Here is a 57671-nt window from a genome sequence, read left to right on the forward strand (position 1 = left end):
TTTAGTTTTAATAATTATATCTCTAAAATGTTTTTTAGTATTATCGTTTACAACTGTATAAGATCCTGACCATGAGATGAAGGAAGAATTGGTTAACTGGTATTTATCAGCTTCTAAAATAGGCTGGTATTTACCATCTAAACCTGCAACAAGATAAAGATAACCTTCATACGCACCGCCTGCACCGCCATTTGCATGTACCAATGTAAAGGCAAATTGATCTTCACCAATTTCAACCAATTTAGGAGTAGGGCATTGTGCAAAAGCACCAAAAGCAGCAACAGCAGGTTGAAAAGATCTCATTTCCCACGAACTTCCATTTTTGGCAAATTTAGCGAGGCTAAGCAGTCCGCCTGAAAAGCGTCCGGTTTGCAGACCGTCTTCATCATGAACAGAATGATTAAAAGCTAATATTTTGAATTGATTTCCTTTTGAATCTGAGTAATCTATATTAGCAAGAAGCCTGGTTGCAACGCCTTGTGTATAAGGAAATAACTGATCTCCTTCGACACCATTTACATCCAAAAAAGGTGAAGGTTTACAAGATTTACATTTCCAGCTTATAAAAGTATTTTTATCGGCAAGATTGTATAGTTTTCCAGGGAAAAGTTTCTGCATTGTTTTTACGCCGTCAAGCGGATCAGCAATTTTTAGTATTCTTTTTGGGTTTAAAATAGTATCGCTAATATTTTTGGGTTGAATATCAACATCTTGAGCAAAACAAAAAACATTCAAAAACAAAAAGAAATTTAAAATTAAAAGGCGCATAATATTGTGTTTAGATAATGAAACAAATATATAAAGAAATTGATTGTTAATATGAACTTATATCACTTTCAAGGCTCAAAAATTAAAAATGTTAAATTAGCAGAATCTTATTAATACTATTCTTTGCGTTTTCTTTAATTAAAGCTAAATTTGCTCCCTCAAATAAAATTTACAAATGAAAAAAATCCAAATGAGACCAAAATTAATCGCTTTCGGCGCTTTAATTATTGGCTTTTTTATGCTATCATGGGGAAATGTAGGCCATGAACGTATTAATAAAGCAGCTGTAATGGCTTTACCAAAACAATTGCAAATATTTTTCTACAATCACATTGATTTTATTACACAAGAAGCTTCGGTTCCGGATATCCGAAAATATGCTTTAAATTATAAAGAAGAAGGTCCCAGACACTATTTTGATATGGAAAACTTTGGTGCAGCAGACACTTATCCGCAGACACTGGAAGAAGCAAAACAAAAATATGATGCTAAATTTTTAAGCGATAATGGAATCCTGCCTTGGTACATCGAAGACATGATGACAAAGCTGACTAAAGCTTTTAAGGAAAAAAACAGAGCTGAAATTTTATTTCTTGCAGCAGATTTAGGTCATTATGTGGGTGATGCGCATATGCCATTGCATACATCAGCAAATCACGACGGACAGTTAACAGATCAAAAAGGAATTCACTCTCTTTGGGAAAGCAGACTTCCTGAATTATTCGTTAAAAATTACAAATTAAACGTTCCTGAGGCACAATATTATACAGATGTTCATAAAGCAATCTGGGACATGATTAACGATACACACAGTTTTGCACAGCCTTTATTAGATATTGATAAAAGCCTGAGAACTGCAACTCCGCAGGACAAAGTGTTTAAATTAGATGCAGAAGGTAAAGTGTTGAAAAGCAAATACAACACAGCTGTTTTCTCTGATGAATATGCTAAAAAATTGCACGAACAATTAAATGGAATGGTAGAGACTCAAATGAGAAAAGCTATTACTGCAACGGCAAGTTTTTGGTATACTGCCTGGGTAAATGCAGGAAAACCAGATTTAAGCGATTTAGATGCGCCAGCTGTTACACAAAGAAATTATCAATCTTTACAAGATGATTTAATACTGTATAAAAAAGGAGATTTATTCGGAATGAAAAATCAAAACGACTAAGAAAGAGTTTTCAGTTTTGAAAATTAAACTTTAAAAAAAAAGCCTCAAATTCATTTGAATTTGAGGCTTTTTTGATTGTTGTTTTTATGAATTAACGAACCTTTGCATATAATTTACCTTTTTGAGAGATTGAACTTAAGTCTTTAAACTGATATTCTTTCTCTTTCAATAAATATGAAGCTGATTGATAATAAGAAATAGTTTCGTCTACTAAAGTTGATTTCTTAGATTTTAATGGAATTTCGTCGTAATAAATCTGATATTCAGCAGATGGATCAATTTTAGTTTGTTTTAACTGAAACTGTTTGATTTGCTGTTTTGGAGATAAAATCGTTAAAACATCATCCTTTATTAAACCCAAATCCTGATAAGTAGCAATAAAAGCACGAGGCTTATAATTTGGTTTTAAAACATCCTGTCCAAAAAACTTACTGTTATAATCAAAATGTAAAATTCCAAAAAGCGTTGGCATGATATCAATCTGCGACATTAATTTATTATACTTTTCAGGCTTTTTATTTGGTGTATAAATAAGAGCCGGAATTCTGTATTTGTCCAGCGGAAGTTCTGTTTTACCAGCGCTCGAAGCACAATGATCAGCAACAATTACAAAAACCGTATTATTAAACCAAGGCTGTCTGCCTGCCATATCAAAAAATCTTTTAAGAGCGTAATCAGTATATTTTACACCGCCTTCACGCGATTTAATATCACCCGGAATATCAATTTTATTGTTAGGATATGTAAAAGGCCTGTGATTACTTACCGTCATGATATGATTGAAGAAAGGCTTATTTTGTTTTGCCTCATCATTCATAATCTTAATAGCTTTGTTGTACATATCTTCATCACAAACACCCCATACATTAGAAAAGGTTATTTCGTTTGGAGAAAAGCTGGATTTATCGACAATTTCATAACCATTTCCAGAATAAAAATCCTGCATATTATCAAAAAAAGCATCGCCGCCGTACATAAATTTTACATTATAACCCTTTTGCTTAAATATTGCTCCTGTAGAAAATTTGTTTTTATTGTCTTCTCGTTTTACAACACTTTCACCAGCCGTTGGAGGAATACACAATGTTACAGCTTCAAGTCCGCGAACAGTTCTGTTTCCTGCGGCATATAAATTAGTAAACTGCATGCTTTTTTGTGCCAAACTATCCAGAAACGGTGTTACATTTTCTTTATTTCCGTAAGCCTTCATAAAATCAGCACTTAAGCTTTCAACTGTAATTAAAACTACATTTTTACGAGTTTCTGCAGAATCGCTGGCAATTTTTTGAGTAGAAATTTTTCCGCATATATCAGGAAATTGTTCTTTTAAAATAGCAAAAGCTTCCTGATTCGGCATTGTTTTGTAGAATTTAAAATAATCCAGTTTATTATTCTGAAAAGCCAGGTAAAACTTGTACAAGCCATTTGACTGCAGTTCGTTTACAAATACATTTTTAGAATTTTCGGTTTTAGCCAAATTTGGAATTGCATAAAGCGCTGCTAAAAACAAACCTAAATATACAGCAGAAATTTTGATTTTTTGAGGAAACGTTGGAATATCATTAATGTAATCTGAAGATCTTTTTACAATAAAATAAGTTACTGTGCCGCTTATTAAAAATAAAGCTGAAAATATAGGGACTACAGGATATGACTGCATGATGTTTCCAATTACCTCATTTGTGTAAATAAGATAATTAACAGCAATGAAATTGTATTTTACACCAAATTCATTCCAAAAGAAAAATTCACTCAATCCGTTTTGAAGAATCAATAAGACGTATAGAAAAATTACAAAAATAAAAAGCCAGAAACGTATTTTGTTTTTCCACTTTGGTAAAAAAAGAAATAAAGCAAACAGAGCTGTTTTTATTCCAATAAAAATTAGAATAATTCTTGGCAGTGCGCCTCCATATTCGTCAAAAATACTTTTGCCCGAAGCAACATACAGAAACAATGCTGTCAATAATCCTAAAATAATATACCCCGAAGGTTTGTTGTATTTTGAATTAGAAACAAAAATAAGATACAGCCAAAGAAAAATTCCGGCTATTATAAAAACAAAAAAATCTGATACTAATCCTAAAGTAAAAATTTTAAAACTTTCTAAAGCAGTAAAAGAACTTTGTGTTATAGGATGAAACAGTAATACAAGTCGCAATACTAAACTAATTGAGAAATAGAAGATTGCAAGATTGTAAAATGGAGACAGTTTTTTGTAAAAAATCATATCGTTAATTATTTTTTACAAAATTAGATCCGATTAATTAACATTAGATGAAGTTATGCTTTTACCTTGCTTAGCCTAAACTTAATTTTTGCTTAAGATAACAATTCAGATATTACTCTCATGGTTTTAAAGTTTTTTTGACCTGTAAAATGGCTATCTTTGAAAAACGTAAAAATAAATTAACCTTGAATCAAAGTTTAACATGCATATTTTAATTGTTGAAGATGAGCTTGGAATTGTTCAGTTTTTAGAACAGGGACTTCGTGAAGAAGGATACCAGATTACGACCGCCAATGATGGATCTAAAGGTTTTGAGTTAACACAAAATCACACATTTGATTTGATTTTATTAGATTGGATGCTGCCAAAAATTAACGGGCTCGATTTGTGCAAAGCCATAAGAATTAAGGATAAAAAAACACCCATTATTTTTTTAACCGCAAAAGACACCGTTCAGGAAACCATTGAAGGACTGCGTGCGGGAGCAAATGACTATATAAAAAAGCCATTTAGTTTTGAAGAATTGGTAGAAAGAGTCAAAATTCATTTTAGAAATAAAGCTACAGATGAAATACTTACGCTCGGCAACATTACAGTTGATCTTTCTAAGCATATCGTTTTAAAAAATGACGAAGAAATCAATCTAACACAAAGAGAATTTGAATTACTGACGTATTTAATTAGAAAAAAAGGCAAAGTCTGTACCCGAAACGAAATCTTAAAAGATGTCTGGGATATTAATTTTGAATATGATACCGGAGTAATTGATGTTTTTATGAATGCGATTCGTAAAAAACTGAACCTTAAAATTGAAGAAGATTACATTAAAACTATTCGGGGCATTGGTTATATCGCCAATGATTAAGCAAGATGAAACTATTATCTTTTAAAAATAGAATTGCATTAAATTATATCGTAGGAACAGGGCTTTTGGTCCTGGCAGTTTTTTCGGCTATTTATTTTATTGTAAAACTTACCGTTTACAATCATATAGATGAAAATCTTAATATAGAGGTTCAGGACCACTTAAAAGAAATTAAAGTTGAGAACGGCGTTGTAATTTTAATGGATGCAGAAGAATGGGAGGAAAGAGAACACAACTCTGTTGATGTAAATCCTGTATTTGTTCAGTTTTTAGATTTAAATAAAAAAATCATTGAAAAATCTCCTAATTTAAAAAATGAGAAACTCGTTTTTCATAATAACAAAGATCACTTTCAGCTTTTTGATACTAAATTATTAGGAAATAAAATTCGCCAGATACAAGTACCCCTTCATTTACATTCAAAAAAAATAGGCTATTTGATTATTGCGATGTCTTTGTCAGATTCTTCAAAAGTATTAGATAATCTAATGGATACCTTGTTGGTTACATTTCCCATTATTTTATTGATTTTATTTTTTCTTGCCAGATTCTTTGCCGGAAGAAGCATAAAACCCATAAATGATATTATTCAGACTTCGAATATTATTACAAAAGATAATCTAAAAACAAGAATTCCGCTGCCTAAAACCAGAGACGAATTATACACACTTTCTAAAACAATAAATAATTTATTAAACAGAATTGAAGACGCAATTGAGCGCGAAAAACAATTTACATCTGACGCCTCGCACGAGTTAAGAACGCCACTAACAGTAATTAAAGGAACACTTGAAGTGCTTATTCGTAAACCCAGAGACAGCAGGGAATACGAAGATAAAATTAATTATTGCATAAACGAAGTCGACCATTTAAATATGCTTGTAGATCAGCTCTTAACAATGGCTCGTTTTGAAAATCAAAAGCATCAGATAAATGCAGAAAACGTTTATTTAAACGCTGTAATTTTAGATGTTTTAACTTTGAATTCAGAGAAAATAAACAGCAAAAAACTCAAAGTAAAATTTGATGCCGGCCAGGATTATTATACCTATTCAGATAATTTTCTGATCATAACAATTTTAAGAAATATAATTTCAAACTCACTTAAATACACGAAAGATGGAGGAGAAGTTTCTGTTTTCCTTTCTAAAGAAGGAGACAGAACAATCTGCAGAATTTCAGATAACGGAATAGGAATTGCAAAAGGTGATCTTGAAATGATTTTTAATCCTTTTTTTAGATCAAATTATACAGATCATCCTGAAATAAAAGGAGTTGGTTTAGGTTTGTCTATCGTAAAAAGAATTACAGAACAGCTTGATATTCAATTTAAAATAGAAAGTAAAATAGGAGTCGGCACAACTGTAATCTTGGGTTTTAAAGAAGAAATGAAAACGATATCGTAAATTGAAAATTTATAATAGAAACTGCGCTTCAGCTTTTTTTTAACAATAAACTATCGTTAAGTTATATTAAAAATTGCTTTTTTATGAAATTAACTAGTATATTTGCAACCGAATCAAAGAATTATAAAACAAACCAAACAATGATTTCAAATCAATTACATCATCATCATTTACATTATTGCTCTCAAGCGATGTGTTAATGGTATGTGTGTAAATCATCATATTTTAAAACCCGTTTGAGTACATCAAACGGGTTTTTTTATACCAATTCTTTGTACTCAAACTATTAATCAAACAACAACTAAAAAAATGAGTACTTTAAAAATTGCAATTCAAAAATCAGGTCGTTTAAACGAAGACAGTATCCAAATCCTTAAAGACTGCGGTATTTCAATCAATAACGGAATCGACCAGTTAAAAGCAGAAGCTTCAAACTTTCCTCTTGAAGTTTTGTATTTAAGAAATTCAGATATTCCTCAGTATTTGATTGACGGTGTAGTAGATTTAGCCATTGTAGGCGATAATCTTTTAGTAGAAAAAGGAAAAAATATCGAAGTTGTACAGCGATTGGGATTCTCAAAATGTAAAGTTTCTGTAGCGGTTCCTAAAACTTTTGATTACAAATCAATTCAGGATTTAGCAGGTCTTAGAATCGCAACTTCTTACCCAAATACCGTAAATGAATACTTTAATTCATTTGGTTTAAAGGTTGATATTCACCAAATTTCAGGCTCTGTAGAAATTGCGCCAAATATAGGCCTTGCAGATGCTATTGTAGATATTGTTTCAAGCGGAAGCACTTTATTCAAAAACAATTTAAAAGAAGTTGAAGTTATCCTGAAAAGTGAAGCCGTTTTAGCCGTTTCGCCAAAAGTTTCTCCAGAAATCCAAAAACACATTGATACCTTAAAATTCAGAATCCAGTCGGTTTTAAGAGCCAGAAATTCAAAATACATTTTGATGAACGTTCCAAATGACAAAATTGACGCAGTTGGAAAAATCCTTCCGGTTTTAAGAAGTTTAACCGTTCTGCCATTAGCACAGGAAGGCTGGAGCAGTGTACACTCGGTAATTGATAAAGATACCTTTTGGGATGTAATCGATAAATTAAAAGAAGTGGGAGCAGAAGGAATTTTAGTATGCCCAATTGAGAAAATGGTTCTTTAGGGCTTCGCCCGCTTTAGGCAGTAGGCTTTAAGCTTTAGGCTTTTCAAAAGTCTGCTCCTTAAGAAAAAAATAAACACAACGTTAATAAAGCCTAAAGCCCACAGCTTAAAGCTTAAAGCTTAAGAAAATGAATAAAATAGACAATCCAAAACCAGATACTTGGTCTGAAATATTAAAAAGACCAACCCAGACAATAGACGATATTGAAGTAACCGTAAAAGAAATCTTCAAAGAAATCCAGAAAAAGGGAGACGAAGCGGTAGCAAAATATACCTCAATTTTTGATGGAATTGCTTTAGACAGCTACGAAGTTACAAAGGAAGAAATACAAGAAGCAATTGAAATGATTCCAAATGATTTGAAAGAATCAATTCAATTAGCAAAAGACAATATTTATAAATTTCACAGCGCTCAAAAAACAAATAGAATTGACGTTGAAACTATTGAAGGCGTAAACTGCTGGCAGGAAAAAAGACCAATTCAAAAAATTGGATTATATATTCCGGGCGGTACAGCACCTTTATTTTCAACAGTTTTGATGCTGGCAGTTCCAGCAGAGATTGCAGGTTGTAAAGAAATAGTATTATGTTCACCGCCAGATAAAAAAGGAAAAATTAATCCGGCAATTTTATATGCTGCTAATTTATGCGGTGTAACTAAAATTATAAAAGCAGGAGGAATTCAGGCAATTGCCGGAATGACCTTTGGTACACAATCTATTCCAAAAGTGTATAAAATTTTTGGACCTGGTAATCAGTTTGTAACCGTTGCCAAACAATTAGCGACACAATTTGGAGTAGCAATTGATATGCCGGCCGGACCTTCAGAATTATTAATTGTAGCCGATGATACCGCAGTTCCGGCTTTTGTAGCTTCTGATTTACTTTCTCAGGCAGAACACGGAACAGACAGTCAGGTAATTTTGGTTTCGACTTCAAAAAAATTGATTGCCGAAGTTGAAAAAGAAGTTCAGTCACAGCTGGAAGTTCTTCCAAGAAAAGCTATTGCAGAGAAAGCAATCGAAAATTCAAAACTAATTTATGTAGAAAATGATCAGAGAGCTTTAGATTTAATTAACGAATACGGTCCGGAACACTTTATAATCTGCTCTCAATACGATGATTTTTACTGTAACGGAATTGTAAACGCGGGTTCTGTTTTTATTGGAAATTATACGCCTGAAAGTGCCGGAGATTACGCTTCAGGAACCAATCATACTTTACCAACCAATGGTTACGCTAAGAATTACAGCGGTGTAAATCTGGATAGTTTTATGAAATCAATGACATTCCAGAAAATTTCTGAAAAAGGAATTCAAAACATCGGAAAAGCAATCGAAGCTATGGCTGAGGCCGAAGGGCTGCAAGCGCATAAAAATGCTGTGACGTTAAGATTAAAGAGTTTAGAGTAAAAGACAAAGGAAGAAGAAAGAAGCAAGAGTTAAGATTTTTTAAAGTCTTTCTTCTTAATTCTTGCTTCTTAAAAAAATAAAGCAATGAATACGTTCGATATAAATACAATAACAAGAGAAAACGTAAAATCTTTAAAACCATATTCTTCAGCAAGAGATGAATTTGAAGATTTTGATACAGCCGAAATGATTTTTCTGGATGCAAATGAAAATCCGTTTCAAAATGGTGTAAACCGTTACCCGGATCCGCAGCAAAACTCAGTTAAAGCGATTTTGGCTAAAAACAATAACACAAAACAAAGTCAGATTTTATTAGGAAACGGAAGCGATGAAGTTTTAGATTTACTTTTCAGAGCTTTTTGCGAACCAAATAAAGACAATATCATTTCATTGCCGCCAACTTACGGTATGTATGGTGTTTTAGCAAATATCAATGCGGTAGAAAACAGAGAAGTTTTGCTGACAACTGATTTTCAGCCACAAGTTGAAAAGATTTTAAAAGCAGTTGACGAAAATACCAAAATTATCTTTTTATGTTCGCCAAACAATCCAACAGGAAATTCATTTTCTGATGAAAGTGTGGTGAAACTGCTTCAAAACTTCAAAGGTTTAGTGGTTATTGACGAAGCGTATATTGACTTTTCAGAAAAGGAAAGCTGGCTGACAGAAATCGATGAATATCCAAATTTAGTCATCACACAAACGCTTTCCAAGGCTTACGGTTTAGCAGGAATTCGTTTAGGGATTTGTTATGCATCAGAGGCTGTAATCTCGGTTTTAAATAAAATTAAACCGCCTTATAATGTAAACGAATTAACGCAGCAAAGAGCGAAAGAGCGTTTAAAAGATTCAGATAAAATTAAGCAAGAAATAGCTTCAATTATTGAGCAAAGAGAAGAATTGCTTAAAGTTTTACTTGAAGTAAGTTTTGTTGAAAAAGTATACCCAACAGAAGCTAATTTTATCTTAGCAAAAGTGGATGATGCTAATAAAAGATACAATCAATTAATCGAAAAAGGAATCGTTATTCGTAACAGAACAACACAGCCTTTATGTGAAAATTGTCTTCGTTTTACAATTGGAACAAAAGAAGAAAATGCTGTTGTAATTAGAGAATTGAAATTGTTGTAATTAAAATATAGACCACAGATTACACAGTTCGAACAGATTTTATAAAAATTTGAAATCAGTTTAATCCGTAAAATCAGTGGGCAAAAATAAAATATATGAAAAAAGTACTTTTTATCGATCGTGACGGAACGATTGTTTTAGAACCTGAAAATTACCAATTAGACAGTTTAGATAAACTGGAATTTTATCCAAAAGCTTTTCAATATCTGGCTAAAATTGCCGCTGAACTAGATTACGAACTGGCAATGGTAACCAATCAGGACGGATTAGGAACGGATAGTTTTCCAGAAGATACGTTTTGGCCAACTCAGAATTTTATCCTTAAAGCCTTTGAAAACGAAGGTGTTGTTTTTGATGAAATTTTTGTTGACAGAACTTTTCCAGAAGAAAATGCGCCAACACGCAAACCAAGAACGGGAATGCTGACAAAATATCTGAATAATCCGGAATATGATTTAGTAAATTCTTTTGTTTTAGGTGATCGTTTAACTGATGTTGAATTGGCTAAAAATCTAGGAGCAAAAGCCATTTTCATGAATATGACTGATGGAATTGGAAGCAATGAAATTTCATCAAAACGAGAAGAATTAAACGATACGATTGCTTTGCAGACGATAGATTGGAAAAGAATTTACGAGTTCTTGAAATTAGAGGCACGTTCAGCTTCGATTACTCGTAAAACCAATGAAACCGATATTTATATCAACTTAAACCTTGACGGAACTGGGAAAAGCAAAATCGACACCGGAATTGCGTTTTTTGACCATATGTTGGATCAAATCTCACGTCACGGACAAATGGACTTAGAAATTACTGTAAAAGGCGATTTAGAAGTCGATGAGCACCATACAATTGAAGATACGGCAATTGCTTTAGGAGAAGTTTTCGCGAAAGCGTTAGGAAATAAACTAGGAATCGAACGTTACGGATTCTGTCTTCCAATGGACGATTGTTTAGCACAGGCAGCAATTGATTTTGGAGGAAGAAACTGGCTAATTTGGGAAACCGAATTTAAACGCGAAATGGTTGGTAAAATGCCGACAGAAATGTTCTATCACTTCTTTAAATCATTTACAGACGGCGCAAAAGCGAATTTAAATATTAAAGCAGAAGGAATAAACGAACATCACAAAATTGAAGCGATCTTTAAAGCTTTTGCAAAAGCGATAAAAGTAGCCGTAAAAAGAGATACCGAAAAAATGATTTTGCCTTCTACGAAAGGAATGCTTTAAGAAGTTTAAAATTGTTTCAGGTTTCATGTTTCAAGTTCAGTGGAGTAACTTGAAACATGAAACTTGAAACCTGAAACAAAAAATTAAATGAAAATAGTAATTATAAATTACGGAGCAGGAAATATTCAGAGCATTATGTTTGCTATTGAAAGACTGGGTTTTAAGGCGGTTTTGAGTAATAATCCAGACGAAATTAAATTGGCAGATAAAGTGATTTTTCCTGGTGTAGGTGAGGCGAGTTCGGCTATGGCAAAACTTCGTGAAAGCGGTTTAGACAGTTTAATTCCGCAATTGAAACAGCCTGTTTTAGGAATATGTCTCGGAATGCAGTTAATGTGCAATAAATCGGAAGAAGGAAATACAGAAGGTTTAGGGATTTTTGATGTTGATGTTGTGAAATTTTCAAACAACGTAAAAGTGCCGCAAATGGGATGGAATCAGATTTATGATTTAAAAACCGATTTGTTTAAAGGAATTTCTGAAAATGAGTTCATGTATCTGGTTCATAGTTTTTACGCTCCAAATTGTGCTGAATCTATCGCAACAACAAATTACGACGTAGAATACGCATCGGCATTACAAAAAGATAATTTTTATGGAACTCAGTTTCACCCAGAAAAGAGCGGTGATGTTGGAGAAAAGATTCTAGGTAATTTTTTAAAAATGTAAAATTTCAATTTCAATATCAAAAATCAATCAAAATATCAATTTTTGAGAATCAAAAAGACTTTAAAACTTTAGACTTTCAAACTTTAAGACTAAAATAAAATGAGAATAATACCAGCCATAGATATCATTGAAGGAAAATGCGTTCGTTTGTCCAAAGGTGATTATGATACCAAAATAATTTATAATGAAAATCCGCTGGAAGTGGCAAAATCATTTGAAGCGCACGGAATTGAATATTTGCATTTAGTTGATCTTGACGGTGCAAAATCAAGCAAGATTGTCAATTATAAGATATTAGAACAAATTGCAACGCAAACGAGCTTAAAAATTGATTTTGGAGGCGGATTAAAGTCGGATGACGATTTGAGAATTGCTTTTGAAAGCGGTGCAAACCAAATTACCGGCGGAAGTATTGCGGTTAAAAACAGAGAAATTTTTGAAAAATGGATTTCAGAATACGGTTCAGAAAAAATTATTTTGGGAGCTGATGCAAAAGATGAAAAAATTGCGGTTTCTGGCTGGTTAGAAGAATCAAATGAAGATTTAGTTCCGTTTATTCAGGATTATCAAAATAAAGGAATTCAGTACGTTATTTGCACCGATATTGCCAAAGACGGAATGCTGCAAGGCCCAAGTTTTGATTTGTACAGTAAAATTTTAGCAGAAGCAAAAGGTGTAAAACTAATCGCTTCTGGCGGAATTTCTACTTTTGACGAATTGCCAAAATTAGCCGAATTAGGCTGTGAAGGAACGATTATAGGAAAAGCAATTTACGAAGGGAGAATTAGCTTGAAACAGTTAGAGGATTTTATAATTAGAAAATGAGAATTAATTAGATAATGTGCCAATTAGAAAATTAGATAATTTGAGCGCAACGTCAAAAATTATCTAATTTTCTAATTGGCACATTAAAAATTGACACATTAAAAACATGTTAGCAAAAAGAATAATACCCTGCTTAGATATAAAAAACGGAAGAACTGTAAAAGGTGTTAATTTCGTTGACTTGCGTGATGCGGGAGATCCTGTAGAATTGGCGGAAATTTATTCGAGAGAAGGTGCAGACGAATTGGTTTTTCTGGATATTTCGGCAACTGAGGAAAGACGAAAAACGCTGGTAAATATGGTGCGAAGTGTGGCAGAAAAAATCAACATTCCATTTACTGTTGGCGGTGGGATTTCATCTGTTGAAGACGTTGATATTCTGCTGAATAATGGAGCCGATAAAGTTTCTATTAATTCATCGGCAGTAAAAAATCCGCAGTTAATCAATGATTTGGCTCAGAAGTTTGGAAGCCAATGTGTTGTTGTAGCAATTGATGCTAAACAAATCGACGGACAATGGATTGTGCATTTAGTCGGCGGGAAAGTTCCGACTGAATTGAATTTATTCGATTGGGCTGTTGAAGTGGCAGAACGAGGAGCAGGAGAAATCCTTTTTACTTCGATGGATAACGACGGAACTAAAAATGGTTTTGCAAACGAAGCTTTGGCTAAACTTTCAGAATTAGTAAATATTCCGATAATCGCTTCGGGAGGCGCTGGAAACATACAGCATTTCGTAGATTCGTTTAAAGAAGGAAAAGCAGACGCGGCTTTGGCAGCAAGTGTTTTTCACTTTAAAGAAATAGAGATAAAAGCTTTAAAACAAGAACTTAGAAGCAACGGAATTGAAGTTAGGCTTTAAAAATAAAGTCAAGAAGAAAGATGCAAGATTCAAATTTAAAACAACAATAGTAAATAATATAGAAGCTCGAATTTAGTTTTAACTTTAAGACTTTCGACTTTACAACTTTAGACTAAAATTATGGATATCGATATCAAAAGTGCACACGGATTAATTCCGGCTATAATTCAGGATTCAGAAACAAAAAATGTTTTGATGCTGGGTTATATGAACGAAGAATCGCTTCAAAAAACAATAGAAACACAAAAAGTGACTTTCTTTAGCCGTTCCAAACAAAGACTTTGGACGAAAGGCGAGGAGAGTGGTAACTTTTTAAATCTGGTAAGCATTAAAAATGATTGTGACGGCGATACGCTATTAATTCAGGCAAAACCAGTTGGGCCAACTTGTCACACTGGTGCAGATACTTGCTGGCAGGAACCAAATGATGCGAATTACGGTTTTATTTCTCAATTAGAAAATACAATCAAAACCCGCAGAGAAAATGCTGATTCTGAACAGAGTTATGTAGCTTCTTTATTTGCAAAAGGAATTAATAAAATTGCTCAAAAAGTTGGTGAAGAAGCTGTAGAAGTAGTTATTGAAGCAAAAGATGATAACGACGATTTATTCCTCAGCGAAAGCGCCGATTTACTTTTTCATTATCTGATTTTACTGCAGGCAAAAGGTTATCAGTTAAATGATGTTGTTGAAGTTTTAAAGAAACGTCAGAAGTAACATAAAGTTTATCATTTCGAGGAACGAGAAATCGCACTAGAAACTCCGCAAAAGATATCTCCAATCTTTGTTGATTACCTAGTGCGATTTCTTGTTCCTCGAAATAAAAAAAATACTTACAAATCCGTGCTTTCGCATAGTGAATCCGTGTCTTCCGTGCGCCATCTCGCAATACTACTCTACAAACTCAAAAACTGCAAATTCCTGCGGTTGATGAAAACCAAATTTCAAACTTTTATAAGGCTGTAAAGCAAGGTATTCGGTTGTATCGCCGTAATCAATTCTAAAAATATTAGCCTTCCATTTTGTACCAATCTTTGGTTTTAAAAAATTGCCGTTTTCAATTTTTTCTAAGCTTGAAAAAGGGATTTTTATTTCGGTATCAAAGCCCTCTGAGGTTATTTTACTGACAGCTTCAAATCCTTTAATATCAAAATTCATATCTGTTTTCCAGCCTCCGCATTCTGGTGAAATACATTTAACAAGCATATCATAATTAGCAGAAAATGCATTTATACCAATTTCCAGATAATTTTTCCCGTCTCCGTCAGGATCAATAAATATTTCTACCAAATCATCAGTTTCATAGATTTTAGAATCTTTCATTTGATGTTTTCCCACTATTTGAGAATCAATTGAACGATAAGCAATAAAAAGGTATTCATCGTTCCACGAAAGTGAAACCATTGTATTTTGTTTTGCTTTTTCTCCTGAATTATGAATTACAAAAGGACCTGAAAAAGGTGTTTTCCAATCGGTTAAATCTCCGTCGATTTTTATTTTTTCACTAGTTTTCGCAATTGAAAATGTTTGTGAATGCATCGTGTTTATACAAACAAGATAAATAAAAACTACAGGTAGATAGAATTTCATAAGTTAGATTTGATTTATTGCTAAAGTAAAGAGAAGTCATCTATTATAAAAGATTAATTTTACTTAATATAAATATATAGGAGTATTTTTGCAAATGATTAAGAAAATAATTCTAAAGAAAAATCAATAGGCAAATGAATGGCAGTAAAAACACAATTTTTGAAATTGATAAAAAATACACCGCTAAACTTATTATTGCATTAAAACTTGCAGAAAAGGCAGTTTCTGAACTTTTGATACGAAATAAAAAGAATAAAAAAACAATTGAACAAAATAGTATTTATAAAGTAGAGGATCTTTATATTGTGTTTGAAAAAACAGATGAAACCCTTCATTTCTGGTTTTATTCAGATAAAACAACGAATTGGATGGAAGGGAAAAAAGGAATAAATTTTTCTGTCTTTTTTGATGAAAACAATGATGAAGGGCGGATTCAATATTATAGAGATTCATTTATAGAATAGGTAGTTTTTTTAATTTTTTCGGGTATAGAAATAGAAATTTAACGTGATTAGTTACATTTGTTAAAAACAAAAAACAACTAAATAATCCAAAATTCAGCTAATGAAAAAATACTTTAAAAACATTTTTGTCGCCTTTCTAATTGGTTTTGCAGCCAATGCCCAAGGACTTTTAAATAAGTCAGAAACTGTTTTTACACATCAGGATACCTTACGCGGAAGCATTACAAAAGAAAGAGCCTGGTGGGATTTGAAATATTATCATCTTGACATTAAGGTGAATCCGGCAGATAGAACCATTTCCGGAACTAATACTGTCCGTTATAAGGTTTTAACAGAATACAACCGTATGCAGATTGATTTGCAGGAACCAATGAGCATTACGAAAGTAACGCAGAACGGAAAGGAACTGAAGTTTGAAAGAGACGGAAATACTTTCTTTATTACTTTATCAGAAAATCAAAAAGCTGGAGAAACGAAAGAAATTATCGTTTCATTTGGAGGAGTTCCAAAAGAAGCCGTACGTCCCCCTTGGGATGGCGGAATAACCTGGCAGAAAGATAAAAACGGCAAAGATTTTATCGCTTCATCTTGTCAGGGATTAGGCGCGAGCGTTTGGTGGCCATGTAAAGACCACATGTACGATGAAGTAGAGAATATGCTGATCAGCGTAAATGTTCCGGGAGATTTAACTGATGTTTCAAATGGAAGGCTTCAAAGTGTTAAAAAACAAAAAGATGGAACTAAAACTTTCAATTGGTATGTCGCTAATCCAATTAACAATTACGGGGTAAATATCAATATTGGAGATTATGTTAATTTCTCAGAAAAATTTAAAGGAGAAAAAGGCGATTTAGATTGTAATTATTATGTTTTGAGAGATAATCTGGCTAAAGCAAAAGAACAGTTTAAAGATGCTCCTAAAATGCTTAAAGCTTTTGAAAGCTGGTTTGGACCTTATCCGTTTTACGAAGACAGTTACAAATTGGTGTAAGCTCCGTATTTAGGAATGGAACACCAAAGCTCGGTAACTTACGGAAACAATTACCAAAACGGTCATAACGGACATGATATAAGCGGTACAGGCTGGGGATTGAAGTTTGATTATATTATTATTCATGAATCGGGTCACGAATGGTTTGCCAATAATATCACCTATAAAGACATTGCCGATATGTGGATTCATGAAAGTTTTACCACGTATTCAGAAGTTCTTTTTATAGAATATTATTATGGAAAAGATGCAGCAAATGAATACGCTAGAGGAATTAGAAAAATGATTGCGAATAAAGAACCTATTATTGGGCATTATGATGTAAATAGAGAAGGTTCTGGCGATATGTACCCGAAAGGCGCTAACATGATTCACACGATTCGTCAGGTGATTAATGATGATGCAAAATTTAAAGTGATTCTTCGCGGAATGAACAAAACGTTTTACCATCAAACCGTTACCACAAAACAGATTGAAGATTACATAAGTAAAGAATCTGGAATTGATTTCGACCCGGTTTTTAATCAGTATCTAAGAACGCCACAGGTGCCTGTTTTTGAATATTATTTTAAAAATCAAAAATTAGCGTATCATTGGATTAACTGTCAGGAAAATTTTGATCTTCCGTTAAAGGTGACTTTGAACGGTGTAGAAACCTGGCTAAAACCAACTTCAGACTGGCAGGCGAAAGATTTAAACAGTGAAAAAACAAGTTTAACTGTAGATAAAAACTTTTATGTAATAGAATCTAATATCACCAATTAAGTTTTTAAAATAACTAAAAAACAAACCCAATAAATTTCTTATTTATTGGGTTTGTTTTTTATGAAGAAATCATAAAATTTTAGAATTCTTAATCCGAATGTTTACATTTGTGACAGATTAAGTTCGAATACTTTATTTATTTTATAATTCTAACTAATGAAAAATTACTTTGGAAGCATTTTAACTGCTTTTCTAATTGGTTTTACTGCCAATGCTCAGGGACTTTTAAACAAGTCAGAAACCGTTTTTACACATCAGGATACTTTACGCGGAAGCATCACAAAAGAAAGAGCCTGGTGGGATTTGAAATATTATCACCTTGATGTAAAAGTGAATCCAAAAGAAAAATCAATCTCAGGTTCTAATACAGTTCGTTATACTGTTTTAACAGAAAATAACCGTATGCAGATTGATTTGCAGGAACCTATGAACATTACTAAAGTAACGCAGAACGGAAAAGAATTAAAATTTGAAAGAGACGGAAACGCATTTTTCATCACTTTAAACGAAAAACAAAAAGCTGGTGATACAAAAGAAATTGTAGTTTCATTTAACGGAAAACCTAAAGAAGCAGTAAGAGCACCGTGGGACGGCGGTTTTTCTTGGAAAAAAGATAAAAACGGAAAAGATTTTATTGCTACATCTTGCCAGGGTTTAGGAGCGAGCGTTTGGTGGCCGTGTAAAGACCATATGTATGATGAAGTAGAAAATATGCTGATCAGCGTTAATGTTCCGGGAGATTTAACGGAAGTTTCTAACGGAAGATTACAAAGCGTTAAAAAAGAAAAAGACGGAACGAAAACTTTTAATTGGTATGTTGCCAATCCTATCAATAATTACGGTGTAAATATCAATATTGGTGATTACGTTAATTTCTCAGAAGTTTTTAAAGGTGAAAAAGGAAATTTAGACTGTAATTATTATGTTTTAAGAGATAATCTGGCTTTGGCAAAAGAGCAGTTTAAAGATGCGCCAAAAATGCTGAAAGCTTTTGAAAACTGGTTCGGACCTTATCCGTTTTACGAAGACAGTTATAAATTGGTTGAAGTTCCGTATTTAGGAATGGAGCACCAAAGTTCTGTTACATACGGAAATCAATACAAAAATGGTTATTTAGGACGTGACTTAAGCGGAACAGGCTGGGGATTAAAGTTTGATTTTATCATCATTCATGAATCGGGTCACGAATGGTACGCTAACAATATCACTTACAAAGATATTGCTGATATGTGGGTTCACGAGAGTTTTACAAACTATTCAGAAAGTCTTTTTGTGGAGTATTATTACGGAAAAGATGCCGGAGCAGAATATGTAATTGGATGTAGAAAAAACATCAAAAATGATACTCCAATCATCGGACATTATGATGTAAATAATGAAGGTTCTGGAGATATGTATCCAAAAGGAGCTTCGATGCTTCATATGATTCGTCAGGTAATCAATGATGATGCAAAATGGAAATCGATTTTAAGAGGCATGAACAAAACGTTTTACCATCAAACGGTTACTGGTAAACAAATTCAGGATTATATTAATGAACAATCCGGAATTAACTTCAACAGAGTTTTTGCTCAATATTTAACTACAACTCAAATTCCGGTTTTTGAATATATGTTTAAAAACGGAACTTTTGGCTACCACTGGACAAACTGTGTTTCTAAATTTGATATGCCGGTAAGAGTGAAATTAAATGGTGTTGAAACCTGGCTGAAACCAACAACAGAATGGCAGTCAGTAAAAACAGATAATGAAGACAGAAAAATAGAAGTTGATAAAGATTTTTATGTTACGACTTCTAATATTGTTGAATAAATTCTTTTAATTTTCAATATACAAAATCCCAAATTCCATCCCGATAGCATCAGGAGGAGTTTGGGATTTTTACGTTAGTAAACCCCGACAGGTTTTTAAAATCTGTCGGGTTTGGTTTTTAGTACAGTTTTGTCGAAATAACAAAAAGCCTTGAATTTCAAGGCTTTTTTATTGGAGTTTGTTTTTTTATCTGAATTTAAAAGATTTATCGGCTATTCAGCTTCGCTTTTTCTTTAATAATATCAGCAATTTTTCTATTTTCGATTTTGCTTTCAAGCCACGAAATAATATCCAGGTATAAGAAAGCTCTTTTTTCGTAAGTATTCTTTTCAAGTTCTACGAAACGGGCATGCATTTTTTTGAATTCCTTTTTAATATCAGCAGGATAGAAGTTATTCAGGTTTCTTAAAAACTTGATAATCTCTTTTTGAACTTCGTGTAAGTCATTCATTTTTAATAAAAACTTATACGTGCTTTTCAGGTGGTTTTCTAAATAATAATCTTTTCCTAATTCATAATGTGCAATCAGCGACAATAGTCTTGCAAAGCACATTAAATCTTCGCGCATGGTTAAGTTTTTATTATTGATAATTTTATCAAGATAGAAAATACATTCGTTATACTTTTCATTTCCAAAATAAATAGAAGCTATTTTGTAGAAAAATAACATTTCGTGATGTTCATCAAGGTGATCACTGTGTACTTTCAGTTTTTCTAAAATCTCAGGAATCAGATATTCACTTTCGGCAAAAGTGCCTTCCAGAATATGCAGATTCAGTTTGTTATTATATAAGTATAAAAACGACAGCGAAGCAAGGTTATCATTTACGGGAAATCTCGGATCCTGAATCGTTTCTTCTAAAAGCGAAAGATATCTCTTGAAATTGGATGTATATTTCAACATATAAAGCGATTCCAGAAAATAGTGGTTACCTTTTAAGAAAAATACCGGATTCAGGTAAATCATATTTGGATTGTCATAAAAAAGCTGTACCCATTTGTAAGCAAATTTATAACTCGCTAAAAAGTCCTGAACCAAGAAGCTTCGCCATAAATTGGCATTGTAAAACCAATATTTTTCACGAAAACCAAATTTTGTTTCGTCTAGTTTGGCAATGTGCTTATTGAAATAATCATCAATATATTTATACTCCTCATCGCTTTTTACGTAACCTGTTTTCAGCATGATTCCGTATAATTGAAGCGAAAGATTCGATAATTTGCTCGAAATAGTATTTCGGTAATTTAATTCTTTGGCCTGAACAACCAATTCGTCGGCACGGCCCTGAATACTTCTCGTAATATATTGTGATTCTATCAGCTTTTCGAACTCGACAATTTCATACGCCATATATTTTTCGTCATTTTCTAAAGCCTGCTGTTTTGTTTTGTCAAGAATTTTTAAACTCTGTTTATAAAGTCCTTTATTATATAGTATAACAGCAAAATCAATTTGTTCGCGTAATTGATAACGAATATTCTGGCTCGGAATATTTAAGCGAATACTAACTAAGATTTGTTTGTATAGGTATGATTTTAAGTTAGATAACTGAACTTTTTTGATGCTTCCGCTCTTTAAAATAAGCTTTTCATCATACGTTTCAGACTTATCTAAAATATTGAATAGTTCAATGAATTTCGTATTCGAGCTGGTTTCTAATCGGCTTGCAAAAATTTTAAACTGCCTTTTTTCAGATTTGGAAAGTGATTTTATCAGAACAAATAAGAAATCTTTTTGATGGTTAGCCATTGTAAAAAATAATAATATAACTTATTGATTATTAAATATTTAACTCGTTATAAATTGTGTTATGAACAGTATAATTTCATTAAAATGAATTTCGTACTGCGATTGTACAATATATATTTGTTATCAAGATGTGAAATTACATTAAATAAATGAATATGAATAGAGAGAAAGTTCAAATTTTTGACACCACTTTACGCGACGGTGAACAAGTTCCAGGATGCAAGTTAGATACTAAGCAAAAATTAGTTATCGCAGAACGACTAGACAAAATGGGAGTTGATATTATCGAAGCTGGTTTTCCTGTGTCAAGTCCGGGCGATTTTTTATCGGTCTCTGAGATTTGTAAAATTGTAGAAAATGCAACGGTCTGCGGACTAACAAGAGCCGTGAAAAACGACATTGATGTTGCTGCAGCTGCTTTAAAGCACGCGAAGAAACCTAGAATCCATACTGGAATCGGAACTTCTGAATCTCATATACTCCACAAATTACAAACTACGCCTGAAGATATTATTGCAAGAGCCAAATTTGCAGTAGCACACGCAAAATCGTATGTAGAAGATGTAGAATTCTACGCAGAAGATGCTGGTAGAACTGATAATGCTTTCCTTGCAAAAGTTTGTGAAGAAGTTATTAAATCTGGTGCAACTGTATTAAATATTCCTGACACAACAGGATATTGTCTTCCGGAAGAATACGGAGCAAAAATTAAATATTTAAAAGAAAACGTAAAAGGAATCGAAAACGTAATCCTTTCATGCCACTGTCATAACGATTTAGGAATGGCAACTGCAAACTCAATCGCAGGTGCAATTAATGGTGCAAGACAAATCGAGTGTACTATTAATGGTATTGGAGAAAGAGCAGGAAATACTGCACTTGAAGAAGTGGTAATGATTTTCAAACAGCATCCTTACTTAAACTTAGATACAAACATTAATACAAGAGAATTAAACGAAATGAGCCGTTTAGTTTCTGAAAGTATGGGAATGATTGTTCAGCCAAATAAAGCGATCGTTGGAGCAAATGCTTTTGCACACAGTTCTGGAATTCATCAGGATGGTGTTATCAAAAACAGAGCAACTTACGAAATTATGGATCCCCTTGATGTGGGCGTAAACGAATCTTCTATCATTTTGACAGCAAGAAGCGGAAGAGCAGCATTAGCATACCGAGCTAAAAAAGTAGGTTACGAGCTTACAAAAACACAATTAGACACTGTTTACATTGAGTTCTTGAAGTTTGCTGACATTAAAAAAGAAGTAGTAGACGCAGATATTCACCAAATTATAGAAGCTTCTAAAATTGAAGGTGAATTAATCAGAAGCTAATAAAACACAATAGAGCCAAGAAGAAAGAGAAAAAAAATAAAGATTTAAATACATAAAGAACGAGACGTTATGAATTTGAAAATAGCAGTTTTACCAGGAGACGGAATTGGACCAGAAGTTATTGCACAGGCCAAAAAAGCATTATATGCTATAGGCGAAGTGTACAATCATGAATTTGTTTTTGAAGAAGCACTCATGGGTGCGATCGCTATTGACAAAACTGGAAACCCGCTCCCGGAGCAGACTTTAAATCTTTGTTTAAATACTGATGCTGTTTTGCTTGGTGCTATTGGAGATCCAAAATACGATAACAACCCAAATGCAAAAGTTCGTCCGGAGCAAGGTTTGTTAAAACTTCGAAAAGAACTTGGTTTGTTTGCCAATATTCGTCCAATTAAACCATTTAAGGCTTTAATTGACGCTTCTCCTTTAAAAAGAGAGATTATTGAAGGAGCAGATTTTACAATTTTCAGAGAATTAACTGGCGGTGCTTATTTTGGTACAAAAACATTAAATGATGAAGGCACACATGCTTCGGATTTATGTGAGTATTCTGAAGAAGAAATAACGAGAATTGCACATTTAGCTTTTAAATCGGCACAAAACCGACGCAAGAAGTTAACTATGGTAGACAAAGCAAATGTTTTGGAAACTTCCAGATTATGGAGAAAAGTGGTTCAAAAAGTAGGTGAAAGTTATCCAGATGTAATCTTGGACTTTTTATTTGTAGATAATGCAGCAATGCAGCTGATTTTGAATCCAAAACAATTTGATGTCATTTTAACTGAGAATTTATTTGGAGATATTTTATCTGATGAAGCCAGTGTAATTACAGGATCTATTGGTTTACTGCCATCAATATCTTTAGGAGAAAAAAATGCTTTGTTTGAGCCAATTCACGGTTCATATCCGCAGGCAAAAGGAAAAAATATTGCCAATCCAATTGCTTCAATTTTAGCTGCAGGACTTTTGTTAGAACATTTTGGATTAACTAAAGAAGCGAATGTAGTTTTTCAGGCAGTTAAAAAAGCAATTGAATATGAAGTTGTTACTGTTGATTTAAAACCAGATTCAAAATTTGGTACAAATGAAGTAGGGGAGTTTGTTTCCAATTTCATTTTCAGCAAAGATGACTTATTATATTTTAATAATGATAATGTTTCGATTGGTCAATCGACAATAGTTTAGATTTTTTACTAAAATAATGAATTAAATAACAAGAAGTATTAGAAATGTTGAGATTTTATTTTTTTAGTTCTTAAAGTTTTTGTACTTTTGTAACACTAAAAAAATAAGCGATGCAAATCTCAATTATTATTACTTCTGTCGTTGTTGTCAATGTGTTTAGCACATCTGCATCGGGAACGGTATAAATATAATTGAAAGACTATATTATAAACCTTCCAAATACTGGAAGGTTTTTTTTTGAATAAAATTAAAATAAAAATAACGCAATAATGGAATTAAATAAGTACAGCAAAACCATCACTCAAGATCAAACACAGCCTGCGGCGCAAGCAATGTTGTATGGAATTGGTTTAACTGAAGAAGATTTAAAAAAAGCACAAGTTGGTATTGTCAGCATGGGTTATGATGGTAATACTTGCAATATGCACTTAAATGATTTAGCAAAAGATGTTAAAAAAGGTGTTTGGGATGCTGGTCTGGTCGGACTTATTTTTAATACCATTGGTGTAAGTGACGGAATTTCTAACGGTACAGAAGGAATGCGTTATTCATTAGTTTCTCGTGATGTAATCGCAGATTCTATTGAAACTGTAGCCGGTGCACAATGGTACGATAGTATTATTGCAATTCCCGGCTGCGATAAAAATATGCCTGGAGCATTAATCGCAATGGGAAGATTAAACCGTCCGTCAATGATGGTTTATGGAGGATCTATCCACTCAGGAAAATGGAAAGGTGAATCTCTAAACATCGTTTCTGCTTTTGAAGCTTTAGGAAAAAAAGTAAAAGGCGAAATTACTCCGGAAGATTTTAAAGGAGTTATTCAAAATGCTTGTCCTGGAGCTGGTGCCTGCGGCGGTATGTATACTGCAAACACTATGTCTTCTGCAATTGAAGCATTAGGTATGAGTATGCCTTACAGTTCTTCTAACCCTGCTTTGAGTCAGGAAAAAAGAGACGAATGTATTGCTGCCGGAGAAGCTATTAAAGTTTTATTAGAAAAAGATATTAAGCCAAGAGATATTATGACTCGTAAAGCTTTCGAAAATGCTATTACAATTGTAGCAGTTTTAGGAGGTTCTACAAACGCAGTTATGCACTTAATTGCAATGGCACACTCTGTTGGTATTACAATTACTCTTGATGATTTTCAGGCAATTAACGACAGAACACCTGTTCTTGCCGATATGAAACCAAGTGGTAAATATATGATGGAAGACATTCACGAAGTGGGAGGTATTCCGGGTGTAATGAAATATTTATTGAAAGTGGGACTTATCCACGGAGATTGTTTAACAGTAACTGGAAAAACAGTTGCTGAAAACTTAGCTTCTACACCGGATTTACAAGACGGACAAGAAGTAATTCATGAAATTCAAAAAGCATTAAAACCAACAGGAAATATTCAGGTTTTATACGGAAACCTTGCTTCTGAAGGAGCTGTGGCAAAAATCAGCGGAAAAGAAGGAGAATATTTCGAAGGACCAGCTGTAGTTTTTGAAGGTGAATTTGAAGTAATTCCTGGCTTGCAGGCCGGAAAGATTAAACCAGGTAATGTCGTCGTCATTAGAGGTTGTGGACCAAAAGGTGGTCCGGGTATGCCTGAAATGCTAAAACCGACATCTGCTATTATTGGTGCAGGATTAGGAAGCAGCTGTGCACTTATTACAGACGGCAGATTCTCCGGAGGTTCACACGGATTCGTGGTAGGACACGTAACACCAGAGGCTTATGATGGAGGTGGTATTGCACTAGTAAAAGATGGCGATTTAATTGCTATCGATGCGGTGAAAAATACAATCGACCTGAAAATATCTGACGAAGAATTTGCAGCTCGTAAAGCGGCTTGGGTTCAACCAGCGCTAAAAGTTGACAGAGGGGTTTTACTTAAATACGCAAGATCGGTTTCTAGTGCTTCAACAGGCTGTGTTACCGATAATTAACCGACAAAAAAATATGAGTTTGAAAACTGTAATTATTTCAAATTCTAAACAATAAAATTACCAAATGGGAACAATTAGAATATCAGGCGCCGAAGCCGTTATTAGATGCTTATTAGAAGAAGGAGTAGACTTAATTTATGGATATCCGGGAGGAGCTATAATGCCGGTTTACGACGAATTATATAAATTTCAGGATCAGCTGCACCACGTTTTAGTACGTCACGAACAAGGTGCAACGCATGCTGCTCAGGGATATGCGAGAGCAACAGGAAAAGTGGGTGTTGCAATTGCAACTTCTGGACCAGGAGCTACAAATCTTGTAACCGGAATTGCCGATGCTCAGATCGATTCAACTCCAATGGTTTGTATTACAGGACAAGTTGGAAGACATTTATTAGGATCTGATGCCTTTCAGGAAACAGATATCATCGGAATTTCAACTCCGGTTACAAAATGGAACTTTCAGGTAACCGAAGCTTCTCAAATTCCTGAAATTATTGCAAAAGCATTCTATATCGCTCGTTCTGGACGTCCAGGGCCTGTTTTAATCGATATTACTAAAAATGCTCAGTTTGATGAGTTCGATTTTAGTTATGAAAAATGTACAGGAATTAGAAGTTATAATCCGGTTCCGAAATTAAATTTAGATAAAGTTGCCGAAGCTGCAGCCTTAATCAATAGTGCTAAAAAACCTTTTATCGTTTTCGGTCAGGGAATTATTTTAGGTCAGGCTGAAGCTGAATTTAAAGCAGTTCTTGAAAAATCAGGAATTCCGGCAGCTTGGACTATTTTAGGACTTTCGGCTCTGCCAACAGATCATCCTTTAAATGTTGGTATGTTAGGAATGCATGGAAATTATGCACCAAACTTGCTGACAAATGAATGTGATGTATTAATTGCCTTCGGTATGCGTTTTGACGATCGTGTAACGGGTAATTTAAAAACTTATGCAAAACAGGCAAAAGTAATTCACTTCGAAATTGATCCTGCAGAGGTTGATAAAAACGTTAAAACAGAAATTGCTGTTTTAGGTGATGTAAAAGAATCTTTAGCTGCTTTATTGCCGCTGCTTGATGCAAAATCACACGATTTATGGCACAATGAATTTAAAGAATTGGCTAAAATTGAATTTGATTCAGTAATTAAAGACGAATTAAATCCATCATCAGCTGGTCTTTCAATGGGAGAGACTATTGAAATGATCAACAAACACTCAAAAGGTGATGCTATTATAGTTTCGGATGTAGGACAGCATCAAATGTTTGCCTGCCGTTATGCAAAATTCAATTCAACAAAAAGTAATATTACTTCTGGCGGATTAGGAACAATGGGATTTGCGCTTCCGGCTGCAATTGGAGCTAAAATGGGAAGACCAGACCGTGAAGTTGTTGCTATTATTGGTGATGGAGGTTTTCAGATGACAATTCAGGAATTAGGAACGATTTTTCAGACTCAGGTTCCTGTAAAAATTGTAATTCTAAATAATGAGTTTTTAGGAATGGTACGTCAATGGCAGGAATTGTTCTTTGATAACAGATACGCTTCAACAAAAATGATTAATCCAAATTTTGTTGCCATTGCCGAAGGATATCATATTAAATCTAAAAAAGTAACACAGCGAGAAGATTTAGATGCTGCTGTTGCAGAAATGCTGGCTTCTAAAGATTCTTATTTCTTAGAAGTTATGGTGGAAAAAGAAAACAACGTTTTTCCAATGATTCCAACCGGAGCATGCGTTTCAGAAATTAGATTAAGCTAAAAAAGTTTCAAGTTTTAGGTTTCAAGTTTCAATCCCGATAGCCATCGGGAGTAAAACTTGAAACTTGAAACAAAAAAAAACTAAAAACAACATGGAAGAGAAAACATTTACCATATCGGTATACTCAGAAAATAACGTAGGCTTGTTAAATAGAATATCTGGAATATTCTTAAAGCGTCACATTAATATATTAAGTCTAAATGTTTCAGAATCAGAAATAGAAAATGTTTCAAGATTTATCATTGTAGTAAATACAACTGAAAAATGGGTTCAAAATATTGTAGGCCAGATCGAAAAGCAAATTGAAGTTATAAAAGCATTTTATCATACAGATGAAGAAACGATTTATCTTGAAAATGCACTTTTTAAAATTGCTTCAAGCTTATTGTTTGATGAAAAACAAATTCAGAATATCATCAAAGAAAGCCAGTCTACAATTGTAACGGTTTCAAGAGATTTTTTCGTGATTTCAAAATCTGGAAGACGTTCTGAAATTGAAGAATTATACGAAAAATTCAAACCTTACGGTATTATGCAGTTTGTTCGTTCAGGCAGAATTTCGGTTTCTAAACAAAAAATGGAAATTTCGACATTACTCGAAACATTCAAATAACAATTTAAAGACGGTTTAGGCCGTAATCATAAAAATAATCAATTATTAAATTTCATTTCATTAATATTTTAAAACAAAATGGCAAATTATTTCAACACACTACCACTTAGATTACAATTAGAGCAACTAGGAGTTTGCGAATTTATGGAGCAATCAGAATTTGCAGACGGAATTTCAGCATTAGCTGGTAAAAAAGTTGTCATTGTAGGTTGTGGTGCACAAGGTTTGAATCAAGGTTTAAACATGAGAGATTCAGGTTTAGATATTTCTTATGCTTTGCGTGCAGATGCAATTGCAGAAAAGAGAGCTTCATATAAAAATGCAACTGAAAACGGGTTTAAAGTAGGTACTTATGAAGAGTTGATTCCAACGGCTGATTTAGTTTGTAACCTTACTCCGGATAAACAGCATACTTCTGTAGTTAATGCTATTATGCCATTAATGAAACAAGGATCAACTTTAGCTTATTCTCACGGTTTCAACATTGTTGAAGAAGGAATGCAGATTCGTAAAGATATTACAGTAATTATGTGTGCTCCAAAATGTCCTGGTTCTGAGGTACGTGAAGAATACAAAAGAGGATTTGGTGTGCCAACACTTATTGCAGTTCACCCGGAAAACGATCCAAACGGATTTGGTTTAGATCAGGCAAAAGCTTATGCTGTAGCAACTGGTGGACACAAAGCAGGAGTTTTAAGATCATCTTTCGTAGCTGAAGTAAAATCAGATTTAATGGGTGAGCAAACTATTCTTTGCGGATTGCTTCAAACTGGATCTATTTTATGTTTTGATAAAATGGTTGAAAAAGGAATAGATGCAGCTTATGCTTCAAAATTAATTCAATACGGATGGGAAACTATCACTGAAGCTTTGAAACATGGTGGTATTACAAACATGATGGATCGTTTAAATAATCCTTCTAAAATTGAAGCTTACGAATTAGCAGAAGAATTAAAAGACATCATGCGTCCTTTATTCCAAAAACACCAAGACGATATTATTTCTGGAGAATTCTCAAGAACTATGATGATCGACTGGGCTAATGACGATGTTAACTTATTGAAATGGAGAGCTGCAACTGGAGAAACTAACTTCGAAAAAACAGCACCGCAAGAAGCTCCAATCTCTGAGCAGGAATATTTTGATAATGGAGTATTAATGATTGCTATGGTAAAAGCAGGTGTTGAGTTAGCTTTTGAAACTATGACTGAAGCTGGTATCATCGAAGAATCTGCTTATTATGAGTCATTACACGAATTACCATTAATTGCAAACACAATCGCTAGAAAGAAATTATTTGAAATGAACCGTGTAATTTCTGATACTGCTGAGTACGGATGTTATTTATTTGATCATGCTTGTAAGCCATTATTGACTGAATTCATGAAAAAAGTAGAAACTAACATTATTGGTAAACCATTCTCAACTTCAAACGGAGTAGATAATACAGTTTTAATTGCAGTTAACAAAGAAATTCGTCAGCACCCTATCGAAGAAGTAGGAGCCTGGTTACGTGAGTCTATGACAGCAATGAAAAAAATTGGATAAATAAATTTGGGAATTTCCGCCCATGTTAAGGTGGAATTTGCTCTGTATCAATGTTTTGAATTAATATTTTGAATTAGTAAGCACTTATTAAGTAAATAGATATAGATGCATATTGCATTCACTTAACTTCTGTGATACAAGTAAGTTAAGTGAAGCTGATCCCGAAAACGGGGTATATTTTAAACAAAAAATATACTTGTTGAAATTTCTATTTATAATTAATAAAGATGCTGCTATTTTCAAAATAGATAAAGTATTGTAATGCAGAAATTACAGAATTAATTGTTATTGAAATTTGTTAAATAAAAAGGTGTGATAATTTGTTTGTCATGCCTTTTTTGTGATTTACATTTTCCTTTAAAATATGTTTTTTTAGGATAACTTTAAAAAAAGCTTATATTTTATTTATTATATGTTTTTTTTTGCCAAAATTTATGAATTAAATAATTTTAAGAATAGAAGCATATTTAATACATTTATAAAAAAATTCCACAAAACTATGAGTTATTATAAAATTGAAAATTTAGAACAATATTTTAAACATTACAATAAGTCAATACGAGAGCCGAGAAAATTTTGGGGAAAAATTGCTGAAGAAAATTTTACTTGGTATCAACAGTGGGAAAAAGTTGTTGATTTTAATATGGCCGATGCCGAAGTAAAATGGTTTACTGAAGCAAAGGTTAACATCACCAAAAATTGTATCGACAGACACTTAAGCAAAAGAGGAGATAAAACGGCTATTATTTTTGAGCCGAATGAACCTTCTGAAGAAGCTTTACATATAACATACAACGAGCTTTACGAAAGAGTTTCGAAAATGGCAAATGTTTTGCGTGAGCAGGGAATCCGTAAAGGAGACCGTGTGTGCATTTACCTGCCAATGATTCCTGAACTAGCAGTTGCTGTTTTGGCCTGTGCCAGAATTGGAGCAATTCACTCAGTAGTTTTTGCAGGATTTTCTGCTTCTGCAGTTTCTGCCAGAATTAATGACTGTGAGTGTAAAATGGTTATTACATCAGACGGTGGTTACAGAGGAAATAAAACAATTGATTTAAAAGGAATTGTTGATGAAGCCTTAGATACTTGTCCGTCAGTTTCTAAAGTTTTGGTTGTAAAAAGAACTAAAACAGAAGTTGCTATGAAAGAAGGCCGTGATATTTGGTTACAGCCATTATTAGATGCAGCTCTTGATAATAGTGTTGCAGAAATTATGGATGCCGAAGATCCTTTGTTTATTTTATATACATCTGGATCAACAGGAAAACCAAAAGGAATGGTGCATACAACAGCGGGATACATGGTTTATACAGCTTATACATTCAAAAACGTATTCAGCCACGAAGAAAATGATATCTTTTGGTGTACGGCAGATATTGGATGGATTACTGGACACTCTTATATATTATACGGACCATTGTTAAATGGAGGAACTACTGTAATTTTTGAAGGTGTTCCTTCTTATCCTGATTTCAGCCGTTTTTGGGATATTATCGAAAAACATAAAATCACACAATTTTATACAGCGCCAACAGCGATTCGTTCATTAGCAAAAGAAAGTTTAGATTATATTCAAAAATATCCTCTAAAATCTCTTAAAGTAATTGGATCTGTTGGAGAGCCAATCAACGAAGAAGCTTGGCACTGGTTCAACGACCACGTTGGAGACAAGAGATGTCCTGTAGTAGATACTTGGTGGCAGACAGAAACCGGTGGAATCATGATTTCGCCAATTGCTTTTGTTACGCCTACAAAACCTACTTATGCAACTTTACCATTACCGGGAATTCAGCCGGTTTTAATGGATGAAAAACGCAACGAAATTGAAGGAAATCAAGTAGTTGGAAGTTTATGTATTAAATTTCCATGGCCTGGAATCGCCAGAACGATCTGGAATAACCACGATCGTTATAAAGAAACGTATTTTTCTGCTTTCCCTGGAAAATATTTTACAGGAGACGGTGCATTACGCGATGAAGTAGGATATTACAGAATTACAGGTAGAGTAGATGATGTTGTAATTGTTTCTGGACATAATTTAGGAACTGCACCAATTGAAGATGCTATCAACGAACATCAGGCGGTTGCCGAATCTGCAATTGTTGGATTCCCTCATGATATTAAAGGAAATGCATTATATGGTTTTGTTATCCTGAAAGAAACCGGAGAAGTTAGAAATAAAGAAAACTTAACAAAAGAGATCAACCAGTATATTTCTGATCACATTGGGCCAATTGCGAAATTAGATAAAATCCAATTCGTTTCTGGTTTACCAAAAACTCGTTCAGGAAAAATTATGCGTAGAATTTTACGTAAAATTGCCGAAGGTGATTTCTCTAACTTTGGAGATACAACTACATTATTAAATCCTGAAGTTGTAGAACAAATTATGAAAGAAAGAATTGTATAATTCTCGATAAATAAATAAAAAGCCTCTTAATTTTTAAGAGGCTTTTTTTATGTTCACAATTTATGTCAGACTGAGCGAAGTCGAAGTCCTGCAAAGTGCTATTTTTTATTTAATTCCCAAACGCGATTTTAGTTTTAAGAACAGAAGCCCAATTTTGTAAGCATCTTCGGCAGATGAATTTCTGTCACTTTTTGGAATTTTATAAATTTCGCATAAATCGTTTAAAGAAAACTGTTTGTCGTTAATGTCAGTTAATTTTCTGTACATAACGTCAATATCAAGCGCTTCATTTTTTAACCTGCCGCAATCTAATCTTTCTAAAGCTGCGTTAAGCATTTCAATGTCAAAATTAATATGATGACCAACCAAAACAGCATTTCCCAAGAAGTTAATAAAAGCTTCTAAGGCCTCAGCTTCGGGCATTTTTGTCATTTTGCTCTCAATAATAAATTCGTTAGAAAGACCATTGTCTTCTAAGAATTTGTACTGCAGTAAAACGGCTTCAAAATTTTCCTTAATTATAATGCTGTCATCTATGACCGAAAAAGCGCCAAGAGACAAAATAACATCTTTATTAGGATTTAAGCCAGAAGTTTCAGTAGACAAAACCACAAATTTGCTGGGTTTTGCTTCTAATTTTGTCAAGTACTCTTTCCAGAATTCCGGATAATCCTTGTTAATGTTTTTAATCCAGTCTAGCATATTTATGAGAATTGTGTAAGTTGAAATTTACTCTTAATTAGTTCCTCAAGGTCTTTCATCGGGGTTAAAGCATTTTTTAACTTCTCTTTGTCTGTTTTAGACATTTCTCTTAAATTGATATATTGCCCAGAATCGTCATTCTTAAAGCCTTCAACAGTTCTAAACTTTGAAAGCGTTAAAAAAGCTTCTGCACAACTTAAATATATTTCGGCGTTTTTAGAATCGGTTATCGCTAATTGTTTGAATCTTAAATAGGTGTTTTTAATTCCTTTTATATTGGCACTCAAAATCAATAAACGTGCACTGTCTATTAAAGGCATCAAAGCACGGGTTTTAATGTCGAATTTTCCTTTATGCGGTCCTTCTTCTTCAACAATGAATTTTTTAAAGAAGCTCAAAGGCGAGTTTCTTTTTAAAGCATCGTTTCCTAAGAAATCAAAGAATAAAGTATTGTTTACGGCATTTTTAAATACCACATTTTCAATAACTTCTTCGATTTTTGGTTCACCAATTACGATCTCATAATCAAAGAAAATACTGCTCAAATCATTGCTGTTTTCACCTGGAGTATTCATCCAGCTGTTGTACTGTTTTGTCCAGTCACTCAATGACTTACACCAAAGCATGTTGCTTCCCATGTGTCCGTTTGGACAATATTCGTAACCTACTTTTTCAAGAATCGCTGTGGTGCGTTTTGCCAGTCTTAAAAAATAATCTTTTACTTCTCTGTATTTCTCTGGCGCAACATCTTCAAAAATCAAAATACTATCCTGATCTGTCAATAAAAGCTGTTCCTTACGCCCCTGGCTTCCTATGCTCAACCAGGCAAATCTGGCAGGAGGGGAGCCTAAATCTAAAATAGACAATTCTACAGCGCGTTTAATTATGGCCAGATTAATTTCGCTGGCAATATTGCTGACGTGTGAAATAGGTATATTTTTTTGAATCGAATTCTGAATCAAATCAGACAGACGATCGCGAATTTGTTTTAAATCTTTTGGTAATTGTGAACGCTTAATTTCTTTAATTAAAACACCAGGGTTACTAGCTTGAGCGACAACTAAATCGTGTTCAGAAATAATTCCTTTTACGGCAGATTTACTTGTACCGTCTTTAGTTACGCAAAGGTGAGAAACATTATGTTTCAGCATTAATAACTGGGCCTCGGCAAGAGAAACATTTTCAATTACAGTAACTACAGGCGAAGACATAATTTTGTCAATCGTTTCAGTAATTGGATAACGTCCGGTTGCAATTTTAGAAGCTAAATCGGCATGAGTTACAATACCAATTGGATGATTTTTTTCGCAAACTACAATATTATCAACCATTGATTCTGTCATTAAAAGCGCAACATCTTTTACAATATGATGTGAATCAGTAGTTAACGGTGAGTTATTATAGGTAAGAGACTGGATAAATTGTATTTCTGACTGCTGGTCAATAAACACATTATCAGCATCTAATTTACCATTAGAACGTGCGTTATCTTTGGTATGTCTTGAATTTATGGCGAAACTTTCAAGCAAAAAGTTCAAAACATCAGAATTGTTAGCTACAAAAGGTCTAAATACTGCAATAGGAATAGCATAAATAATGCTTTCTTCACGTGCTTTTGCAGTCATCATATAGTTGTTTTTGGCAAAGAAAGGTCTTAGTCCAAAAATATCTCCTTCATGACATTTATTAATAATAGTTTCCTCAGCATCAGCAATTGTAGTTAAATTAATAACGCCAGATGCTACAACATAAAAACTGTCGTGCAAAGGATCATTATTTTGAAACAATACTGCATGTTTTTCTAAATTGATAACACGAATATTTGTAGCAATATCTGATAATTCCTGAAAGGTTAAATTATCAAATGGCGGGTATTCTTTTAAAAAATCTGCAATATGCTCAGCAATTGTATTCATATAATGTGGATAATATTTTTTAAAATATTCAATGTAAAAATAATAAAATTTAGTCTTACAATGAAAGCAACTTGAGCAGAATCTGATTATTTTAAAGAAATGTTAAGAATTACTGGATTCAAGGCTTTGAAAAGCTTTTTTAAAAATTAAAGTTACATAAATATTTGATTTATAGTTGTATAAAATAATATTTAATAAATATCAGCAATAGAGTACGTATTTAATTAAAAAATCTAATTTATTGGTTTCTCAAACAGTGGTAAAGATTATTAAATACGATAATAAGAATATGTATAACTAAAAAAGAGCATTGGTTTTCTCATAATTTCTATTTTACATAATATAAATTATAGGTCAAATATAATAGTAATGCTTGTAGTACAGGTTTTGTAAAATTCAGGATTTTTAATTATAATAAGGATTTTATTTTTTGTATATCTTTGATTTTATCTTCAATCAATCTTTAATTTACTATACTTCTCTAGAACAGATTTTATTTTTTTGGCAAATCTTTGTATTTCAGAAATTTTAAAAAACTAAAAAAGATATTTTTAGTACAAAATTCGAAATATAATCGACGTATAATAAAGTAAATAAAAACTTACTTTTTTGTTTTTGATTTTACTTTTTCTTTTTAGAATTGATTTATATTTACATCAAAAAGTTTTATGGAAGTTATCTTTTAGCAAAAATATGTTACAATATAGTTGAATTATACATTATTTGTATATAGTTTCAAAATACATTTTATCCGTTTGTAAACGTTTAATTGAATTTCTTCTGTACATATTATTGTTCCTCATATTTCCCGTATTCTAAATAATAATTTTTTTTTTGAAATAATGCATTTATCCATGCCTCATAATCTAGTTTAAAATAAAATTTGATGCATTATGGCACTGCATCAAATTTCTCATATTTGAAAAATATTTTTTTTATTTCTCAAATATTGAATTTTTGGCTGATCATATTTACAGCTTAAAAACAAGCATCACACAAATAAGCCCTATATTAAGTTATAAAGTTTTTTTTCTATCCTTGAATTTTTCTACAGCGATAATATCTGTAGGTAAAGAGAAACAATGATTATTTATGTCAATCCATTCAAATCTTTGTATTTCAGCGCAATTTGCTTTTATATCTTGTAAATTCTTGATTTTAACTATATAATAAATTATAAGAATTTGTTTAGTACTATCAAAAATTGATTGTATAAACTCCTCTTGTGTATATAAATGTTCGATAATTTCAATTTCTGCATTTAATTCCTCTTGAAATTCTCTATGTAAACAATCGAGTAAACCTTCTCCAAATTCTACACCGCCTCCAGGCAATTTGCAATAAAGTTCGTTGTTGTGATATTCGTACAGGCCTAAAATTTTACCTTCATTTTCACATACTGCATAGGTTCTTACGCTAAAACTATTTGGAATCATATATTCTTACTTTTTAAATCAAAGGTATAATTATTTATTCTTTTATAGCAATAACGCATTTATCTATATCTCATAATTTGGTTTTAAAATAAAATTTGATGCATTATGGTACTGCGTCAAATTTCTCATATTTGAAAAATATTTTTTTTATTTCTCAAATATTGATTTTTTGAGCTGATAATATTTACAGCTTAAAAAAAAGCTTCAAATATATACTGCATCAAATTTCGCGTATTTCGAAAATAAAAATATTTTTTTTCAAATATCGCATTTATATACGATCATTACTAAGCCATGTTCAGGATAAATCGACATATAAATAAATGTAAATGAAAAAATATGTTTTAATTATTTTAAGTAAAAATCCTATATTTGACATTTACGATACATATCAATATGACAGAGAAGAAAATACATCAAGGCAGAAATATAAAACGTTTCCGTGAAATGCTGGGCATTAAACAAGAAGCTCTTGCCTTTGAATTGGGTGAAGACTGGAGTCAAAAGAAAATCTCTATTTTGGAGCAAAAAGAATTGATTGAAACTGATATTTTAGCTCAAGTTGCTAAAATTCTTAAATTACCTGTTGAAGCGATCGAGAATTTTGACGAAGATTCAGCAATTAATATCATAGCAAATACTTTCCACGACAGCGCTGTTGCTAATACTTTTACAGATGGTGCGCAGGCAAATTTCAATTGTACATTCAATCCTTTGGATAAAATGGTAGAGCTTTACGAGCGTATGCTGTTGCAGCAAAAGGAAATGATTGATAAATTGGAAAAATTGATTCAGAACAAGTAAACAATATACTTCATAAAAAAAGCATCACGTAATGTGATGCTTTAAATTTCTCGTATTTGAAAAATTATTTTATTTTTTTCAAATAAACGGATTTTCCGTTAAGCGAAACTTCAATCTGATTTGTTTTATCAGAGAATGTTGTTCTCAAAACATTTCCTTTAAAAACTGAAACGTCTCCGTAAACTTTACCGGTTTCATCGGATACATATTCAAATAACAATTTTTTATTATCAGGTTCAATTCCTAGTTTGTAACTTGTAAATTTCGACCCAGTCAAATCAAATTCCTGCTGAGAGTCAATAATAGTTCCATCTGCATAAAAATTGGTAATCGTTTTATTTACCGTGATGTCCGGATAAAATTGATTAACTTTTTGTATTAAATCATACTGCGCCGGGCTCACATCTTCTTTTTTTGATGTAATGGTCTGAGCAAATGAAATTGTCGTAAAAATAAGTGCTAATAGTAAAGTGAATTTTTTCATAAATTTAAATTTTAAGTTATTGTTTCAAAACATTTTTGAAAGCTTGTATAATACCCAGTTTTGATAAAGGATAATTAATATACCTAACAAGATACTAAATATTTATCTTTGCAGGAAATTATAAGCCTCTTTTTAATAAAATGACAACAAAAAAATACCTCAAACTCATTCTCATTTTAGGTTCTTTAACCGCTCTTGGTCCTTTTTCAATCGATATGTACTTACCTGGATTCTCTGGTATTGCAAAAGATTTGAATACTTCGGTAGCCAAAGTTTCGATGAGTTTATCTAGTTATTTCATTGGAATTTCTGCCGGACAATTGCTTTACGGCCCATTATTAGACCGTTTTGGACGCAAAAAACCATTGTTTGTTGGTTTAATGGTTTATATTTTAGCTTCTTTGGGCTGTTCGTATGTAACTGATATCGATACATTTATTTTCTTGCGTTTTATTCAGGCTATCGGAAGCTGTGCCGCAACAGTTGCTTCTGTAGCAATGGTTCGTGATTTATTTCCTGTAAAAGATATTCCAAAAGTATTTTCATTGTTAATGCTTGTTTTAGGGCTTTCGCCCATGCTGGCGCCTACAATTGGCGGTTATGTTACCGAAGATTATGGCTGGCATACTGTATTTTCTATACTTATGTTTATGGGAATTGCTATTTTGATTGCTGCTCAAATTGGTTTGCCAAATAGTTACAAACCAGACACTTCAATATCATTAAAACCAAAACCAATTATTTCGAACTTTTTAAAAGTTCTTAAAGAACCGCAATTTTATACGTATGCATTTACCGGAGCAATCGCATTTTCGGGATTATTTACGTATGTAGCGGCCTCTCCTATCATTTTTATGGATATTTATCATGTTGATGCTAAAACCTATGGATGGATTTTTGCCTTTATGTCTGTAAGTTTTATTGGTTCAAGCCAGTTAAATTCTGTTTTATTAAAGAGATTTTCAAGTGAACAGATGATTTTTGCAGCATTAATTCTGCAGTCTGCCGTTAGTATTGTTTTTCTTATACTTTCTTTAAACAATTTACTGGGTTTATATGAAACTATAGCGATCCTGTTTATTTTCCTGGGTTGTTTAGGAATTTCAAACCCTAATACTGCCGGGCTTACAATGGCTCCTTTTGCAAAAAATGCAGGAAGTGCTTCGGCTTTAATGGGCGCAATTCAGTTAGGATTAGGATCTTTGGCCTCATTTGCTGTTGGAGTTTTCGTAAAGGATTCTGTAGCGCCAATGGTTCTTATCATGACCGTAACTACAATTATTGCTTTTATAGTTTTAAATATTGGAAAGCGATTTATCAAAAATAAAGTAGAAATAGCTGCTGATGATAATATACCTGCTCATTAATGAGTAGAAATTCCAATAAAAAAGCCAGAATTTTTGATTCTGGCTTTTTTATATTATCTAATCTATTGGAATTTTTATTTCTCCTGAGATTTTTTATCTGGTCTGATAATCATTCTAAGAGACTGGTCTCTTGCAAAGTAAGCAACCATCCAGTTCCAAAATGTGTTTAATCTGTTTCTATACGTAATTAAAGAAATTAAGTGGATGAACAACCAGATAATCCAGGCAAAAAATCCTTTAAAATGCCATTTTGGACTTGGTAAATCTACTACGGCTTTTGCTTTTCCAATAATTGCCATTGAACCTTTGTCTTTATACATAAAAGGATTCAACGGTTTGTTTTTTGTCATTGCCTTAAAGTTTTTCGCAAGATTTAATCCTTGCTGAATAGCAACCTGCGCAACTTGCGGGTGTCCGTTAGGGAAATTTTTATCGCCGGCTAAAATTGCAGTATCACCAATTGCATAAACATTTTCCAGTCCGTTTACCTTATTGTATTGATCTGTAGCCATGCGTCGGCCGCGACCGTAACTTTCCTGCGGAATTCCTTCAAAAATTTTAGCAGAAACTCCGGCAGCCCAGATTAAGTTTTTAGTTTTGATGGTTTCTCCGCTTTCAAAGAATACGGTATCGTCAACGTAATCAACAACTTTAGTGTTTAATTTTACTACAACTCCTAATTTTGTCAGGGCGTCTAAAGTGTCTTTTTGAGATTCTTTGCTCATTGGAGCCAGAAGTGCATCGCCTCCATCTACTAAATATACATTACTTGCAGATGTATCCAGTTCTGGATATTCTTTTAAAAGAATGCTTTTTCGCATTTCGGCAAACATTCCAGAAACTTCCACTCCAGTTGGTCCTCCTCCGGCAACAACAATCGTTAATAATTTACGACGTTTGCGCATGTCTTTGCAAATGGCCGCTTTTTCAAGATTTTTAAGCAGTGTATTTCGCATTTCGATGGCATCATTAAGAGTTTTCATCGGAATGGCGTTTTTCATTACATTCTCCATACCAAAATAACTTGTTTCTGCTCCTGTTGCAAAAACAAGGTGATCGTATGATAATTCACCATTATTTAAAATGATCTTATTTTCGGATGGAACTACAGAAAGAAGTTCGCCTAAACGAAACTGAAGATTTTTTTTACCAGCAAAAAATTTTCTATATGGATAACTAATGCTTGACGGCTCTAAAAAAGCTGTCGCAACTTGATATATTAACGGCGGAAAAAAGTTATAATTGTTTTTGTCTACAAGGGTTACTTGTATGTCTGGATGGTTAACGAGCTCTTTTGCGAGATTTATTCCCGCAAAACCACCTCCTATTATGACTATGTTCATATATGTTGTTTATTAAGTAGGATTATAAAATAATTCCTTATAAATGTACAACTTTAATAAACAATGACAAAAGTCATCTTTGCTACTTTTTGCTTTTTTTAACTGTTTTATCAACTATATCGATTTTGTTTTGCAAAATATAATTTGCCATTAATTTCTCGATAAGTTCGTCTTTAGTCAAATGATGAAAAACGGTTTTTATTTTCGTTTTTAAATCAGTTGAGATATCATGATTGGGTTTTGTTTTAAAGATTTGTTTCGCCCATAAAAGTGTATTGTTTTCTTCAATACTCAACGCAGACGGTTTTTGAAACTTAGAAAATGTAAGCCCTAACTCTCTTTCAAAATCAGCAATTTCAAAAACTTCTTCTTCTTGTAAAACAGTCAGCGAAAGCCCTTTTGCTCCTGCTCTGGCAGTTCTTCCGCTTCGGTGAACATAGGTTTCGTAAGCATCTGGTAAATGGTAATTTACAACATAAGAGATTTCTTTTACGTCAATTCCTCTTGCAGCTAAATCAGTAGCAACCAGAATATTAATATGACCTTCGCGAAACTGCTCCATGATTCTGTCACGAATTCCTTGTGTTAAACTTCCGTGAATAGCTCCGGAAGAAAAACGGTTTATTGCCAGATTTTTGGCCAATTTGTTGACAGCAGCTTTTGTTTTACAGAAAATAATACCTCTTTCTCCTTCTCTCGAATTTAAAAAGTGCATTAAAACATCTAGTTTTTCAATAGGGTCTACCACAATATATTGGTGGTCAATTCCTTGATTGCCTACAACTTCCATACTTGCGCTTACCTGAACTACATTTTTGTTCAAATAATTCTGAACCAGTTGTTTTATAGTTCCCGGCAAAGTTGCTGAGAATAATAAAGTACGGTGTTTTTTAGGAATTTCGGTTAAAATTTCATCCAGACTTTCTTTTAGGATCGAAACCATTTCGTCGGCTTCGTCTAAAACTAAATATTGGGTTTGTTTTAAGTCAACTGCATTTCTCTGAATCAAATCAATTAAACGTCCCGGAGTAGCAACGATAATGTGAGTTGGAGTTTTAAGTCGTTCAATTTGAGGTTTTATTGGAATTCCACCGCAAGTTGCTGCAATTGAAATGTTAGGGATATATTTTGAAAAATCTTCTAAATTTCTAAAAATCTGATGCCCTAATTCTCTTGTGGGTACTAAAATCACGGCCTGAACAGCACTTGATTTTGTGTCAATTAATTGTAATAATGGAAGTCCAAAAGCGGCTGTTTTTCCGGTTCCGGTTTTAGCCAAACCTACAACATCATGGTTTTCAGCTAATAAAAGCGGAATTGTTTTTTGTTGAATTTCTGTTGGTTCAACAATATTTAATTCGCTTAAAGCTTTTAAAATAGGTTCTGAAACTCCTAATGTTGAGAATTGTTTAGACATTTTTTATTTTTGTTTATTTTGTTTTTATTTGTTTCAAGTTTCAAGTTAAGCAGAAACTTAATAAGTTTGACAAAAGGAGAAATCGCATTTATATTGTAAATGCGATTTCTCCTTTTTAATTATTAAGATTGTTTTAGATTCCAATAACTTGAAACATGAAACCTGAAACAATTAAAACTTTTAAATTATCAATCCGGTTCGTTCATGATTTTTTCGCGGTATTTTTTACCTACCAGCAAGGTTAATCTTTGCTTGTAATCATCCAGAAGCCATTCGCGGTAGTTTTTACTGCACTGGCTTAAACATTTTGCAAAACGTTTAATTCGGCATTCGATATCATCATCTAATTCTTTAGAAAGTGCTTTAGCTTCCTGAAGTGTCTCGGTATTATCAACACACATTGCGGCGTGTTGTTCTAATGATTTGTCTAATACTATTTTAGAACGTAAATTTTGCTTAATAGCCAGTTTATGTTCTTCATCTATATCAAAAGTTACATCGGCTGTTTTGCTGAATTTTGCTCTTAATTCTGGCGGCATGCTGTATTTAAAGAACATTTCGATTTCAGTATCATCTCTTAAATTTTCCAGATAAAATTCAGGAGATTTAAAGATATGCTGCCAGTTTACAGGTTCGCTCCACAATCCAAAACGAGCGGCGTTGTTTCCTAAATCGATAACTGTAAACTCATCTTTACCAGGTAATTTACGAGAACCTCGGCCAATCATCTGGAAATATAAAGTTAATGATTTTGTTGCTCTGTTTAAGATAATGGTTTCAACAGTAGGTTCATCAAATCCGGTTGTTAAGATCCCTACAGAAGTTAAAATAGCGTCTGGAGTTTTCTTAAACCACTGTAAAATATCTTTACGTTCTTCAGAACTGCTTGTATTGTCAAGGTGTCTGATATCGTAACCTGCTTCTCTAAAAGTATCATATACATATAAAGAGGTATGGATACCATTATTAAAAATCAGGGTCTTTTTTCCTAAAGAACGTTCTGTGTAGGCATGAAGCAGTTTTTCCTGCATCATTGAGTTGGTATATAAATCGTCTGAAGATTTTACGGTGTAATCTCCATTAATACCTACTTTTAATGAAGTCAGACCCACATCATAACTATATGTTGTAGCTCTGGCCAAAAATCCTTTGTCTATTAAAGAGCCAATTGTATCACCTACTATAAGTTCGTCATAGCTCTGGTGCATTGGCAGTTTTATGTTAGAACTCAACGGAGTTGCCGTAACTCCTAAAATAAATGCATTTTTAAATGAGTTTAATAATTTTCTGAATGAATTGTAATGTGCCTCATCAATAATCACCAAACCAATATTATCAAGATGCAGTTTTTCATCATTAATACGGTTTTTTAAAGTTTCGACCATCGCAACGAAACAAGAATAATCGTTTTGGTCCGGCAGTTCTTTTACCTTACTGTTGATTATTTTGTTGCTTACGCCAAAGCCTTTCAGCATTTTTGAAGTTTGTTTGCAAAGCTCGATTCGGTGTGTTAAAACCACCACTTTTTTGTCATTATTAGATAAATAACGACGTACAATTTCTGAGAATATTACTGTTTTCCCGCCTCCTGTTGGCAATTGATACAATAAATGATGTTTTGGAGGAGCATTATCTAAGCGGTCAAAAATGGCATCAATATCGCCTTTTTGGTATGCATAAAGTTCTTTTTTCTCTTCTCTTTCTATTTCTAAAGTGTTTTGAGACATTGTTTATTTTTGGATTTTTGCAAAAATACATCTAAAAAACAGTTATTCATCTTATTTTAACCTAAAATAAATGTTTTTTTTAAACTAAGATTTTTTATAGGAAATGTTTTTAAAAATCAATTTTCTCCAGAATTGCTTCAAAATCATACCTGTTTTTCCATTTTTGCTGCAAAGTCTGCTGATAAACTGCTTCAATTCTTGCTTTAAATTCAGTCAAAATTCCATTTGAAATAACAAAATTTACTGCCTGCTCAAATGAATTAAACATGCTTTTGTAAAACAATTCCTGCTTAATAAAATTATTTGACGAATACGTTTGCGCAATTTCTATGTTATAAAACATCAAATCGGCAATTATAAATGAATCAACACCTAAAGAAATGAAATGTTTTATGATTTTTTGAGCCACAGAGCGCCGCATTTTTGCTTTTGGACGCCATCTTGCATTGGGCTTTTTTACCGGAAAATATTCATGCGAAATTTTAACTTTAGATTCCTGCAGCAGTTTGTCTTCTTTTGGATTAAAAACAAAGTCATAATAGACTTTTACAGGACTGAACTTTTCATACAATTCAATGAGTTGTTCCTCTAGTTGTTCTTTGGTTAATTCGGCTAAATATTTTTTTAAATCGCGTTTGCTCATTATCAAAGTTTAAGAATACAAAAGTAAATTACTTTCCTGACACATAACTCAAAAACCAATCCTAATACTTAATTTTGCCTGCATAATCTCAAAAATATATCTACATGCTTAAGATTTTTAAAATTACCGCTATTTTAGAAGGAATCTCATATTTAGTTTTATTCGCCAATATGCTTATCATTAAAACTAACAATCCTGAACTTTACCATACTTTATTAAGACCATTAGGAATGACACACGGAATCCTTTTTATTGGTTATATTATTTTGGCTTTTTTACTAAAAAAATCTCAAAACTGGGATTTTAAAACTTTTGCAATTATACTAATCGCCTCTCTAATTCCGTTTGGAACATTTTATATCGAGAAAAAGTATTTAGAAACTAAAGCAAATGCATAAGCTTTTGGATAAAATATTCAATTTTTTATATCCGCTTTTTAGAGACTGGGGAATGAATCGCAATTTTGCGTCTTACATTAGTCTTGTTATTAATATTGCAATTATGCTGGTTTTGGCATATGCAATTTATTATCTCGCCAAATTTGTTTTGGTTACGCTTACAGCCGTTTTTGCCCAGCGTACCAAAACTAAATTTGACGATTATTTAATACACAACAAAACCACAAAATATACCGCCTACTTAATTCCGTTTTTCTTTATTTATAAAGCTGTTCCGGTTATTTTAGATAAGTATGAATACTGGGAACTGCTTTTTGGAAAAATTGTGGGCATTTATATCGTTTTAATTAGTTTATGGATCATTAGAACCATTTTTAATGCTTTACGCGACTATTTAAAACAAAAACCGGAATACAGCGATAAACCTATCGACAGTTTTGTTCAGGTTATCATGATTGTGCTTTGGATTTTTGGAGTAGCGATGATTATTTCAACTTTATTCGGAATCAAAAAAGGCGAATTACTAACCATTTTAGGAACACTTTCTGCTATTATTATCCTTATTTTTAGAGATACAATTCTTGGATTTGTTTCGAGTGTTCAGGTTGCCATAAACGATATGGTTCGTATTGGCGACTGGATTACAATGGATAAATTTGGTGCCGATGGAGATGTAATCGAAATCAATCTGACAACCGTAAAAGTCCGCAACTTCGATAATACCATTACTACGATTCCAACGTATGCCCTGAGTTCAGATTCTTTTCAGAACTGGCGCGGTATGCAGAAATCTGACGGAAGACGTATTAAAAGACATGTTTTAATAAAAAGCAGCAGTATTCGTTTTCTAAACAATGATGACTTGAATCACATGAAAGGAATACAGCTTGTAACTTCGTATATCGAAACCAGACAAGCCGAAATTGAAAAATATAATGAGCTTAGAGGAATTGATAAATCTCTTTTGCTTAATGGTCGTAATATGACCAATTTAGGTATGTTTAGAAAATATATTATGCAGTATTTGTTAGATCATCCGGGATTAAACAAAAATATGCATATTATGTGCCGTCAGCTGCAATCTACCGCACATGGTGTTCCGTTAGAAATTTATGTTTTTTCGAGCGATAAACGCTGGGCAAACTACGAATATATAATGTCGGATATTTTCGATCATGTTATGGCTTCTGTTATTTATTTCGATCTAGAAATATTCGAACTGCCATCGCAGATTGGAAGATTGGATAGGTGATTTTTTTAGCATTCAGTCTCAGTTTTTTTCAGTACAAGTAAAACCTGAGACTGAAAACTGAGACTGAAAACTTAAAACTACTTCCTAACTTCTTCAAAAACAAACTTAGGATCATTATAAGTTAAAGTTCCCTGAATAAAACACGGAAGATTCATATAAGTTCCTATTACACCATTTCCCAGGATTAGTTTGTTATCTTTTTTTAGCAAAGCTAAAGGGATTCTTTTCCAGCTGCCGCCATTTGAAATATAATGAAAATCTCCCGTTAATGTATTTCCTTTAATATCTCCTCTTACATCTCCGGAATCTTTTCCAAACTGATAATATGAAATCTCGTAGCGTCCATAAAAGCGTTTGTCACTTACTTTTATTGCTAAAACAGCTGTGTCTTTATCATTTACAGCCTGATAAAAAACTTCTTTATAATTATCTTTATTCTCCTTTGAGTTACAAGACACGATTGCAATTAAAATTAAAAGAAGGAAAGAAAATGATTTTATATTCATCTTGATTTTTTTAGAGCAATATAAGAATTATAAGATTATGAGGAACTCAATCTTAAATTTCTAATATAACTTATATTGTAATTTGATTTTTGTATTAGATTTTTTTCTAAATTTAAATAAAAAACATGGCAGATAGAGACACTTTTTTAAGAGAATTCAGAGGCGAAACTTTAGGAACTGTAAGTGCTCAATCTTCTTCAGATGAGATCTTTCAAAATCAGACGATTAGACCTATACTAAAACTTCAAAACGATTTGTTTATTGCAGTTTTTATTAACTACGTAAACAAAAATAAACCCGATTTTTATTCCTATACAGTCGAAAAGAAACTTCAGACGATAGAAAATTCCATTCAAAAAGATATTAAGTTTAGAAATTCTTTAAAAGGAATTGTAATGGCGCTCTTTACAATTGAAGAATATGATACTTATATCCAAAATTCATCAAGTTTAAACAAACGAATGATGAATTTGTTGATTGACAGACTGAAAAGTCAGGTGCAGTTGTTTGAGGTGGAATCTGATTCGAAGTAAAGATTGGATAATTAGTTTCATATTTTTTCGTTCTGTTTTGTATTAATATCAAAATTACGATCTAATGGAATTTGTTAGGAATTTAATTAAAAAAGAACTTCAAAAAATTGAAGAACAACTTTCAAATAGCACAGGCAATAATTTATCCTCAAATATTTCAAATAAAGATGATTTAAAAAAATGCTTATATCTCATTGATTTAGCGGAAATTTATAATTTAGATGCAAAATCAATTAAAGAAATTATAAGTTTACCAGACATGAAAACTGGTTATTCGGAGTATCGACTTATAGATGATTGTGAAAGTGACGAAAAAGAAAATTGGATAGAAGTTTTTAGTGATCACACAAAAAGATTTCTTCCAGGAGATCTAATTATTGTTAAAAAATAAAAAACTTTCATTATCAATGTTCAACCAATTCCGAAACAAATTCCCTTTAACAGATGAGAAATGGAACGAATACACCGGTTATTTTAATCGTATTGAAGTTCCGGCCAAAACCGTTTTGATAGGAGAAGGCGAAATTTCTAAAAAGCTTTTTATAATCGAAAAAGGCTGTATCAGGGTTTGGTTTAATAATAATGGAAAAGATTTGACTTCACAGTTCTTTTTCGAAAATCAGAGTGTGGCTTCTATTGAAAGTTTTATTAAAAAATTCCCTAGTCCGGTTGTGGTCGAAACCATCGAGCCTTCTGTTTTATGGTGGATTCATAAAAAAGATGTCGATACAATTTTGGAGGAAATAAAAGAAATCCCGGAACTTCGGGATCGTTTAATCAATATGCTTTTTCAAAGAACATTTGATTATATGAAGCACTTTTTTTCTTTCATAAAAGACTCCCCTGCTCAGCGTTATCTCAGTTTAATTGAAGAAAGACCTCAAATAATTCAGCGTGTTCCGCAGCATTATATTGCTTCTTATCTTGGTGTAAGCACCGTTCATTTAAGTCGAATTAAAAGTAAATTGGCACACAAAAAATAACCTTTTGAATTTGATAACAAATGTTATCGCCTGCCCGTAAACGGCCCTGTAATTTTGCTTCATAAAATTTAATAATCTTAAAATTATGAAAGCAGCAGTAGTTTATAAAAAAGGCGAATTGCCTAAATATGCAGAATTTCCAGAACCAATAGCAGCAAATGAAAATGAGGTTTTAATCTCGGTTAAAGCCGTAGCAATTACAAATCTGGATAAAGGAATTGTGAGCGGCCAGCATTATTCTTCAGAAAATGATAATTCAAACGGAACTGTAATTGGCAGTGACGCAATTGGTTTACTAGAAAATGGAACCAGAGTTTATGCCCGCGGTATTTCAGGAACAATTGCAGAGAAAGCTTTAGTTGAGAAAAACAGAATGGTTGTATTGCCAGAAGAAATCGATGATGCAGTGGCGGCAGCCATGCCAAATGCGGTTGCAGGCTCAGCAATGGCTCTTCGTTTTAGAGCCGGAATACAGCCCGGAGAAACGATTTTGATTAACGGAGCAACAGGATTTACAGGACAAATTGCAATTCAGATTGCAAAACATTACGGTGCAAAGAAAATAATAGTAACCGGAAGAAATGAAAAAACACTTCAAAATCTTTTAGAATTAGGTGCTGACGAAATTATTTCTTTAAAACAAGATGATGAATCGTTTATTTATCAGTTAAAAGAAATTCATAAAAGCACTCCCATTGATATTGTTTTAGATTATCTGTGGGGACATTCGGCTGAGCTTATTCTTTCTATTTTAAAAGGAAACGGGAATTTCACTCCCAGAACACGTTATGTTTCTGTAGGCTCTATGTCGGGAGATATAATTCAATTGTCAGCTTCTATTCTGCGCAGCGTTGATCTTCAGTTATCTGGTTCAGGTTTAGGAAGCTGGACAAAAGAAGAAGTGAAATTGTTATTCTCAGAAATTCTTCCTGAAATGTTTCTTTTAGCTTCTCAAAACAAAATAAAAGTAAATATCGAAAAAGTGAATTTAGCCCATATCGAAAAAATGTGGAACGCAGAAGTTCCAGATGGTAAACGGTTGGTTGTCTGGATCTAAAAAGTTTTTTAAACACATAGAAACATAGTTTTTTATGTCTTAAAGAAGAATATAAAAAGAAACTAGTTTCTCACACATAGCTATGTTTATTTATAGTAAGTGAAATGCCTTTTATCGGTTTTCAAAAACTATGTTTCTATGTGTTAAAAACCTATTTGTATAATTAATACTTTAATAGTTCCAATAGAGTTTCCTCAAAACGATCTTTTGGTAAAAATTGATCTTCAAGCGCTTTTGTAAACGGAATTGGCGAATCTAAACTTGCCACTCTTTTTACCGGAGCATCTAAATATTGGAAACATTCTTCCATAATTAAAGCCGAAATATCGCTGGCAATTCCGCCAAACAAAGTATCTTCCTGATAAATAACAGCTTTTCCTGTTTTCTTAACCGATGCAAAAATAGTTTCGGTGTCAAGAGGCTGCAACGTTCTTAAGTCAATTAAATCAGCTTCTATCTCAGGTTGTTTGGCCAAAGTTTCTAAAGCCCAGTGAACCGGAGCTCCAAAAGCAATAATGGTTACCGCATTTCCTTCTTTTATTAAAGACGCTTTTCCAAACGGAAGTGTGTAATAATCTGTTGGAACATCTTGGTAGATACTTCTGTACAGCTGTTTGTGTTCAAAAAATAAAACCGGATTCGGATCGTTTATGGCAGTATTCAACAAACCTTTTGCGTCGTATGGGAAAGCCGGATATACGACTTTTAAACCTGGAGTTTTAGTAAACCAGGCTTCATTTGTCTGCGAATGAAAAGGTCCTGCCTGTGTTCCGCCTCCGCAAGGCATACGAACCACAACATCGGCTTTTTCGCCCCAGCGGTAATGAGATTTTGCCAATAAATTTACAATCGGATTAAATCCAGTTGAAACAAAGTCTGCAAACTGCATTTCTACAATTGCTTTATATCCATTTATAGATAATCCCATTCCGGTCGAAACAACAGCACTTTCGCAAATTGGCGTATTTCGTACTCTTTCTTTTCCAAAAGCATCAACAAAACCTTCAGTAATTTTAAAGGCTCCGCCATATTCAGCGATGTCCTGCCCCATAATAACCAGGTTTTTATTGCGCCACATAGATTGCTCTAAGCTGTTGCGGATAGCATCAATAAAGCGAATGTTTTTTGATTCAGAACTATGTGTATATTCCTCATATTGAAATGGTTTATAAACATCATCTAATTCTCCGCTGTAAGTAGGTTCGATTTCAGGTTCGGCATTAGCCATTGCCCAATTTTCATCAATTTCCTGTTTAATTTCAGCTCTATACTTCTCATCGAGTTCTTCTGTAAGAACACCAATTTCAGTTAGATATTTTTTATAATTGGTAACAGGATCTCTAAGTTCCCACTGATCCATTAATTCCTGCGGAACATATTTAGTGCCGCTCGCCTCTTCATGCCCGCGCATTCTGAAAGTTTTAAATTCCAGTAAAACCGGATGCGGATCTGCTATCATTTCTTCTTTGAGTTTCGATAACTTGTTGTAAACTTCAACAATGTTATTTCCGTCTATAATCCAGCTTTCAATACCGTAACCAATTCCTTTATCGGCTAGATTTTCGCATAAATACTGCTCATTTGTTGGTGTAGAAAGGCCGTAGCCATTATTTTCGATAATAAACATTACCGGAAGTTTCCAAACTGCCGCAATGTTTAATGCTTCGTGAAAATCACCTTCGCTCGTTGCTCCTTCTCCGGTAAAAACAGCGGTAACTTTTTTATTATCCTGAAGTTTATTCGCCAAAGCAATTCCGTCAGAAATTCCAAGCTGCGGGCCCAAATGCGAAATCATTCCTATTATATTGTATTCCTGAGTTCCAAAATGAAAACTTCTGTCACGGCCTTTTGTAAAACCGTTTGCTTTTCCCTGCCATTGCGAAAAAAGTCTGTGCAGGGGAATATTTCTTGTTGTAAAAACGCCCAGATTTCGGTGCATTGGCAATACATATTCAGAATCGTCTAAAACAGATGTGACTCCCACGGCAATAGCTTCCTGTCCTATTCCTGAAAACCATTTAGAAACTTTTCCCTGTCGAATCAAAATCAGCATTTTTTCTTCGATTAAGCGCGGTTTTAGAAGTTTTTTATATAAATCTAGTAATTTTTCGTCGGTTAGGTTTTCTCTGTAAAAGATCATTATTAGTTTTTTTTTATCCAAATATATAAAAATATAACAATTTAGGTTTTATTTGTTAAATTTGAAATATGTTGTTTATGTTTTGATTTTATAAAAATAGAAAAATAATTATAGGTTTCTAATAAAAAAAATCGAGAGCAAATATAAAAGGAAATTTTAATTGATCTGTAAAAATTGTAATATTTTAACTACAAAAATATATATTGCATTTTTTGAATATTTATAAATTAATGTTCTCATTTTATATTAAAAATTACATATAAACTAAATTTTATGGACAAACATTAAATTCAAATCTAAAATATTATCTACCTTTGTTATTGAAAGGTTTATACCTTTTTTCTTAAATAAAAATGTAAAGTATGCAAAACATTCCTAGTGTAGACTTACGTGATTTCCTTTCGGACGACCCGAAACGTAAACAAAAATTTGTAAATGAAATCGGCAGTGCATTTGAAAACATTGGCTTCGTTGCCTTAAAAGGTCATTTCTTAGATGACAAATTGGTAGACGAACTTTATGGTGAAATTAGAAAATTTTTCGCCTTGCCAGTAGAAACTAAGCATAATTATGAAATTCCCGGAATTGGCGGCCAGAGAGGTTATGTTTCTTTTGGAAAAGAACATGCTAAAGGACGCAAAGAAGGTGATTTGAAAGAATTCTGGCATTTTGGCCAGTATGTTGACAAAGATTCAAAATGGGCTTCAGAATACCCTGATAACGTTGAAGTAAAAGAACTTCCTCGTTTTAATGAAGTGGGAAAAGAAGCTTATCAAATGCTTGAAAAAACAGGAATTTATGTTTTAAGAGCTTTGGCTTTACATCTTGGTTTAGATGAGTTTTATTTTGATGAATATGCAAAAGAAGGAAACTCAATTTTAAGACCAATTCATTATCCGCCAATTACTTCTGAGCCGGAAAATGCAATTCGCGCAGCAGCTCACGGTGACATTAATTTAATTACCTTATTAATGGGAGCTCAGGGTAAAGGTCTTCAGGTTCAAAACCACAACGGAGATTGGATTGATGCTATTGCAGCAGATGACGAATTAGTAATTAATGTTGGAGATATGTTATCAAGACATACAAACAACAAATTAAAATCGACTATTCATCAGGTTGTAAATCCGCCAAGAGAATTATGGGGAACTTCTCGTTATTCTGTTCCGTTCTTTATGCATCCTGTAAGCGATATGCGTTTAGATTGTCTTGAAAATTGTATCGATGAAGAAAATCCTAAAAAATATGAGGATATTTCTGCTGGAGAATTTTTACACGAACGTTTAGTGGAATTAGGTTTAATAAAAAAATAAAAATTAAATAAATTTCAATCCTGTTTCTGTCAGGATAAAAAATTCCAAATTCCAAACTCTGTTATGGGGTTTGGAATTTAATTTTTAAATACCTTTATGGTTGGAAATTTATTTTACAGAATTAAAAAAATATGGACTTAAAAGATCAATTAAAAAACTTATTTCCCGATCACGTAGAAACAAATGAACCAGAGGAAATTCAGGAACAAGATCACGTTTTGTATGTGCAGAAAGAACCTATGATCTGTAAGTTCGAAAAGCGAAAAGGAAAACCCACAACGATAATTGAAGGTTACGAAGGAAGTGATGAAGATTTTAAAGTATTAGCCAAAGAAATAAAAACAAAATTAAGCGTTGGCGGTACTTTTAAAGACGACTCAATCATTATACAAGGTGATTACCGCGACAAAATTATGGCTATTTTAAAAGAAAAAGGATTTAAAACTAAAAGAGTCGGCGGGTAAAAATAGTTTCACGTTTAAAGTTTCAAGTTACGCAGCCTGAAACATGAAACAGAAAAACTTAGACCCTTAGCATCTCAGAACCTTAGCAACTTAAAAAAAAATGATAAAAGAATCAGAATTAATACTTAATCCAGACGGAAGCGTTTACCACTTAAACCTTCGTCCTGAACATATTGCCAACGATATAATTTTTGTTGGAGACCAAAACAGAGTTGAAAAAATCACTCAGTTTTTTGATTCAATCGAATATTCAACTCAAAAAAGAGAATTTAAAACCCAAACCGGAATTTACAAAGGAAAAAGAATTTCTGTAATGTCTACCGGAATTGGTCCTGATAATATTGATATTGTAATTAATGAGCTGGATGCTCTTGTAAATATTGATTTAAAAACACGTCAGCCAAAAGAAAAATTGACATCTTTAAATATTATCAGAATCGGGACTTCGGGTTCATTACAAGCCGATATTCCTGTTGACAGCTTTGTAATGTCAAAATTTGGACTAGGACTTGATAATATGCTTCGCTCCTATTTAATTGATGAAGTTTCAAATGCTGCACTAGAAGATGCTTTTATTCAGCATACCAATTGGGATATTAAAAAAGGAAGACCTTACGTGATTCCATGTTCTGAAAAACTGGAAAAAATTATCGAATCTGATAAAATTTTTAAAGGAATAACCGCGACAGCCGGAGGATTTTACGGTCCGCAGGGAAGAGTTTTACGTTTAAATATCCAGGATGAGGAATTGAACAGCAAAATGGATAATTTTAATTTTAATGATAACCGCATTACCAATTTAGAGATGGAAACAGCAGCAATTTATGGGCTTTCTTCTCTTTTAGGACATAATGCCTTATCTTTAAATGCTATTATTGCCAATCGTGCTTCGGGAACTTTTAGTGAAGATCCTTATAAAGCAGTAGACCAATTAATTACATATACATTAAATAAATTGGCAGGGAATTAATTAGAAAAATTGATAATTTTTAAAATCTAAAATTTATGTTTTTACGAGTTGCCAGACATACGAATGATTTAAAGAAAATCGAGGATTTTTACGTTAATATCCTTGGATTTGAACTCTTAGGGGGTTTTGATAACCACAATGATTACGACGGAATTTTTATTGGAAAATCAGGACTTGACTGGCATTTCGAATTTACGCAATCTAATACAAAAGCAAAACATTCGTTTGACGAAGATGACATTACGGTGCTTTACCCTAAGAGCATTTTAGATTATAACGAATTAATTAAGAAAATTTCACACCAAAATATTGAAACGATAGCGGCAGTTAATCCTTTTTGGAACGAAAATGGAACCATGATTCAGGATCCAGACGGTTATCGCATCATTATATCACCATTAAAAGCTGTAATAAGCGAAATAGAATAATGCAGGAAACACATAAAAAAATATTATTTAAATATTATAGTGATTATTTAGAAGAAACGGTTTCAGAAACCATGTGGGCCGAAATTGTTGATTTAGAAAAAGGACTTTTTAAGTTAGATAATATTCCATTCTTCGGGCCGTTAATAGCGACCGATGATTTATTTTACGCCGAATTTGATGAAGATGAAAAACGTCTGGTTTATAAAGAAACGATAGAAAATTCAGGAAATTCAATCGTTCAGGTTATCATTTTAGAAAAAGGTTTCGATAAAGAAATTATCAGAGAAAAATTAAAAGTAATAAATTGTTTGTCTGAAGGATTAAATGATAGTTTTATTTCTGTTGAAGTGGTTCGTGACGTTGATTATTCGATTGTAAGAAGCATTTTAAATGAATACGAAGCCAATGACAAAATTCAATACGCTGAGCCTTGTCTTTCCGATAAACACAGGGCCGATTTATTAAAAAACTAAACAAACAAACTTAAGAATACGCATACCAAACTTAACTTAAACTCAAACTATAATGAAAACTGTAAAAATTGTAGGTGTTCCTGAGCACTTCAATCTGCCATGGCATTTATGCATTGAAAATGGCGAATTTGAAGCAGAAAATATCGATTTGCAATGGAAAAACGTTCCTGAAGGCACTGGCAAAATGTGTCAGATGCTGCGTGACGGCGAAGCAGATATGGCCGTAATTTTAACCGAAGGAATTGTAAAAGATATCACAGCTGGAAATCCAAGTAAAATTGTTCAAATTTACGTTCAGTCGCCTTTAATCTGGGGAATTCACGTAGCAGCAAAATCAGATTTTCAGACTGTAAAAGATTTAGAAAACAAAAAAGCCGCTATTTCGAGAATTGGTTCGGGATCACAGCTAATGGCGTATGTAAACGCAAACGAACAAGGCTGGAACAGCGATAATCTGCAATTTGAAATTATAAATACAATCGACGGCGCTGTTGAAGCTTTAACAAACGGTACCGCTGATTATTTTATGTGGGAACGTTTTATGACAAAACCGCTTGTAGATCAGGGAATTTTTAGACGTGTAGGCGACTGCCCTACTCCATGGCCTTCATTTGTGATTGTTGTTCGTGATGAATTCCTTAAAAAGAATGCTAAAGCAGTCGAAAAAGTATTAGAAATCATCAACAAAACAACGCACGATTTTGCACAGATTCCTGATATTGATAAAACTTTAGCAGATTTATTTAATCAAAAAGTCGAAGACATTCAGGAATGGCTGAAACTAACACAATGGTCACAGAAACATTTAAGTGAAAAAGCGTTTGTCAAAATTCAAAATCAATTATTTGATCTGGGAATTATTGATAAAAAAAGTACTTTTGTTGAAACGGTAAAAGCGCTGTAAATACTGCTTTTGATTCTTATGATAAATTTTCCTAAAATTGACCTTCCGCAGTTAAAATCCAAATTACAGGTGAAATCGCCTTGGGACAGGATTATTATTTCTGTGTTGAGTCTTTTTATTACAATTCCGATATTTATCATTCTGCATCAAAATCTTATCGATTTAGAATGGGCATTCAATCTCGATCGTGTTTTTATATTCATTTTTGTTTTTGCTGCGATTTTCTTCCTGTTAATGTATCTGCGAACCATAATTATTTTATGTGTTGCGGTTTACTTATTGATTTTATTCTACGGATCGGTTATTGGAAATTATGGTTTTAGTGAGATTTCAGAAGATTATAATTCGATGATCTATACCATGTCAGACAATCCGTATCCGCAGGATATTGTGGTGGCAAAGCTGCTTCCGTTTCCTAATAAATCAAAAATTATAAATGCAATTGAATATCAGAACCCCAAAGTGCGAAACTTTGCGATTATGGCCACTTCAAAGCATTTTAAAGGCATAAAAGGTTACTCTGATTATAGAACAATTATTCAGTGTTTTGCTGTTTTTAAAGAAATCAACGGACGCTGGAATTATGTAAACGATCCTAAAGACGGCGATTATATTGCCACTGCCAGCGAATCATTAGAATATTTCTCTGGAGACTGCGACGATCATTCTATTTTAATGGCTGCGGCAATTCGTTCTATTGGAGGAACGCCGAGACTTATTCATACCAAAGGCCATATTTATCCTGAAATACTTATTGGATCTATGATAGATCTGGAAAAAGTCAATTATTTAATTAAAAATGTCCTTTTTCAAAAAGAAAGTTATGGTAAAAAAATACATTACCATATCGATGAACGCGGACAAGTCTGGATGAATCTGGATTATACCGCAAAATACCCGGGCGGCCCATTTATGTATGAAGAAATTCTGGGAGCTTTAACACTGAATTAATTTTTAGAACTTTATCAACCCTTATTTTTACTAAGGTCTTAGAAACCAGATATTTTATGTTAATAAAATGTTAGGGATAAAACTTTTTTTTGTATCTTTTTCCTATCTAATTATTAATCACAAAATCATGAAAAATTCTAAACTATTTATCTTCGGGCTTGCATTGGCAGCAGTATTAATGATTTCATGTTCTAAGGGTAGAAATAAACTGATTAACTCTTGGAAAATAACAGCCGTAGAACCGAAAATCCCGATGTCGGACTCCTTAAAAACTGTTATTTTAACCGATGGAACTCTAACGTTTACAAAAGACGGACATGTTACCGGATATTTGACAAGAGAGATAACAAACGGCACTTACGCTTTAACAAAAGGCGGGAAAAGTTTAGTGATTAAAGATGAAGTTGGAACTCCATATCCTTGCGAAAGTACTATTACTAGCGATCAATTAATTCTGGATAGTAAAGAGGTAAAATTGACACTCAAAAAAATAGAATAATTAAAATATTTAAAAGCCGCTTTATAAGCGGCTTTTTTTATGCTTAAATTTTTACCGGAATTAAAATTACTGATATACTGTAAGTTATTACTTCTAAAATTATTAAATTAGCTGTGCTTATAGCAAACAATCAAATTTTAAATTTTAATACCACCATTATGAAATTAAAAAAGAGATTATCAGCAATTGCAGCTTTATTGAGTATTCTGTTTATGCAGGAAGCTTTTCCTTGTACTAGAATAGTTTACGAAGGTTTAAACGGCACTATTATAACTGCCCGTTCTATGGACTGGAAAGGCGAAATTCCAGCTAATTTATGGCTTTTTCCAAGAGGAATGGAACGATTTGGCGAAGCAGGAAACAATTCGGTCGCATGGAAATCAAAATACGGAAGTGTTGTAACCAGTTCCTGGGATATTGCTTCTTCTGACGGAATGAATGAAAAAGGTCTTGCCGGTAATCTTTTATGGCTGGTAGAATCTACATATCCTAAATTTGTAAAAAATGGCCATGTAAAAGGACTTGCTGTTTCTTTATGGCTGCAGTATGTTTTGGATAATTATTCAACCGTGGCCGAAGCCGTAAGCGCTTTAGAGAAAAAAGATTTTGTTGTGGCATCGTCGCATATTCCGGGAACAGATATTTTTGCAACCGTGCATTTGTCTTTATCAGATTCAACTGGAGATAATGCTATTTTTGAATATATTAATGGAAATCTGGTTATTCATCATGACCGAAAATATGTTGCCATGACTAACTCCCCTATTTTTGATCACCAATTGGCAATTAATACCTACTGGCAGAGTATTCCGGGAACAATTATGCTGCCGGGAACAAATCGTGCGGCAGATCGTTTTGTAAGGGCGTCCTATTATATTGATGCAATCCCCAAAACAGATAATACAAGAACTGCCCTTGCCAGTGTTTTTGGTGTAATTAGAAATTGCTCTGTTCCGCTTGGAATTTCCTCAGAAACAGAACCTAATATTTCTTCTACAAGATGGAGAACTGTCGCAGATCATAAAAATCTGGTTTATTATTTTGATAATGTACTGAA

General features: G+C 33.0%; 51 protein-coding genes and 1 pseudogene (2 of these 52 running past the window's edge). 38 read left to right on the forward strand and 14 right to left on the reverse strand.

What is annotated here, in order from left to right; translation table 11 throughout:
- A protein-coding gene (locus tag PQ462_RS11655) for a hypothetical protein (protein WP_274253632.1) crosses the window boundary here: on the reverse strand, positions 1–768 show its 5' portion. The gene continues 183 nt to the left of window position 1, outside the view; 768 of the gene's 951 nt are visible here — the first part of the coding sequence; the start codon lies at positions 766–768; the stop codon falls past the left edge of the window.
- Between the two features lie 175 nt (positions 769–943).
- On the opposite strand from PQ462_RS11655, the gene PQ462_RS11660 reads away from it, so the two are divergent.
- On the forward strand, positions 944–1942 hold the full coding sequence (locus PQ462_RS11660; RefSeq protein WP_274253633.1) for a zinc dependent phospholipase C family protein: 999 nt from the start codon (positions 944–946) through the stop codon (positions 1940–1942).
- A 91-nt stretch (positions 1943–2033) separates the two neighbouring features.
- On the opposite strand, the gene PQ462_RS11665 is transcribed toward PQ462_RS11660, so the two are convergent.
- Positions 2034–4172, reverse strand: a complete 2139-nt coding sequence (locus PQ462_RS11665; RefSeq protein ID WP_274253635.1) for an alkaline phosphatase family protein — start codon at positions 4170–4172, stop codon at positions 2034–2036.
- 202 nt (positions 4173–4374) lie between these two features.
- Here PQ462_RS11665 and PQ462_RS11670 point away from each other — a divergent pair, with 202 nt between their 5' ends.
- The 10 genes from PQ462_RS11670 to hisIE all read left to right on the forward strand — a co-directional run bounded on the left by PQ462_RS11670 (position 4375) and on the right by hisIE (position 14457).
- Complete coding sequence (locus tag PQ462_RS11670) at positions 4375–5037, forward strand: response regulator transcription factor (RefSeq protein ID WP_012024939.1); 663 nt, start codon at positions 4375–4377, stop codon at positions 5035–5037.
- Between the two features lie 5 nt (positions 5038–5042).
- Positions 5043–6443 (forward strand): sensor histidine kinase, encoded by a 1401-nt coding sequence (locus PQ462_RS11675; RefSeq protein WP_274253636.1) that lies wholly within the window; start codon positions 5043–5045, stop codon positions 6441–6443.
- A 309-nt stretch (positions 6444–6752) separates the two neighbouring features.
- Complete coding sequence (gene hisG / locus PQ462_RS11680) at positions 6753–7610, forward strand: ATP phosphoribosyltransferase (RefSeq protein ID WP_274253637.1); 858 nt, start codon at positions 6753–6755, stop codon at positions 7608–7610.
- 127 nt (positions 7611–7737) lie between these two features.
- Positions 7738–9021 carry a histidinol dehydrogenase gene (gene hisD, locus PQ462_RS11685; RefSeq protein ID WP_274253638.1) on the forward strand — a complete coding sequence of 428 codons (1284 nt, stop codon included), beginning with the start codon at positions 7738–7740 and terminating at the stop codon, positions 9019–9021.
- 84 nt (positions 9022–9105) lie between these two features.
- A complete protein-coding gene (hisC, locus tag PQ462_RS11690) occupies positions 9106–10152 on the forward strand; it encodes a histidinol-phosphate transaminase (protein ID WP_274253639.1) in 1047 nt (348 codons plus the stop codon).
- A gap of 95 nt (positions 10153–10247) precedes the next feature.
- Positions 10248–11384, forward strand: coding sequence for a bifunctional histidinol-phosphatase/imidazoleglycerol-phosphate dehydratase HisB (hisB, locus tag PQ462_RS11695; RefSeq protein ID WP_274253640.1), 1137 nt, complete (start codon positions 10248–10250; stop codon positions 11382–11384).
- Positions 11385–11471: 87 nt separating this feature from the next.
- The gene (gene hisH, locus PQ462_RS11700) at positions 11472–12053 is read left to right on the forward strand and encodes an imidazole glycerol phosphate synthase subunit HisH (protein WP_274253641.1); all 582 of its coding nucleotides are present in this window, start codon (positions 11472–11474) and stop codon (positions 12051–12053) included.
- Between the two features lie 99 nt (positions 12054–12152).
- Complete coding sequence (gene hisA / locus PQ462_RS11705; RefSeq protein ID WP_274253642.1) at positions 12153–12878, forward strand: 1-(5-phosphoribosyl)-5-[(5-phosphoribosylamino)methylideneamino]imidazole-4-carboxamide isomerase; 726 nt, start codon at positions 12153–12155, stop codon at positions 12876–12878.
- Positions 12879–12984: 106 nt separating this feature from the next.
- Entirely contained in the window at positions 12985–13740 is a 756-nt protein-coding gene (gene hisF / locus PQ462_RS11710; protein ID WP_274253643.1) for an imidazole glycerol phosphate synthase subunit HisF, read from the forward strand.
- Between the two features lie 120 nt (positions 13741–13860).
- Positions 13861–14457 carry a bifunctional phosphoribosyl-AMP cyclohydrolase/phosphoribosyl-ATP diphosphatase HisIE gene (gene hisIE, locus PQ462_RS11715; protein ID WP_121361249.1) on the forward strand — a complete coding sequence of 199 codons (597 nt, stop codon included), beginning with the start codon at positions 13861–13863 and terminating at the stop codon, positions 14455–14457.
- A gap of 174 nt (positions 14458–14631) precedes the next feature.
- On the opposite strand, the gene PQ462_RS11720 is transcribed toward hisIE, so the two are convergent.
- Positions 14632–15330 (reverse strand): carbohydrate-binding family 9-like protein, encoded by a 699-nt coding sequence (locus PQ462_RS11720; RefSeq protein WP_274253644.1) that lies wholly within the window; start codon positions 15328–15330, stop codon positions 14632–14634.
- Positions 15331–15464: 134 nt separating this feature from the next.
- Between PQ462_RS11720 and PQ462_RS11725 the strand changes: the two genes are divergently transcribed.
- The 3 genes and pseudogenes from PQ462_RS11725 to PQ462_RS11735 all read left to right on the forward strand — a co-directional run bounded on the left by PQ462_RS11725 (position 15465) and on the right by PQ462_RS11735 (position 19362).
- Entirely contained in the window at positions 15465–15794 is a 330-nt protein-coding gene (locus tag PQ462_RS11725) for a hypothetical protein (RefSeq protein ID WP_274253645.1), read from the forward strand.
- A gap of 100 nt (positions 15795–15894) precedes the next feature.
- Positions 15895–17550, forward strand: a pseudogene (locus tag PQ462_RS11730) (M1 family metallopeptidase).
- A gap of 156 nt (positions 17551–17706) precedes the next feature.
- Positions 17707–19362 (forward strand): M1 family metallopeptidase, encoded by a 1656-nt coding sequence (locus PQ462_RS11735; RefSeq protein ID WP_274253646.1) that lies wholly within the window; start codon positions 17707–17709, stop codon positions 19360–19362.
- 205 nt (positions 19363–19567) lie between these two features.
- On the opposite strand, the gene PQ462_RS11740 is transcribed toward PQ462_RS11735, so the two are convergent.
- Entirely contained in the window at positions 19568–21112 is a 1545-nt protein-coding gene (locus PQ462_RS11740) for a hypothetical protein (protein WP_073410505.1), read from the reverse strand.
- Positions 21113–21267: 155 nt separating this feature from the next.
- Between PQ462_RS11740 and PQ462_RS11745 the strand changes: the two genes are divergently transcribed.
- The 7 genes from PQ462_RS11745 to acs all read left to right on the forward strand — a co-directional run bounded on the left by PQ462_RS11745 (position 21268) and on the right by acs (position 31904).
- A complete protein-coding gene (locus PQ462_RS11745) occupies positions 21268–22443 on the forward strand; it encodes a 2-isopropylmalate synthase (protein ID WP_052295190.1) in 1176 nt (391 codons plus the stop codon).
- Positions 22444–22512: 69 nt separating this feature from the next.
- On the forward strand, positions 22513–23631 hold the full coding sequence (gene leuB, locus PQ462_RS11750; RefSeq protein WP_012024923.1) for a 3-isopropylmalate dehydrogenase: 1119 nt from the start codon (positions 22513–22515) through the stop codon (positions 23629–23631).
- Positions 23632–23900: 269 nt separating this feature from the next.
- Positions 23901–25574 carry a dihydroxy-acid dehydratase gene (gene ilvD / locus PQ462_RS11755; RefSeq protein ID WP_012024922.1) on the forward strand — a complete coding sequence of 558 codons (1674 nt, stop codon included), beginning with the start codon at positions 23901–23903 and terminating at the stop codon, positions 25572–25574.
- A 64-nt stretch (positions 25575–25638) separates the two neighbouring features.
- Positions 25639–27333 carry a biosynthetic-type acetolactate synthase large subunit gene (gene ilvB, locus PQ462_RS11760; protein ID WP_012024921.1) on the forward strand — a complete coding sequence of 565 codons (1695 nt, stop codon included), beginning with the start codon at positions 25639–25641 and terminating at the stop codon, positions 27331–27333.
- A 91-nt stretch (positions 27334–27424) separates the two neighbouring features.
- Complete coding sequence (gene ilvN, locus PQ462_RS11765; protein ID WP_274253649.1) at positions 27425–27946, forward strand: acetolactate synthase small subunit; 522 nt, start codon at positions 27425–27427, stop codon at positions 27944–27946.
- Positions 27947–28024: 78 nt separating this feature from the next.
- The gene (gene ilvC / locus PQ462_RS11770; RefSeq protein ID WP_012024919.1) at positions 28025–29494 is read left to right on the forward strand and encodes a ketol-acid reductoisomerase; all 1470 of its coding nucleotides are present in this window, start codon (positions 28025–28027) and stop codon (positions 29492–29494) included.
- 499 nt (positions 29495–29993) lie between these two features.
- Positions 29994–31904 carry an acetate--CoA ligase gene (acs, locus tag PQ462_RS11775; protein ID WP_274253650.1) on the forward strand — a complete coding sequence of 637 codons (1911 nt, stop codon included), beginning with the start codon at positions 29994–29996 and terminating at the stop codon, positions 31902–31904.
- A gap of 105 nt (positions 31905–32009) precedes the next feature.
- On the opposite strand, the gene PQ462_RS11780 is transcribed toward acs, so the two are convergent.
- The 3 genes from PQ462_RS11780 to PQ462_RS11790 all read right to left on the reverse strand — a co-directional run bounded on the left by PQ462_RS11780 (position 32010) and on the right by PQ462_RS11790 (position 35958).
- On the reverse strand, positions 32010–32606 hold the full coding sequence (locus PQ462_RS11780; protein ID WP_012024917.1) for a 3'-5' exonuclease: 597 nt from the start codon (positions 32604–32606) through the stop codon (positions 32010–32012).
- Positions 32607–32608: 2 nt separating this feature from the next.
- The gene (locus tag PQ462_RS11785) at positions 32609–34522 is read right to left on the reverse strand and encodes a DUF294 nucleotidyltransferase-like domain-containing protein (protein WP_274253651.1); all 1914 of its coding nucleotides are present in this window, start codon (positions 34520–34522) and stop codon (positions 32609–32611) included.
- A gap of 1016 nt (positions 34523–35538) precedes the next feature.
- Positions 35539–35958: an NUDIX domain-containing protein gene (locus PQ462_RS11790; RefSeq protein ID WP_149207393.1), complete on the reverse strand. Its 420-nt coding sequence runs from the start codon at positions 35956–35958 to the stop codon at positions 35539–35541.
- Between the two features lie 396 nt (positions 35959–36354).
- Here PQ462_RS11790 and PQ462_RS11795 point away from each other — a divergent pair, with 396 nt between their 5' ends.
- Positions 36355–36762 (forward strand): helix-turn-helix domain-containing protein, encoded by a 408-nt coding sequence (locus PQ462_RS11795; RefSeq protein ID WP_121361238.1) that lies wholly within the window; start codon positions 36355–36357, stop codon positions 36760–36762.
- Between the two features lie 64 nt (positions 36763–36826).
- Here PQ462_RS11795 and PQ462_RS11800 read toward each other — a convergent pair whose 3' ends face one another.
- Positions 36827–37246: a hypothetical protein gene (locus tag PQ462_RS11800; RefSeq protein WP_149207392.1), complete on the reverse strand. Its 420-nt coding sequence runs from the start codon at positions 37244–37246 to the stop codon at positions 36827–36829.
- Positions 37247–37386: 140 nt separating this feature from the next.
- Between PQ462_RS11800 and PQ462_RS11805 the strand changes: the two genes are divergently transcribed.
- Entirely contained in the window at positions 37387–38613 is a 1227-nt protein-coding gene (locus PQ462_RS11805; RefSeq protein ID WP_274253652.1) for a multidrug effflux MFS transporter, read from the forward strand.
- A gap of 74 nt (positions 38614–38687) precedes the next feature.
- On the opposite strand, the gene PQ462_RS11810 is transcribed toward PQ462_RS11805, so the two are convergent.
- From PQ462_RS11810 to PQ462_RS11825, 4 genes are all read right to left on the reverse strand, one after another.
- Positions 38688–39956, reverse strand: coding sequence for an NAD(P)/FAD-dependent oxidoreductase (locus PQ462_RS11810; RefSeq protein WP_274253653.1), 1269 nt, complete (start codon positions 39954–39956; stop codon positions 38688–38690).
- 82 nt (positions 39957–40038) lie between these two features.
- Positions 40039–41373 carry a DEAD/DEAH box helicase gene (locus PQ462_RS11815; protein ID WP_274253654.1) on the reverse strand — a complete coding sequence of 445 codons (1335 nt, stop codon included), beginning with the start codon at positions 41371–41373 and terminating at the stop codon, positions 40039–40041.
- 188 nt (positions 41374–41561) lie between these two features.
- Positions 41562–43100 (reverse strand): DEAD/DEAH box helicase, encoded by a 1539-nt coding sequence (locus tag PQ462_RS11820; protein ID WP_012024909.1) that lies wholly within the window; start codon positions 43098–43100, stop codon positions 41562–41564.
- A 109-nt stretch (positions 43101–43209) separates the two neighbouring features.
- Complete coding sequence (locus PQ462_RS11825; protein ID WP_121361233.1) at positions 43210–43743, reverse strand: DUF6155 family protein; 534 nt, start codon at positions 43741–43743, stop codon at positions 43210–43212.
- Positions 43744–43847: 104 nt separating this feature from the next.
- Here PQ462_RS11825 and PQ462_RS11830 point away from each other — a divergent pair, with 104 nt between their 5' ends.
- Both PQ462_RS11830 and PQ462_RS11835 read left to right on the forward strand, forming a co-directional pair.
- Complete coding sequence (locus PQ462_RS11830; RefSeq protein ID WP_121361232.1) at positions 43848–44141, forward strand: DUF3817 domain-containing protein; 294 nt, start codon at positions 43848–43850, stop codon at positions 44139–44141.
- The gene (locus tag PQ462_RS11835; protein ID WP_274253655.1) at positions 44134–45393 is read left to right on the forward strand and encodes a mechanosensitive ion channel family protein; all 1260 of its coding nucleotides are present in this window, start codon (positions 44134–44136) and stop codon (positions 45391–45393) included. Before PQ462_RS11830 ends, PQ462_RS11835 begins: the two co-directional genes overlap by 8 nt.
- A gap of 77 nt (positions 45394–45470) precedes the next feature.
- Here PQ462_RS11835 and PQ462_RS11840 read toward each other — a convergent pair whose 3' ends face one another.
- Entirely contained in the window at positions 45471–45899 is a 429-nt protein-coding gene (locus PQ462_RS11840; protein ID WP_274253656.1) for a hypothetical protein, read from the reverse strand.
- Between the two features lie 125 nt (positions 45900–46024).
- Here PQ462_RS11840 and PQ462_RS11845 point away from each other — a divergent pair, with 125 nt between their 5' ends.
- From PQ462_RS11845 to PQ462_RS11860, 4 genes are all read left to right on the forward strand, one after another.
- Positions 46025–46432: a hypothetical protein gene (locus PQ462_RS11845; protein ID WP_012024904.1), complete on the forward strand. Its 408-nt coding sequence runs from the start codon at positions 46025–46027 to the stop codon at positions 46430–46432.
- Between the two features lie 64 nt (positions 46433–46496).
- Positions 46497–46823: a hypothetical protein gene (locus PQ462_RS11850; RefSeq protein ID WP_274253657.1), complete on the forward strand. Its 327-nt coding sequence runs from the start codon at positions 46497–46499 to the stop codon at positions 46821–46823.
- A 16-nt stretch (positions 46824–46839) separates the two neighbouring features.
- Positions 46840–47415: a Crp/Fnr family transcriptional regulator gene (locus tag PQ462_RS11855; protein ID WP_274253658.1), complete on the forward strand. Its 576-nt coding sequence runs from the start codon at positions 46840–46842 to the stop codon at positions 47413–47415.
- An 85-nt stretch (positions 47416–47500) separates the two neighbouring features.
- On the forward strand, positions 47501–48472 hold the full coding sequence (locus PQ462_RS11860; protein WP_274253659.1) for a quinone oxidoreductase family protein: 972 nt from the start codon (positions 47501–47503) through the stop codon (positions 48470–48472).
- Between the two features lie 163 nt (positions 48473–48635).
- Here PQ462_RS11860 and PQ462_RS11865 read toward each other — a convergent pair whose 3' ends face one another.
- Positions 48636–50612, reverse strand: coding sequence for an alpha-ketoacid dehydrogenase subunit alpha/beta (locus PQ462_RS11865; RefSeq protein ID WP_274253660.1), 1977 nt, complete (start codon positions 50610–50612; stop codon positions 48636–48638).
- A 362-nt stretch (positions 50613–50974) separates the two neighbouring features.
- Between PQ462_RS11865 and PQ462_RS11870 the strand changes: the two genes are divergently transcribed.
- From PQ462_RS11870 to PQ462_RS11910, 9 genes are all read left to right on the forward strand, one after another.
- Positions 50975–51925 carry an isopenicillin N synthase family dioxygenase gene (locus tag PQ462_RS11870; RefSeq protein WP_012024899.1) on the forward strand — a complete coding sequence of 317 codons (951 nt, stop codon included), beginning with the start codon at positions 50975–50977 and terminating at the stop codon, positions 51923–51925.
- A 131-nt stretch (positions 51926–52056) separates the two neighbouring features.
- Positions 52057–52389 (forward strand): translation initiation factor, encoded by a 333-nt coding sequence (locus tag PQ462_RS11875; RefSeq protein ID WP_012024898.1) that lies wholly within the window; start codon positions 52057–52059, stop codon positions 52387–52389.
- A 100-nt stretch (positions 52390–52489) separates the two neighbouring features.
- Positions 52490–53359: a nucleoside phosphorylase gene (locus PQ462_RS11880; protein WP_073410522.1), complete on the forward strand. Its 870-nt coding sequence runs from the start codon at positions 52490–52492 to the stop codon at positions 53357–53359.
- Between the two features lie 35 nt (positions 53360–53394).
- Positions 53395–53787, forward strand: coding sequence for a VOC family protein (locus tag PQ462_RS11885; RefSeq protein WP_274253661.1), 393 nt, complete (start codon positions 53395–53397; stop codon positions 53785–53787).
- Positions 53787–54260: a DUF4265 domain-containing protein gene (locus tag PQ462_RS11890; protein ID WP_274253662.1), complete on the forward strand. Its 474-nt coding sequence runs from the start codon at positions 53787–53789 to the stop codon at positions 54258–54260. The genes PQ462_RS11885 and PQ462_RS11890 overlap by 1 nt, the downstream gene beginning before the upstream one ends.
- Before the next feature lie 52 nt (positions 54261–54312).
- Positions 54313–55164: a substrate-binding domain-containing protein gene (locus tag PQ462_RS11895; protein ID WP_012024894.1), complete on the forward strand. Its 852-nt coding sequence runs from the start codon at positions 54313–54315 to the stop codon at positions 55162–55164.
- 18 nt (positions 55165–55182) lie between these two features.
- Entirely contained in the window at positions 55183–56115 is a 933-nt protein-coding gene (locus tag PQ462_RS11900) for a transglutaminase-like domain-containing protein (protein ID WP_012024893.1), read from the forward strand.
- A gap of 127 nt (positions 56116–56242) precedes the next feature.
- Complete coding sequence (locus PQ462_RS11905; RefSeq protein ID WP_121361225.1) at positions 56243–56614, forward strand: hypothetical protein; 372 nt, start codon at positions 56243–56245, stop codon at positions 56612–56614.
- A 158-nt stretch (positions 56615–56772) separates the two neighbouring features.
- Positions 56773–57671: the 5' portion of a linear amide C-N hydrolase gene (locus PQ462_RS11910; protein WP_274253663.1), read on the forward strand. 154 nt of this gene lie beyond the right edge of the window; only the first 899 of its 1053 coding nucleotides appear in the window; it begins with the start codon at positions 56773–56775; the stop codon falls past the right edge of the window.

Origin of the sequence: Flavobacterium sp. KACC 22758, assembly GCF_028736135.1 — a bacterium.
GTDB classification, from domain to species: domain Bacteria; phylum Bacteroidota; class Bacteroidia; order Flavobacteriales; family Flavobacteriaceae; genus Flavobacterium; species Flavobacterium johnsoniae.

Bases quoted from the DNA above. Each gene is read 5' to 3' on its own strand.
- PQ462_RS11745 (WP_052295190.1), top strand. From the start codon at position 21,268: ATGAATAGAGAGAAAGTTCAAATTTTTGACACCACTTTACGCGACGGT.
- PQ462_RS11800 (WP_149207392.1), bottom strand. From the start codon at position 37,246: ATGAAAAAATTCACTTTACTATTAGCACTTATTTTTACGACAATTTCA.
- PQ462_RS11865 (WP_274253660.1), bottom strand. From the start codon at position 50,612: ATGATCTTTTACAGAGAAAACCTAACCGACGAAAAATTACTAGATTTA.
- PQ462_RS11795 (WP_121361238.1), top strand. From the start codon at position 36,355: ATGACAGAGAAGAAAATACATCAAGGCAGAAATATAAAACGTTTCCGT.
- PQ462_RS11900 (WP_012024893.1), top strand. From the start codon at position 55,183: ATGATAAATTTTCCTAAAATTGACCTTCCGCAGTTAAAATCCAAATTA.
- PQ462_RS11845 (WP_012024904.1), top strand. From the start codon at position 46,025: ATGGCAGATAGAGACACTTTTTTAAGAGAATTCAGAGGCGAAACTTTA.
- PQ462_RS11720 (WP_274253644.1), bottom strand. From the start codon at position 15,330: ATGAAATTCTATCTACCTGTAGTTTTTATTTATCTTGTTTGTATAAAC.
- PQ462_RS11870 (WP_012024899.1), top strand. From the start codon at position 50,975: ATGCAAAACATTCCTAGTGTAGACTTACGTGATTTCCTTTCGGACGAC.
- hisC (WP_274253639.1), top strand. From the start codon at position 9,106: ATGAATACGTTCGATATAAATACAATAACAAGAGAAAACGTAAAATCT.
- PQ462_RS11880 (WP_073410522.1), top strand. From the start codon at position 52,490: ATGATAAAAGAATCAGAATTAATACTTAATCCAGACGGAAGCGTTTAC.
- ilvB (WP_012024921.1), top strand. From the start codon at position 25,639: ATGGGAACAATTAGAATATCAGGCGCCGAAGCCGTTATTAGATGCTTA.
- hisF (WP_274253643.1), top strand. From the start codon at position 12,985: ATGTTAGCAAAAAGAATAATACCCTGCTTAGATATAAAAAACGGAAGA.
- hisB (WP_274253640.1), top strand. From the start codon at position 10,248: ATGAAAAAAGTACTTTTTATCGATCGTGACGGAACGATTGTTTTAGAA.
- PQ462_RS11665 (WP_274253635.1), bottom strand. From the start codon at position 4,172: ATGATTTTTTACAAAAAACTGTCTCCATTTTACAATCTTGCAATCTTC.
- PQ462_RS11735 (WP_274253646.1), top strand. From the start codon at position 17,707: ATGAAAAATTACTTTGGAAGCATTTTAACTGCTTTTCTAATTGGTTTT.
- PQ462_RS11810 (WP_274253653.1), bottom strand. From the start codon at position 39,956: ATGAACATAGTCATAATAGGAGGTGGTTTTGCGGGAATAAATCTCGCA.
- PQ462_RS11815 (WP_274253654.1), bottom strand. From the start codon at position 41,373: ATGTCTAAACAATTCTCAACATTAGGAGTTTCAGAACCTATTTTAAAA.
- PQ462_RS11850 (WP_274253657.1), top strand. From the start codon at position 46,497: ATGGAATTTGTTAGGAATTTAATTAAAAAAGAACTTCAAAAAATTGAA.
- hisA (WP_274253642.1), top strand. From the start codon at position 12,153: ATGAGAATAATACCAGCCATAGATATCATTGAAGGAAAATGCGTTCGT.
- PQ462_RS11785 (WP_274253651.1), bottom strand. From the start codon at position 34,522: ATGAATACAATTGCTGAGCATATTGCAGATTTTTTAAAAGAATACCCG.
- PQ462_RS11875 (WP_012024898.1), top strand. From the start codon at position 52,057: ATGGACTTAAAAGATCAATTAAAAAACTTATTTCCCGATCACGTAGAA.
- PQ462_RS11820 (WP_012024909.1), bottom strand. From the start codon at position 43,100: ATGTCTCAAAACACTTTAGAAATAGAAAGAGAAGAGAAAAAAGAACTT.
- ilvD (WP_012024922.1), top strand. From the start codon at position 23,901: ATGGAATTAAATAAGTACAGCAAAACCATCACTCAAGATCAAACACAG.
- PQ462_RS11855 (WP_274253658.1), top strand. From the start codon at position 46,840: ATGTTCAACCAATTCCGAAACAAATTCCCTTTAACAGATGAGAAATGG.
- PQ462_RS11740 (WP_073410505.1), bottom strand. From the start codon at position 21,112: ATGGCTAACCATCAAAAAGATTTCTTATTTGTTCTGATAAAATCACTT.
- PQ462_RS11890 (WP_274253662.1), top strand. From the start codon at position 53,787: ATGCAGGAAACACATAAAAAAATATTATTTAAATATTATAGTGATTAT.
- acs (WP_274253650.1), top strand. From the start codon at position 29,994: ATGAGTTATTATAAAATTGAAAATTTAGAACAATATTTTAAACATTAC.
- PQ462_RS11675 (WP_274253636.1), top strand. From the start codon at position 5,043: ATGAAACTATTATCTTTTAAAAATAGAATTGCATTAAATTATATCGTA.
- hisD (WP_274253638.1), top strand. From the start codon at position 7,738: ATGAATAAAATAGACAATCCAAAACCAGATACTTGGTCTGAAATATTA.
- PQ462_RS11840 (WP_274253656.1), bottom strand. From the start codon at position 45,899: ATGAATATAAAATCATTTTCTTTCCTTCTTTTAATTTTAATTGCAATC.
- PQ462_RS11780 (WP_012024917.1), bottom strand. From the start codon at position 32,606: ATGCTAGACTGGATTAAAAACATTAACAAGGATTATCCGGAATTCTGG.
- PQ462_RS11830 (WP_121361232.1), top strand. From the start codon at position 43,848: ATGCTTAAGATTTTTAAAATTACCGCTATTTTAGAAGGAATCTCATAT.
- hisIE (WP_121361249.1), top strand. From the start codon at position 13,861: ATGGATATCGATATCAAAAGTGCACACGGATTAATTCCGGCTATAATT.
- PQ462_RS11860 (WP_274253659.1), top strand. From the start codon at position 47,501: ATGAAAGCAGCAGTAGTTTATAAAAAAGGCGAATTGCCTAAATATGCA.
- PQ462_RS11670 (WP_012024939.1), top strand. From the start codon at position 4,375: ATGCATATTTTAATTGTTGAAGATGAGCTTGGAATTGTTCAGTTTTTA.
- hisH (WP_274253641.1), top strand. From the start codon at position 11,472: ATGAAAATAGTAATTATAAATTACGGAGCAGGAAATATTCAGAGCATT.
- PQ462_RS11805 (WP_274253652.1), top strand. From the start codon at position 37,387: ATGACAACAAAAAAATACCTCAAACTCATTCTCATTTTAGGTTCTTTA.
- PQ462_RS11905 (WP_121361225.1), top strand. From the start codon at position 56,243: ATGAAAAATTCTAAACTATTTATCTTCGGGCTTGCATTGGCAGCAGTA.
- ilvC (WP_012024919.1), top strand. From the start codon at position 28,025: ATGGCAAATTATTTCAACACACTACCACTTAGATTACAATTAGAGCAA.
- hisG (WP_274253637.1), top strand. From the start codon at position 6,753: ATGAGTACTTTAAAAATTGCAATTCAAAAATCAGGTCGTTTAAACGAA.
- PQ462_RS11895 (WP_012024894.1), top strand. From the start codon at position 54,313: ATGAAAACTGTAAAAATTGTAGGTGTTCCTGAGCACTTCAATCTGCCA.
- PQ462_RS11790 (WP_149207393.1), bottom strand. From the start codon at position 35,958: ATGATTCCAAATAGTTTTAGCGTAAGAACCTATGCAGTATGTGAAAAT.
- PQ462_RS11725 (WP_274253645.1), top strand. From the start codon at position 15,465: ATGAATGGCAGTAAAAACACAATTTTTGAAATTGATAAAAAATACACC.
- PQ462_RS11885 (WP_274253661.1), top strand. From the start codon at position 53,395: ATGTTTTTACGAGTTGCCAGACATACGAATGATTTAAAGAAAATCGAG.
- leuB (WP_012024923.1), top strand. From the start codon at position 22,513: ATGAATTTGAAAATAGCAGTTTTACCAGGAGACGGAATTGGACCAGAA.
- ilvN (WP_274253649.1), top strand. From the start codon at position 27,425: ATGGAAGAGAAAACATTTACCATATCGGTATACTCAGAAAATAACGTA.
- PQ462_RS11835 (WP_274253655.1), top strand. From the start codon at position 44,134: ATGCATAAGCTTTTGGATAAAATATTCAATTTTTTATATCCGCTTTTT.
- PQ462_RS11825 (WP_121361233.1), bottom strand. From the start codon at position 43,743: ATGAGCAAACGCGATTTAAAAAAATATTTAGCCGAATTAACCAAAGAA.
- PQ462_RS11660 (WP_274253633.1), top strand. From the start codon at position 944: ATGAAAAAAATCCAAATGAGACCAAAATTAATCGCTTTCGGCGCTTTA.